General features: G+C 65.1%; 55 protein-coding genes and 1 pseudogene. 22 read left to right on the top strand and 34 right to left on the bottom strand.

All coding sequences use genetic code 11. The features are described from left to right. Positions 1 to 96 precede the first annotated feature (96 nt). From AC1DMG_RS04355 to AC1DMG_RS04345, 3 genes and pseudogenes are all read right to left on the bottom strand, one after another. Positions 97 to 267: pseudogene (locus AC1DMG_RS04355) on the bottom strand (GlcG/HbpS family heme-binding protein); the annotation flags it as partial. A gap of 22 nt (positions 268 to 289) precedes the next feature. Next, positions 290 to 1,126 (bottom strand): enoyl-CoA hydratase/isomerase family protein, encoded by an 837-nt coding sequence (locus AC1DMG_RS04350; protein WP_441604585.1) that lies wholly within the window; start codon positions 1,124 to 1,126, stop codon positions 290 to 292. A 340-nt stretch (positions 1,127 to 1,466) separates the two neighbouring features. After that, complete coding sequence (locus AC1DMG_RS04345) at positions 1,467 to 1,946, bottom strand: Lrp/AsnC family transcriptional regulator (protein WP_441604584.1); 480 nt, start codon at positions 1,944 to 1,946, stop codon at positions 1,467 to 1,469. A 122-nt stretch (positions 1,947 to 2,068) separates the two neighbouring features. On the opposite strand from AC1DMG_RS04345, the gene AC1DMG_RS04340 reads away from it, so the two are divergent. Then, entirely contained in the window at positions 2,069 to 2,740 is a 672-nt protein-coding gene (locus AC1DMG_RS04340; protein ID WP_441604583.1) for a glutathione S-transferase family protein, read from the top strand. Then, positions 2,721 to 2,921, top strand: coding sequence for a hypothetical protein (locus AC1DMG_RS04335; protein WP_441604582.1), 201 nt, complete (start codon positions 2,721 to 2,723; stop codon positions 2,919 to 2,921). The genes AC1DMG_RS04340 and AC1DMG_RS04335 overlap by 20 nt, the downstream gene beginning before the upstream one ends. A gap of 96 nt (positions 2,922 to 3,017) precedes the next feature. Here AC1DMG_RS04335 and AC1DMG_RS04330 read toward each other — a convergent pair whose 3' ends face one another. Then, positions 3,018 to 3,965, bottom strand: coding sequence for a hypothetical protein (locus tag AC1DMG_RS04330; RefSeq protein ID WP_441604581.1), 948 nt, complete (start codon positions 3,963 to 3,965; stop codon positions 3,018 to 3,020). 147 nt (positions 3,966 to 4,112) lie between these two features. Here AC1DMG_RS04330 and AC1DMG_RS04325 point away from each other — a divergent pair, with 147 nt between their 5' ends. Then, entirely contained in the window at positions 4,113 to 4,661 is a 549-nt protein-coding gene (locus AC1DMG_RS04325) for an ECF-type sigma factor (protein WP_441604580.1), read from the top strand. Between the two features lie 63 nt (positions 4,662 to 4,724). Beyond that, positions 4,725 to 7,523 carry a serine/threonine-protein kinase gene (locus tag AC1DMG_RS04320; RefSeq protein WP_441604579.1) on the top strand — a complete coding sequence of 933 codons (2,799 nt, stop codon included), beginning with the start codon at positions 4,725 to 4,727 and terminating at the stop codon, positions 7,521 to 7,523. A 12-nt stretch (positions 7,524 to 7,535) separates the two neighbouring features. On the opposite strand, the gene AC1DMG_RS04315 is transcribed toward AC1DMG_RS04320, so the two are convergent. The 6 genes from AC1DMG_RS04315 to AC1DMG_RS04290 form a co-directional block, all read right to left on the bottom strand. After that, complete coding sequence (locus AC1DMG_RS04315) at positions 7,536 to 8,825, bottom strand: MFS transporter (RefSeq protein WP_441604578.1); 1,290 nt, start codon at positions 8,823 to 8,825, stop codon at positions 7,536 to 7,538. A gap of 78 nt (positions 8,826 to 8,903) precedes the next feature. Continuing rightward, positions 8,904 to 9,140: a tautomerase family protein gene (locus tag AC1DMG_RS04310; RefSeq protein WP_046972535.1), complete on the bottom strand. Its 237-nt coding sequence runs from the start codon at positions 9,138 to 9,140 to the stop codon at positions 8,904 to 8,906. An 89-nt stretch (positions 9,141 to 9,229) separates the two neighbouring features. Beyond that, a complete protein-coding gene (locus AC1DMG_RS04305) occupies positions 9,230 to 9,940 on the bottom strand; it encodes an SDR family NAD(P)-dependent oxidoreductase (RefSeq protein ID WP_441604577.1) in 711 nt (236 codons plus the stop codon). 104 nt (positions 9,941 to 10,044) lie between these two features. Continuing rightward, positions 10,045 to 11,016: a LysR family transcriptional regulator gene (locus AC1DMG_RS04300; RefSeq protein WP_441604576.1), complete on the bottom strand. Its 972-nt coding sequence runs from the start codon at positions 11,014 to 11,016 to the stop codon at positions 10,045 to 10,047. An 84-nt stretch (positions 11,017 to 11,100) separates the two neighbouring features. Next, a complete protein-coding gene (locus AC1DMG_RS04295; protein WP_441604575.1) occupies positions 11,101 to 12,177 on the bottom strand; it encodes an NAD(P)H-dependent flavin oxidoreductase in 1,077 nt (358 codons plus the stop codon). Between the two features lie 120 nt (positions 12,178 to 12,297). Beyond that, complete coding sequence (locus AC1DMG_RS04290) at positions 12,298 to 13,101, bottom strand: SDR family NAD(P)-dependent oxidoreductase (RefSeq protein ID WP_441611084.1); 804 nt, start codon at positions 13,099 to 13,101, stop codon at positions 12,298 to 12,300. 136 nt (positions 13,102 to 13,237) lie between these two features. On the opposite strand from AC1DMG_RS04290, the gene AC1DMG_RS04285 reads away from it, so the two are divergent. Then, entirely contained in the window at positions 13,238 to 14,176 is a 939-nt protein-coding gene (locus AC1DMG_RS04285; protein WP_441604573.1) for a GlxA family transcriptional regulator, read from the top strand. Here AC1DMG_RS04285 and AC1DMG_RS04280 read toward each other — a convergent pair. Beyond that, on the bottom strand, positions 14,173 to 15,105 hold the full coding sequence (locus tag AC1DMG_RS04280; protein ID WP_441604572.1) for an AraC family transcriptional regulator: 933 nt from the start codon (positions 15,103 to 15,105) through the stop codon (positions 14,173 to 14,175). The two genes, AC1DMG_RS04285 and AC1DMG_RS04280, sit on opposite strands and share 4 nt — an antisense overlap. 130 nt (positions 15,106 to 15,235) lie before the next feature. Here AC1DMG_RS04280 and AC1DMG_RS04275 point away from each other — a divergent pair, with 130 nt between their 5' ends. Together AC1DMG_RS04275 and AC1DMG_RS04270 are read left to right on the top strand one after the other, a co-directional pair. Beyond that, positions 15,236 to 15,775: a carboxymuconolactone decarboxylase family protein gene (locus AC1DMG_RS04275; protein WP_441604571.1), complete on the top strand. Its 540-nt coding sequence runs from the start codon at positions 15,236 to 15,238 to the stop codon at positions 15,773 to 15,775. Between the two features lie 471 nt (positions 15,776 to 16,246). After that, the gene (locus tag AC1DMG_RS04270; protein WP_441604570.1) at positions 16,247 to 16,792 is read left to right on the top strand and encodes a DUF4142 domain-containing protein; all 546 of its coding nucleotides are present in this window, start codon (positions 16,247 to 16,249) and stop codon (positions 16,790 to 16,792) included. A 70-nt stretch (positions 16,793 to 16,862) separates the two neighbouring features. On the opposite strand, the gene AC1DMG_RS04265 is transcribed toward AC1DMG_RS04270, so the two are convergent. Next, on the bottom strand, positions 16,863 to 17,093 hold the full coding sequence (locus AC1DMG_RS04265) for a hypothetical protein (RefSeq protein ID WP_441604569.1): 231 nt from the start codon (positions 17,091 to 17,093) through the stop codon (positions 16,863 to 16,865). A 53-nt stretch (positions 17,094 to 17,146) separates the two neighbouring features. After that, positions 17,147 to 17,635, bottom strand: a complete 489-nt coding sequence (locus tag AC1DMG_RS04260) for a DUF6496 domain-containing protein (RefSeq protein WP_441604568.1) — start codon at positions 17,633 to 17,635, stop codon at positions 17,147 to 17,149. Positions 17,636 to 17,830: 195 nt separating this feature from the next. On the opposite strand from AC1DMG_RS04260, the gene AC1DMG_RS04255 reads away from it, so the two are divergent. Further along, positions 17,831 to 18,295 (top strand): hypothetical protein, encoded by a 465-nt coding sequence (locus AC1DMG_RS04255; RefSeq protein WP_441604567.1) that lies wholly within the window; start codon positions 17,831 to 17,833, stop codon positions 18,293 to 18,295. Positions 18,296 to 18,299: 4 nt separating this feature from the next. Here the strand turns inward: AC1DMG_RS04255 and AC1DMG_RS04250 are convergent, their stop codons facing one another. Continuing rightward, positions 18,300 to 22,433: a response regulator gene (locus tag AC1DMG_RS04250; RefSeq protein ID WP_477180198.1), complete on the bottom strand. Its 4,134-nt coding sequence runs from the start codon at positions 22,431 to 22,433 to the stop codon at positions 18,300 to 18,302. A 9-nt stretch (positions 22,434 to 22,442) separates the two neighbouring features. Further along, on the bottom strand, positions 22,443 to 23,579 hold the full coding sequence (locus tag AC1DMG_RS04245) for a response regulator (protein ID WP_441604565.1): 1,137 nt from the start codon (positions 23,577 to 23,579) through the stop codon (positions 22,443 to 22,445). A 366-nt stretch (positions 23,580 to 23,945) separates the two neighbouring features. Here AC1DMG_RS04245 and AC1DMG_RS04240 point away from each other — a divergent pair, with 366 nt between their 5' ends. Beyond that, positions 23,946 to 24,461: a hypothetical protein gene (locus AC1DMG_RS04240; protein ID WP_441604564.1), complete on the top strand. Its 516-nt coding sequence runs from the start codon at positions 23,946 to 23,948 to the stop codon at positions 24,459 to 24,461. Here the strand turns inward: AC1DMG_RS04240 and AC1DMG_RS04235 are convergent. Further along, positions 24,458 to 26,170, bottom strand: coding sequence for an ATP-binding cassette domain-containing protein (locus AC1DMG_RS04235; RefSeq protein ID WP_441604563.1), 1,713 nt, complete (start codon positions 26,168 to 26,170; stop codon positions 24,458 to 24,460). The two genes, AC1DMG_RS04240 and AC1DMG_RS04235, sit on opposite strands and share 4 nt — an antisense overlap. A gap of 149 nt (positions 26,171 to 26,319) precedes the next feature. Further along, a complete protein-coding gene (locus AC1DMG_RS04230) occupies positions 26,320 to 27,351 on the bottom strand; it encodes a phosphoenolpyruvate carboxykinase (ATP) (protein ID WP_441604562.1) in 1,032 nt (343 codons plus the stop codon). Between the two features lie 178 nt (positions 27,352 to 27,529). Between AC1DMG_RS04230 and AC1DMG_RS04225 the strand changes: the two genes are divergently transcribed. Next, positions 27,530 to 29,008 carry a B12-binding domain-containing radical SAM protein gene (locus AC1DMG_RS04225; RefSeq protein ID WP_441604561.1) on the top strand — a complete coding sequence of 493 codons (1,479 nt, stop codon included), beginning with the start codon at positions 27,530 to 27,532 and terminating at the stop codon, positions 29,006 to 29,008. A 22-nt stretch (positions 29,009 to 29,030) separates the two neighbouring features. Continuing rightward, positions 29,031 to 30,281 carry a nucleotidyltransferase family protein gene (locus tag AC1DMG_RS04220; RefSeq protein ID WP_441604649.1) on the top strand — a complete coding sequence of 417 codons (1,251 nt, stop codon included), beginning with the start codon at positions 29,031 to 29,033 and terminating at the stop codon, positions 30,279 to 30,281. Here AC1DMG_RS04220 and AC1DMG_RS04215 read toward each other — a convergent pair. From AC1DMG_RS04215 to AC1DMG_RS04145, 15 genes are read right to left on the bottom strand one after another with little or no spacing between them, the layout of a single operon-like run. Further along, positions 30,245 to 31,357 (bottom strand): glycosyltransferase family 4 protein, encoded by a 1,113-nt coding sequence (locus AC1DMG_RS04215; protein WP_441604560.1) that lies wholly within the window; start codon positions 31,355 to 31,357, stop codon positions 30,245 to 30,247. The two genes, AC1DMG_RS04220 and AC1DMG_RS04215, sit on opposite strands and share 37 nt — an antisense overlap. Then, on the bottom strand, positions 31,354 to 32,427 hold the full coding sequence (locus AC1DMG_RS04210; protein ID WP_477178479.1) for a glycosyltransferase family 4 protein: 1,074 nt from the start codon (positions 32,425 to 32,427) through the stop codon (positions 31,354 to 31,356). The genes AC1DMG_RS04215 and AC1DMG_RS04210 overlap by 4 nt, the downstream gene beginning before the upstream one ends. Before the next feature lie 54 nt (positions 32,428 to 32,481). Next, positions 32,482 to 33,996, bottom strand: a complete 1,515-nt coding sequence (locus AC1DMG_RS04205) for a B12-binding domain-containing radical SAM protein (protein ID WP_441604647.1) — start codon at positions 33,994 to 33,996, stop codon at positions 32,482 to 32,484. Between the two features lie 23 nt (positions 33,997 to 34,019). Next, positions 34,020 to 34,721: a class I SAM-dependent methyltransferase gene (locus AC1DMG_RS04200; protein ID WP_441604559.1), complete on the bottom strand. Its 702-nt coding sequence runs from the start codon at positions 34,719 to 34,721 to the stop codon at positions 34,020 to 34,022. Beyond that, complete coding sequence (locus AC1DMG_RS04195; protein ID WP_441604558.1) at positions 34,721 to 35,950, bottom strand: amidohydrolase family protein; 1,230 nt, start codon at positions 35,948 to 35,950, stop codon at positions 34,721 to 34,723. The genes AC1DMG_RS04200 and AC1DMG_RS04195 overlap by 1 nt, the downstream gene beginning before the upstream one ends. A 4-nt stretch (positions 35,951 to 35,954) precedes the next feature. Beyond that, positions 35,955 to 36,806, bottom strand: coding sequence for a class I SAM-dependent methyltransferase (locus AC1DMG_RS04190; RefSeq protein ID WP_441604557.1), 852 nt, complete (start codon positions 36,804 to 36,806; stop codon positions 35,955 to 35,957). Between the two features lie 54 nt (positions 36,807 to 36,860). After that, the gene (locus AC1DMG_RS04185) at positions 36,861 to 37,718 is read right to left on the bottom strand and encodes a Wzz/FepE/Etk N-terminal domain-containing protein (RefSeq protein WP_441604556.1); all 858 of its coding nucleotides are present in this window, start codon (positions 37,716 to 37,718) and stop codon (positions 36,861 to 36,863) included. A gap of 11 nt (positions 37,719 to 37,729) precedes the next feature. Then, complete coding sequence (locus tag AC1DMG_RS04180; RefSeq protein WP_441604555.1) at positions 37,730 to 38,908, bottom strand: hypothetical protein; 1,179 nt, start codon at positions 38,906 to 38,908, stop codon at positions 37,730 to 37,732. After that, positions 38,905 to 39,849 carry a glycosyltransferase gene (locus AC1DMG_RS04175; protein WP_441604554.1) on the bottom strand — a complete coding sequence of 315 codons (945 nt, stop codon included), beginning with the start codon at positions 39,847 to 39,849 and terminating at the stop codon, positions 38,905 to 38,907. The genes AC1DMG_RS04180 and AC1DMG_RS04175 overlap by 4 nt, the downstream gene beginning before the upstream one ends. A 2-nt stretch (positions 39,850 to 39,851) precedes the next feature. Beyond that, on the bottom strand, positions 39,852 to 41,102 hold the full coding sequence (locus AC1DMG_RS04170; protein ID WP_441604553.1) for an O-antigen translocase: 1,251 nt from the start codon (positions 41,100 to 41,102) through the stop codon (positions 39,852 to 39,854). After that, entirely contained in the window at positions 41,099 to 42,211 is a 1,113-nt protein-coding gene (locus AC1DMG_RS04165; protein ID WP_441604552.1) for a DegT/DnrJ/EryC1/StrS family aminotransferase, read from the bottom strand. The genes AC1DMG_RS04170 and AC1DMG_RS04165 overlap by 4 nt, the downstream gene beginning before the upstream one ends. Next, positions 42,211 to 43,143 carry a GNAT family N-acetyltransferase gene (locus tag AC1DMG_RS04160; protein WP_477180197.1) on the bottom strand — a complete coding sequence of 311 codons (933 nt, stop codon included), beginning with the start codon at positions 43,141 to 43,143 and terminating at the stop codon, positions 42,211 to 42,213. Before AC1DMG_RS04160 ends, AC1DMG_RS04165 begins: the two co-directional genes overlap by 1 nt. Next, positions 43,136 to 44,080: a hypothetical protein gene (locus tag AC1DMG_RS04155; RefSeq protein ID WP_441604550.1), complete on the bottom strand. Its 945-nt coding sequence runs from the start codon at positions 44,078 to 44,080 to the stop codon at positions 43,136 to 43,138. Before AC1DMG_RS04155 ends, AC1DMG_RS04160 begins: the two co-directional genes overlap by 8 nt. 5 nt (positions 44,081 to 44,085) lie before the next feature. Beyond that, positions 44,086 to 44,751, bottom strand: a complete 666-nt coding sequence (locus AC1DMG_RS04150; protein ID WP_441604549.1) for an acetyltransferase — start codon at positions 44,749 to 44,751, stop codon at positions 44,086 to 44,088. Beyond that, positions 44,736 to 45,173, bottom strand: a complete 438-nt coding sequence (locus AC1DMG_RS04145) for a sugar 3,4-ketoisomerase (protein ID WP_441604548.1) — start codon at positions 45,171 to 45,173, stop codon at positions 44,736 to 44,738. Before AC1DMG_RS04145 ends, AC1DMG_RS04150 begins: the two co-directional genes overlap by 16 nt. Positions 45,174 to 45,406: 233 nt before the next feature. Here AC1DMG_RS04145 and AC1DMG_RS04140 point away from each other — a divergent pair, with 233 nt between their 5' ends. The 9 genes from AC1DMG_RS04140 to AC1DMG_RS04100 all read left to right on the top strand — a co-directional run bounded on the left by AC1DMG_RS04140 (position 45,407) and on the right by AC1DMG_RS04100 (position 52,604). Further along, positions 45,407 to 46,015 (top strand): cytochrome b, encoded by a 609-nt coding sequence (locus AC1DMG_RS04140; protein WP_441604547.1) that lies wholly within the window; start codon positions 45,407 to 45,409, stop codon positions 46,013 to 46,015. A gap of 52 nt (positions 46,016 to 46,067) precedes the next feature. Next, the gene (locus AC1DMG_RS04135; protein WP_441604546.1) at positions 46,068 to 47,402 is read left to right on the top strand and encodes a cytochrome C; all 1,335 of its coding nucleotides are present in this window, start codon (positions 46,068 to 46,070) and stop codon (positions 47,400 to 47,402) included. A gap of 64 nt (positions 47,403 to 47,466) precedes the next feature. Further along, the gene (locus AC1DMG_RS04130) at positions 47,467 to 47,823 is read left to right on the top strand and encodes a c-type cytochrome (protein ID WP_169748748.1); all 357 of its coding nucleotides are present in this window, start codon (positions 47,467 to 47,469) and stop codon (positions 47,821 to 47,823) included. 281 nt (positions 47,824 to 48,104) lie between these two features. Continuing rightward, entirely contained in the window at positions 48,105 to 48,752 is a 648-nt protein-coding gene (locus tag AC1DMG_RS04125) for a TorF family putative porin (protein WP_441604545.1), read from the top strand. A 62-nt stretch (positions 48,753 to 48,814) separates the two neighbouring features. Then, positions 48,815 to 49,399 carry a sigma-70 family RNA polymerase sigma factor gene (locus AC1DMG_RS04120; protein WP_441604544.1) on the top strand — a complete coding sequence of 195 codons (585 nt, stop codon included), beginning with the start codon at positions 48,815 to 48,817 and terminating at the stop codon, positions 49,397 to 49,399. Further along, positions 49,396 to 50,025, top strand: coding sequence for an anti-sigma factor (locus tag AC1DMG_RS04115; RefSeq protein ID WP_441604543.1), 630 nt, complete (start codon positions 49,396 to 49,398; stop codon positions 50,023 to 50,025). Before AC1DMG_RS04120 ends, AC1DMG_RS04115 begins: the two co-directional genes overlap by 4 nt. A 10-nt stretch (positions 50,026 to 50,035) precedes the next feature. Continuing rightward, the gene (locus AC1DMG_RS04110; RefSeq protein WP_441604542.1) at positions 50,036 to 51,346 is read left to right on the top strand and encodes a S8 family serine peptidase; all 1,311 of its coding nucleotides are present in this window, start codon (positions 50,036 to 50,038) and stop codon (positions 51,344 to 51,346) included. A gap of 67 nt (positions 51,347 to 51,413) precedes the next feature. Beyond that, positions 51,414 to 52,301 carry a GTP cyclohydrolase FolE2 gene (folE2, locus tag AC1DMG_RS04105; RefSeq protein ID WP_441604646.1) on the top strand — a complete coding sequence of 296 codons (888 nt, stop codon included), beginning with the start codon at positions 51,414 to 51,416 and terminating at the stop codon, positions 52,299 to 52,301. 96 nt (positions 52,302 to 52,397) lie between these two features. Continuing rightward, positions 52,398 to 52,604 (top strand): dodecin, encoded by a 207-nt coding sequence (locus AC1DMG_RS04100; RefSeq protein ID WP_441604541.1) that lies wholly within the window; start codon positions 52,398 to 52,400, stop codon positions 52,602 to 52,604. Positions 52,605 to 52,656: 52 nt separating this feature from the next. Here the strand turns inward: AC1DMG_RS04100 and AC1DMG_RS04095 are convergent, their stop codons facing one another. Continuing rightward, on the bottom strand, positions 52,657 to 52,989 hold the full coding sequence (locus AC1DMG_RS04095) for a putative quinol monooxygenase (protein WP_441604540.1): 333 nt from the start codon (positions 52,987 to 52,989) through the stop codon (positions 52,657 to 52,659). Between the two features lie 202 nt (positions 52,990 to 53,191). Between AC1DMG_RS04095 and AC1DMG_RS04090 the strand changes: the two genes are divergently transcribed. Further along, a complete protein-coding gene (locus tag AC1DMG_RS04090; protein WP_441604539.1) occupies positions 53,192 to 53,986 on the top strand; it encodes an SDR family NAD(P)-dependent oxidoreductase in 795 nt (264 codons plus the stop codon). Positions 53,987 to 54,039: 53 nt separating this feature from the next. On the opposite strand, the gene AC1DMG_RS04085 is transcribed toward AC1DMG_RS04090, so the two are convergent. After that, positions 54,040 to 55,005 carry an AraC family transcriptional regulator gene (locus AC1DMG_RS04085; protein WP_477179595.1) on the bottom strand — a complete coding sequence of 322 codons (966 nt, stop codon included), beginning with the start codon at positions 55,003 to 55,005 and terminating at the stop codon, positions 54,040 to 54,042. A 57-nt stretch (positions 55,006 to 55,062) separates the two neighbouring features. On the opposite strand from AC1DMG_RS04085, the gene AC1DMG_RS04080 reads away from it, so the two are divergent. Beyond that, on the top strand, positions 55,063 to 55,935 hold the full coding sequence (locus AC1DMG_RS04080) for an oxidoreductase (RefSeq protein ID WP_441604537.1): 873 nt from the start codon (positions 55,063 to 55,065) through the stop codon (positions 55,933 to 55,935). The last annotated feature ends 7 nt before the right edge of the window (positions 55,936 to 55,942 follow it).

Raw genomic sequence — 55,942 nt, 5'->3', positions numbered from 1 at the left:
CGGTCCACGCATCTGTGTCGACCGGCTTCGCTTGGGTGACCAACGGCCTGCGCTGGAGGCCGAGCGGTCTGCAGCGATGATGGGCGCCGAGGTATACGCCTTGCGCTCGGAGATCTCGACCGAGAACAGCGGCGCATCATTCATGCGATGTTGCAGGACAAGGTTGCCATGCACATCCATCACGGACACCGCGACCGGCACCTTGACTCGCGCTGCCTCGGCTTCCACGCGTTCCGCCAGGGCCTTCGCTGTCGCAAGCAGGTCCATACGTCACTCCTTTCGAAGACAGTCACTGGCCCAGTTGGCCGATGTAGTAGGCAAGACGTTCTTCCACATCGCCCGGCTTGTGGAAGCCCTTGGCCATCAGCGCCTTGATGCTCTGCTGCGCGTGCTCGCGGCCAATCGAGGCCATGCAGGTATCCCACCCGGCGCCGATCTCCACGTCCGGCGGCAGCTGGGTATTGACCAGGCGCTTGGTATTGGCCAGCGCCCATTTGTCGAAGCGCGAGATGCGCAGCGCAAGCGCCTCCACGAAGTCGTCGAGTTCGGCATCGGGCAAGGCGCGATTGACGTAGCCATAGGCGGCCGCCTGATCGCCGCCAAGATCTTCCGAGCTCAGCAGCACTTCCAGTGCACGATTGCGGCCGATCAGTTGCGGCAAGCGCGCCATCGGCCCACCACCCGCCACCAGGCCGACGCCCGCCTCCCACTGCGAGATGATGGTCTTTTCGCGACTGGCAAAACTCATATCGCAGGCGAGCGTGAGTTCGCTGCCATTGCCCGTCGCGCGACCGCGTATGAGCGCAATCGACGCCACGGGTGCATGCGTGAGGCGCACCAGCACGTCCGGCCATGGCGGCAAGCCGGTAGGCCCGTTCGGCATGCTGGTCAAGTCCTCGAACCGTGCGTTGAAATCGGAGTGGTTGAGGAAATAGCCGTCTACGGCACTGTCAAATACCACGACCCGAACCTGCTCATCCGCTTCGATCGCGTTGATGACGTCCTGGAAGTCTCGCACCATGGGCGGGCCCATGACGTTGATGGGCGGGTTGTCGATGGTGACGCGCCAATACGCGGGAGTGCGACGCGTGATGCGAAGTTGCGCGGAAGGCTGGCTGTCATTCATGGCGGCTCCTGTCGCTGGCATGGGTGAAGGCAGCTGCCAGTGTCCCGCCAGCCATGGCGCCAGGCCACCACACTTTGGTATCGCTACGAACCCGTCACGCTGGCTGCGATCGCGCAACACTCATTGGGCGACACCTTGGTGCCATGGCGTGCACCAAGGCGTCTGCCTGGCATCGCGTCTCGACACGGCGGCGGCGATTTTGTGGGAGCGCACCCTGTGCGCGACAGCCTTTGGCGAGGACGCCCGGGACCGTGGTACACCGAAGCGCCGCTGTCGCGCACAGGATGCGCTCCCACAAGAAGCGCGGCACCTCGCGCCAGCCTTCCTGCTCGCCACCGGCTTATTCGTCCATGGCGGCCATCGGCACCAGCAGGCCGCGCTTGAGCGTGCTCAGCGCGACGCGCGTGTGGAACCGGCGCACATTCGCGTTCTCGGCAATCATGCGTTGCATCGACGCTTCGAAGTCATCCACGTCGCGCGCGATCACGATCAGCACGTAATCACCTGCGCCCGTGACGTACCAGGCCTCCTGGATGAAGGACTGGGCGGCAATCCACTGCTTGAGGCTCGCCAGCAGCTCCGGTCGTTCGCGCTCCACTTCCACATCGACAATCATCGTCAACGGGTGACCGACGCTCATCGGGTCGACTACCGCCACTTCCGCCGTGATGACGCCCTCGTCGCGCATCCGCGCCATGCGGCGCTGCACGGCCGAAGCCGATAGTCCGACATCCGCGCCGATCAGCTCGGCCGGACGGCGTGCGTCCTTTTGCACGATGGCCAGGATGCGTCGATCGATCTTGTCCAGCGGCGGGGCCATGGGCGCGAAACCTCCGTAAGGCGGGGAAAAATCCTGTCTTGCCTTGCACAATCGCGGCCTGGCCGCGCGAGCGCACCCTAGCATAGCTCGCACCGTCCACCACCGAAGCGTGCATTCGTCTCATGAGGCTCCTGTATCAGTCCCATTCGCCATATGCGCGAAAAGTGCTAGTCGCCGCGCACGAAATCGGTCTCGCCAACCGGCTCGACGTGATCCATCACGAAACCAGCCCGACCGTGCGCAACAGCGAGGTGTTTGCACTCAATCCGCTGGGCAAGGTCCCCGTGCTGATCTGCGATGACGGCACGGTCTTGTTCGATTCCAGCGTGATCTGCGAATACCTGGATGGCCTGCATCAGGGCCGCCCGCTCATTCCTGCCGAGCCAAAACAACGCTTCGTCGCGTTGCGAAATCAGGCCATCGCCGTGGGTATCGCCGATGCCGGCATCGCCGTGCGTTGGGAAACCACGCGCCGGCCCGAGGCGTTCCGTTGGACACCGCTGCGGGATGGGCATCTGCAAAAGATCGAGGCTGCCTGCGATTTCCTCGAAGCGCATATCGGCCATGAGCCAGACATCGACATCGGCGATATCGCACTGGCGACGGCGCTCAGCTGGATCGAATTTCGCCAGATCCTCGCCTTCCGGAACGGCCGCCCGCGGCTGGCCTCATGGTACGAGCGCATCGGCGAACGTCCATCGATGAGGGCCACCGGCTTCGCAGGCGACACCGTCGATGCTGCGCCAGTCGCCGATGCCAACACGGGAGGCTCGCATGCGCTGGCCGTGGCTTGACCTGCTGTTCCTGCATGGCCATATCGTTCAACCGTTGCCCACGCCCGCTGCCGAGGCGGATGAAAGCTCGGCCAAGTCTGGCGAGACGGAGCAACCAGCGTCCCCAGGCTTCGGTCGATGCAGCCTGGCCGCCTTGCGGCTCTGCCTGGGTATCGGCGATGGCGCCATTCGCACGCAATAAGTCCATCCGGCGGTCGTCACGGCGCGAGTGAAGCATGCACAGGGCAGCCACCGCATCAAGCGGATGGCTCCGCATCGCTGCGGAGCCAGGTCATGCTCAGTGCCGGTGATCGGACAACTTGGGCGTCGCGATGAAGCCGTGACGCTTGCCGGTCGTATCGAAGTACTCGCCCGCGACCACGCCGAAATTATTGATCGCCGTGACGATCGTTGCTGCGGCGCCCGGCAGGTCGAGTGTCTGGAACTTGCCCTTGGTTTCGACGAAGCCGTGGATCGCCCCGCTCGGCTCGGTGTAGTAGCCCGCGATCACACCGTTGTCGGTGATGCCGAAGGCGACGCTGCTCGCGGCGCCGGGCACATCGACGTTGGTGATCTTGCCGTTGGCGCTGCGATAGTAGCCGTGCGTCACTGCCGGATCGTTGTCCCAGTAGCCGACGATCTCGCCGCTGCCATTGATGCCCAGCGGATAGGTATCGCGCGCGCCGGGCACGTCGATCGGCGTGTCCCAGCCAAAGCCGCGGCGCAGGACGCCGTGATAGATGCCGTCGGCGTCCCAATACACGCCGGCGATGGCGCCAAATTCATTGAGACCGTCCACGTTCGAGTTGAGATGGCCGGGGAAGTCCACCGTGACGGTGCGCTTGCCGATGATCACAAAGCCGTGCTGCCGCCCTGCTGCGTCCGTGTAACCGCCGAAGGTCTGACCCAGGTCGGTGGGGCCGCCGGCTGCACTGAAGTAGGTGCCCATCAGCGCGGGATCCAGTGGCTCGAAATGGCCGTGTCGATAGGCCATGGCGTGCGAGGTGCCTCCATTGACGGCGTATTGCCCCGCCACTTCGCCGAAATCGTTGATGCCCCAGAAGATCGTCAACGACGAGCCCGGTACATCCAGCGTTTGATAGCTATAGGTCACGGCCTGGTTGTTGGACGACGCTGCGGCAACGCTGGTGTCCGCCATCGCGGCGGTGGAAAAGCCGGCCAGCGCAATCGCCAGCAGTCCAGCGGCCCTTGTGAGAACGCCGTGCGTAGAGCGATGATTCCACATGATTTCATTCCTCTGTAGGGTGCGACGGGCGATGGCCTTCCCAGGGTGTGCAGCCGTTCCGAATCACGCCATCTCTCCCTACAGCGCAAAGCGGGAGCATTTACCGACACGCTCTGCGCAAAGTCAGCCAGCGGATATCCAGGGCGCATGACCGCCGACTCGCCCATCACCGAAGTGCTCGCGCGCGCCGCCCACGGTGACGCCGCCGCGCTCGACACGCTGATCCCCAAGATCTATGCCACGCTGCATCGCCTCGCCCGCCACCAGCGCGCGCGCGAAGCGGCGCACACGCTGGAAACCACGGCCCTGGTCCACGAGGCCTATCTGAAGCTGGTCAGCCAGGACGCCGTCTCGTTCACCGACCGCGGGCATCTGTATGCGTATATGAGCCAGGTGATGCGCCACATCCTGATCGACCACGCAAGGCGCAGGAAGGCGCAGAAGCGCCAGGCGCCCGAGATGACCGCGGGCCAGGATTCGTCGGACATCATCGACGTGCTGGCCATCGACGAAGCACTGACCCGGCTGGCAGCGACCGACGAGCGACTGGCTCGCGTGGCGGAACTGCGCCTGTTCGCCGACTTGTCCAGCCCGGATATCGCCGAGGTGCTGGGCGTCAATGCACGCACTGTCGAACGGGACTGGTTGAAGGCGCGTACCTTTCTCAGCGCCTGCCTGATGCCCGAGCCGAGTTGATGTCGGTAGTCGCGCGGTAAATACGCTATAGAGGTAGGTCACCGAACCGGAAATGCGCCGCCGATGATTTCCGCCTTCTCCCAACGCTGGCACGAGATCGAACCGCTGATCGACCGGCTGTTCGACGTGCCCGTCGCCAAACGCACCGAGTGGCTGCGCCAACACTGCGCAGACGCCACCTTGCGGACCCTGGTCGTGCAGGCGCTGGACAACGCATCGGGCATCGAAGCGCTGGAACGCGGCATGGCGCAGTGGCTGCCTGCGCTCGCCGACGAGGCCGCGCAGGCGCTGCCGACCATCGCCGGCTATCGCGTGCTTCGCTTTGTGGGCGCCGGCGGCATGGCCAGTGTGTTCGAGGCCGAGCGCGAGCTGCCAGGCGGTCCGCAGCGGGTGGCGCTCAAGCTGTTGCGCATCGATGTGCACGATGCGGACGAGCGTCGTCGATTCCTGCAAGAACAGCGCATTCTGGCGCGGCTGCAGCATCCGCATATTGCCCAACTGCTCGATGCAGGCTTTTCGCCCACGGGCACGCCGTTTCTCGCCCTCGAATATGTGGCGGGCGACAACCTGGTCGCCCATGCCCAACGCATGCACCTGTCGCGGCGCGAACGGCTGGCACTGTTTATCGATGTCTGCGCCGCGGTGGAGCACGCGCATCGCGCCCTGATCGTGCACCGCGACCTGAAACCCAGCAACGTGCTGGTGGGGGCGGATGGTGGCGTGAAGCTGGTGGATTTCGGCATCGCCAAACTGCTCACCGGCGATGGGGAGCGCACGCGCACCGAGGCACGACGTCTCACGCGTTCCTATGCGGCACCGGAGCAGTTTGCGGGCGACGTGGCGACGACGGCGATCGACGTCTATGCCCTGGGCATCCTGCTTGCCGAGTTGTTGGAGGAAAAGGCGCCGCGCAGGGACGGCGAGCACGGCATCGACGAAGAGGCATGGCGGCGAACGCTGGGCGTCGATCTGCACGCCATCGTGCAGCAGGCCACACGTGCAGAACCCGCTCGCCGCTACGCAGGCGTCGCGGCCTTGAGCGACGATGTCCAACGCTATATGGATGGCAAGCCGCTGCAGGCGCGCGCCGATACGCTGAGCTATCGCGTTCTCATGTTCACCCGCCGGCATGCACTCGCCGTGTCGCTGGGCGCAGTGATTGCCGTGCTGCTCGCTACCGCGACGGCTGTCGGTGTGTACGAAGCGCGCGAGGCCAGTCGCGCTGCGAACACAGCGCACGCACAAGCGATCGCCGCCGAGAGCGAAGCGCAGCGTGCGGGCGCGCTCAAATCATTTCTGGAAGGTCTGTTCGATAGCTCATCGCACGGCACGGAAGCAAATGAGACGGCACAGGAACTGCTTGCGCGAGGACGCGAACGCGCCGACCGTGACTTTGCCATGCAGCCTGCCCTGCGCGCGGAAATCATCGCCCTGGTCGGCGATCTCGAACGCCGCAGCGGTCATCCGGAACGCGCCTGGCTGCCGCTGCAGGAAGCGGCTGCACTTGCCAACATGCAGTTTGGTCCCACCGACCCGCGCACCCTGCACGTCGAATACCTGCTGGCCAAGGAAGCCGACGAGCTGGGCCGCGTTCGCGACGCCACCGCAAGATTGCAGCACGCCATCGAGGCGTTCGAGCGAGGCCCGCATCGGGATTCCACCGAAGAGGTCCTCGCGCTGGCCTGGCTGGCCGGGCTGGACGAGCGTATCGGCGAATCCGCCAAGGCCATCGAGGTGGGCGACAAAGCGCTCGCCCTTGCACGGCGCTCGCTACCGGTGGACAGCGATGCACTGACCGAGGCGGTGATGAATCTGGGCTGGATCCAGATGGATGCCGGCCACGCCGACAGCGCCGCGCCGTTGCTGCGCGAAGCGCTGGCCCGCAAGCGCAGCCATCTGGGCGCCGGCCATGCCGAGGTAGCCGATGCGATGACCATCCTGACCTCGGACCTGGTCAAGCAGGGCCGCTATGCCGAGAGCGAACAGACGATGCGCGACGCGCTCGATATCGATGCCAACGCCTACACGCACCCCAATGCGCACACGGCGTGGCACCTCAACGACCTGGCCAATGTGCTCGCCTACGAAGGCAAGTTCGACGAGGCCAGCGTGTTCTACGCCAAATCCGTGGCCATCGACCAGGCGCTGGCGCCGGCCGGCGCGCTCAATGAAGCCATCAGCATCGGCAATCTGGCGCGGCTGCAATTTACGCAAGGCGCATATGCCGCCGCCGAAACCGGGCTCAGGGAGTCGATCAACCGCAAGCAAAGCTTGCTGGGCGCCGACTATGCCGACAACGGGCGCAGCTATGATCGAGCCTGCCTCGCGCAGGTGCTGATTGCACGCACGCATCTGGACGAGGCGCGGCTCATCATCGACAGCGCGCTGCTGGAAGCGCGGCAGCGACACCGCGACGCCCACCCCGACATCGCGTTTGCGCTTACCGTCGAAGCCCAATTGATGGCCGCGCAAGCGGCGAAAGAGCGCGCTGCCGCAGTCGCGGGAGAAGCGGTTGCCATGTATGCCGGCCTGGACGACCGTCATTCGGAAAAGGCCATACGCGCGGACCTGCTGTTCGCCGACACGCTGCATGCGCTGGGTCGCAACGACGAGGCTGCCGCCCAACTGGGCAAGGCTTTGGATGCGGCCAAGGCGATCACGCCACGAGCAACCGCACTGATGGCCTTGATCGATGCGCATCTGGCCCGTGTCGATGATGCGCTGGACCAACATGCCGAGGGCGATCAACGGCGCGCTGAGGCCACGTCGCTGCTGGCCGAGCTGCAAGCAGGCCCCAACAGCGACCGCGACGCCGCGACACGCTGGCTTGCCGGCATCACGACCAGGCCACGCAGTCCATAAAAGCTCCGGTTGTTACCCTGCCCGATGCGGTGCGACCAGGCTCGTATCCTGGCGATTCGCCCACCGGTTCAACCAGGCACACAACACCAGCAGTACGGCAGTGACGAAGAACACATCGCGCAATCCCACCCACGCGCCGATCTGGCCGCCGATCAGCGGCCCTATCACTTGACCGGCAAATTGCGCGGATTGCAGATAACCCAGCGTCTTGCCGGTCTTGCGGTCCTCGACCAGGGCGCGCACGCCCTTGGCCACCGCGGGCAGCATGCCGGCCATCGACATGCCCATCAGCCCGCGCAGCACGGCCAGTTGCCACCACTGCGTCACGAACGCCTGCGGCACCATCAGCAGCGCCGTGACCAGCAGACATCCGATGATCACCTTGTTGCTCCCGACGCGATCGGCCAGGGAGCCAAGCCGCGCTGAAGTGAGCATGCTGCCGAAGGCGGACGCTGCCATCACGATGCCGGCCATGCGCGCGAGGTGGTCGTGCGGCACGCCAAGCTGGGCGATATAGACCGTGATGATGGGCTCGATCGACATATTGGCAAGCAACACCATCATGGCTGTAACCAGCAGGGTGACGATCAAGCCCTTGTGCGCCATGCCGGTGGTGTCGTCGCTGCTGCCCAGCGGCGCGCGAGTGTCCAACTCGTGGTTGAAATCCTCCCGCACGAAAAAAATCGTGACCAGGGCCGCCACGCCGATCACGCCGCCGCCTACGAAGAACGTGCCGCGAATACCGACGAGATCCGGCAGAAAGCCGCCGACCAGCGGTCCGATCAGACTGCCGGACAGCGCACCGATCGACAGCACGCCGAGCGCCCAACCCGACCGCTCGCGTGGCGCCTGCGTGCCGACCATCACGGTAGCCGCCGACGCATAGCCACCCACCAGGCCAGCCACCAGGCGCAGCGTCACCAGTTGCGTGACGGTATGCGCGGTGCCGATCAGCGACATGACAATCGCCATGCCGATCGCCGCGCGCACCAGCATGGGTTTGCGGCCGTAGCGATCCGCCAGGTGGCCCCACAGGGGCGCGGTCAGCGCGGTGCCAAGAAACGTCGCGCCGAAGGCGATACCCGACCACTGCACAATCGCCGATGGTGTATGAGCGCCCAGCTGCTCCACATAAAGCGGCAGGAACGGCAGCAACATGCTCAGACTCACCAGCGTGGTGAACGAACCAAACACCGCGATGGCAAGATTGCGCTTCCAGTAGGCCTCGTTGCGTTCGGCGTAGCTGGCGGTAGCGCGATTCAATGGGACGGACGGCTGGGATGCAATGATCTGGGCGGACATGCGTTCGGTTCGACTTTCGTGGCAACGTTGACTCGGCGCAAGCGTTCGATGGCGCGATCGCTCGCGCCACCGCAGGCGTTATTTCTTTTCCGCGGCGCGTTGCGCTCGGAATTCGGCGGCTGGCAGTCCACCCCAGCCCCAGTTTTCCATCTCCACTTCATCGATGACGACGAAGGTCGAATCCAGCGGCTTGTGCAGCACGTCGAGCAGCAGCTGGCTCACGCCCTTGATCAGCAGCGCCTTCTCTTCGGCGGTCACTGCGCTGCGGCCCGGCGCGGAACCCTCACGGGTGACCTTGATGTTCACGATAGGCATGGTCTTCTCCTTGAAGTAATGCACGGTGGACGAAATGCCACCTCGTTACGGCGGCAAGGGGTGGACGTTTGCCCACCCCTCGTGAGGACTTAGTGACCGGCGCTCTGGCCACCGTCGACGTGCAGGATCTCGCCGGTGACAAAGCCCGCGTTGTCGAGGTAGATCACCGCGTCGGTGATGTCGGCGATATCGCCCATGCGACCCACCGGGTGCAGGCCCGCCAGCGCACCGTGCGTTTCCACGCCGTGCATCGGCGTCTTGATCACGCCCGGCGCCACGGCGTTCACGCGGATGCCGCGCTTGGCGTACTCGATGGCGAGCGAACGCGTGGCGGCGTTCAGGCCACCCTTGGTGAGCGAAGCGAGCACCGAGGGCACGCCGTCGATCGCGTGATCGACCAGGCTGGTGGTGATGCTGACGATGTGGCCGCTGCGCTGCTTCTCCATCTCCGCAATGGCGAACTGCGTGATGTGGAAGAAGCCGTTGAGATTGACCGAGATATTGTCGGCGTAGTCTTGCTCGGTGAATGCGGTGAACGGCTTGGCGGTGAAGATGCCGGCGTTGTTCACCAGCGTGTCGATGCGACCGAAATGCTTGATCGCCTCTTCCACCACGCGCTTGGCCACGGCACGGTCGCCGATATCACCGGCCACCGTGATCACGTCCGGATCGCTGGACGGCTTGATCGAACGCGAGTTGGCGACCACGCGATAGTTGCGGTCGCGGAATGCCTTGACCAGGCCCGCGCCAATGCCTTGCGACGCACCAGTGATGACGGCGACTTTCTGCTGATTGCTCATGAGTGTTTGCTCCAGATGGGGTTGGGGGATTCAGTTGAAGACTGATCGGCTTCGTTTGCCGACACCCACAATTTAGGAGCGCAACAGGCGTTCGAGAATTCCTGCTACTCGGCAGACACTCTTCCGCGTGGCGGTTGAATCAGCGTTTCCGGCGGGGAGGCCGCGTCCTTGGCCAGGGAGGCGAAGCGTGCGCGCAGGCGCGGCAAGGCGAAGTCGACGAAGGCCCTCACCTTGGGCACGGCAAGTCGTCCGTACGGCGACACGATGTTGACGGGAAACGGCGCCGGCTCCTCATCGGCCAGCAGCACCTGCAACTTGCCCTGTTTGATTTCCGGCGCCACGTGGTAGGACAGCAGGCGTGTCACGCCGTATCCATCCACCGCCGATTCAACCGCTGCGCGAATGTTGTTGACCACCAGTCGCGCCGTGAACGACACCGAACGCGACACGGACGAGCCTTCCAGTGGCGGAAAACTCCAGGAATCCATGCCCATGTTCTCCATCGCGATGATCTGCTGCTTGCCCAGGTCGGCGATGCCGGCAATGCGCGGGTGCGTGGCCAGGTACCGCGGCGACGCCACAATCACGCGGCGCACCTCGCCGATGGGATGCGCCACCAGGGTGGAGTCGGACAGATGGGTGATGCGCAGGGCCAGGTCCATGCCCTCCTCGACCAGGTTGACCGGCCGCTCGAGCAGATGGAGCCGCACATTCACGGTGGGAAATTCATCCATGAAGGCATCGACGATGGGGCGCAGGATTTCCACGCCGGAAAATACCGTGGCGGAAATCGTCAGCGTGCCGCGTGGCACCGAACGTTCGCCAGCCGCATTGCGATCGGCTTCCTCAAGATCCGCCAGCAGCTTGCGGCAGGCGATGGCGTAGCGCTCGCCTGCTTCGCTCAATTTGATCGAGCGTGTGGTCCGGTGCAGCAAGGGCACGCCCACGTGGTCTTCGAGAAACGCGATGGCGCGACTCACGGCCGCCGCCGAACGCCCGGTCTTGCGGCTCGCGCCGGCGAGGCTGCCCTCGTCGAGCGCGGCGACGAAAACCTTCATGGCATCGATGCGATCCATAGGACGAGCCTTGCCTGTCAGCGCGAAAACGTGGGTCGGGGAAGTGTCCTACAACTGGTCCAATCGCGCATCGAACCCTTCAACTCAGCCCGTGGCTTGCCGCCATTCGCCGATCAAGACCTGCATCAATGAGCGCGTGGACATGGCGCGCGCCAGCGGCGCGCCCTGCCCGGCCCAGTGTGCGCCATAACCTGCTTCACCGGCCGCGCGGCCCGCTGCATTCAGTGCCTTGCCTGCGTCGTAGGCGATCGGATAGTCGGGTACGTCGGCGTTGGGCACGCTGGCGCCCAGCCGCGTGAACAGGCTCGCCAGGCTGCGCGCCGGTCGACCGGAGACGGCACGCGTCATCACGGTGGCGTAGGCAGCATCGCTGGCCAGCGCCTTGCGATAGCCGGCATCGGCGAGGGATTCGTCGGTGGAGACAAAGGCCGTGCCCAGTTGCGCCGCGGCTGCGCCCAGCTTGAGCACGGCGGCGATGCCGGCACCGTCCATGATGCCGCCCGCGGCGATCACGGGAATGCGCACGTTTTCCACCAGCAACCGGGTCAAGGCCAAGGTGCCCAGCTGGCTGTCCTCATCATCGGGATCGAACATCCCCCGATGACCGCCCGCCTCATAGCCCTGCGCAATCACCGCATCGATGCCGGCGGCTTCCACCGCCTTGGCTTCGCGCACATTCGTGGCCGATGCCATCAGGTAAATGCCGGCGCCATGGAGCGCCTTGATCTGTTCGGCCGTGGGCAGACCAAAATGAAAGCTCACCACGGCCGGTCGTTCCTCGACCAGCATGGCGAGCATGTCGTTGTCGACCAGGAAAGACGTGTAGATCTCGCCCAGCGACGATGGCGGGGTCGCCCCGAAGCGTTGGAACTCCGGCGCGAGTCGCGCGATCCAAGCCGCCTGCCTGGCGGCATCCGCATGCGCCGGCCGGTGCACGAACAGGTTCACATTGAGAGGGCCCTTGCTCAGCTGGCGAAACGCGTGGATGGCTTCACGCGCCTTGCCTGCCGTCATGGCGCCCACGCCCAGCGAACCCAGGCCGCCGCTATCGCTCGCCGCTGCCGCCATGGCCGGAGACGATATGCCGGCCATGGGGGCCTGGATGATGGGCACGCTGATGCCGATCGCGCGGAGCAATGATGAAGACGCGGCATTCGCCATGACGGGCCACTCCAGGCTCTGGGGGGATGCATGCGACTTTACGCGCCCCGCCCGTCACCTCGAAACCATCAGAGCCGGCAGTCAGTCTTCCATCGTGCGGAACAATCCCCGCACGCCGCTTCAGGCCTTGGCCACGCCGTAGCGCGACGCGGGCTGCGAATGGGACAGGTTGGGCATCAACTTCTGGCGCGCGTCTTCATAGGCGCTCCAGTCACCCGCATCGGGCAAGGCCGGCACGGTGAACACTTCGCCCTGGTCCAGGCCTGCCAGCGCCGCGTCCACCATGTCGGCAGCCGACATCACCCATGCCGGCGGCAGGTTGCTGACCGGATGGCCGAGCACGTCCCAGAACTCCGTCGCGGTCGCACCCGGCAGTACGGCCTGCACACGCACGCCCTTGTCCGCCAGCTCGTGCTGCAGGGAGCGGGTGAAGGCGAGCACATAGGCCTTGCTGCCGCCGTACACGCCGTTGAGCAGTTCCGGCGCCACCGCCACGATCGAGGCGATGTTGATCACCGTGCCATTGCCCCGCTCCACGAGGCCCGGCACCGCTGCATAAGTGAGGCGCGTGAGTGCGTTGACGTTGAGCGAAATCATCTCCGACATGCGCGCCACATCCGACTGCAGCAGCGGCGTGGCGGCGCCGAAACCGGCGTTGTTCACCAGCACGGTGATGCTGCGATCGGTGCGCAGCAAGTCTTCCACCTTGGCCAGATCGGCGGGCTCGCTGAGGTCGGCGGGAAAGACCTGCACGCTGCGGCCGGTCGCGTCGGTCAGGCGGCGCGCCAGCTCGGTCAGGCGTTCGCGGTTGCGCGCCACCAGGATCAGGTCATGGCCGCGGCGAGCCAGGCGCTCGGCGTAAATGGCACCAATGCCCGAGGAAGCGCCAGTGATCAGGGCGGTGCCCTTGGTTTGCGTCGTCATATCGATACTCCACAGCGTCCGGCGGGATGCCGGCGTCTGGAGAACGTTGTAAGCTCTGCGCTTGAAGACTTAAATGTCGCATATGCCACCTTTTAGGCCATAGCGAGGCCGAGCCATGCAAGTCATTGGTTTTGTAATGTTTCCTCAGTTCCAGGCGATGAGCCTGGCGGCGGCTTCGGCCTTCGAATTCGCCAATATCGAGCTGGGCGAGACGGTTTACGACGTGCGTTTCCTGTCCGAAACCGGCGCCACCATCCGCAGTTCGTTCGGCATGGCCACCCAGAGCGAACCGTTTTCAGCGCAGCCGATCGATACCTTGCTGATCTGCGGCGGCGTGGGCGTGCCCGAATCGACGCCTGCGCTGCTCGACTTCATCCGTGAGGCGCCCGCCCGCACAAGACGCATCGCTGCCATCTGTACAGGCGCGTTTCTGCTGGCCGAAACCGGCCTGCTCGATGGACGCCGCGCCACCACGCATTGGCTGCTCGCGCGCGACCTGGCCGAGCGCTTTCCCAAGGTGCAGGTGGAAGAAGACCGCATCTTCATCATCGACGGGCCGATCTGGACCTCGGCCGGCATGAGCGCCGGCATCGACCTGGCGCTGGCCATGGTGGAGAAGGACCTGGGCGCCGAAGTGGCGCGCCAGGTGGCGCGCAAGCTGGTGCTGTATCACCGGCGCGCAGGCGGACAATCGCAGTTTTCCACGCTGCTGGAACTGGAACCCAAATCGGACCGCATCCAGAGCGCGCTGACCTACGCCAAGAGCCATCTGCAATCGGCACTGTCCGTGGAAGAGCTCGCGGCAGCCGCCAACCTCAGCGCTCGCCAGTTCAGCCGCGCGTTTCGCGCGGAAACCGGGCAATCGCCGGCGAAAGCGGTGGAGCATCTGCGCATCGAGGCGGCGCGACTGATGATGGAGCAGACGCGCCATCCGGTCGAAGTGGTGGCGCGTGAAGTGGGTTTCGCCGATCGCGAACGCATGCGCCGCGCATTCCTGCGCGCGTTCGGGCAGCCGCCGCAGGCGATCCGGCGACAGTCATCGCTGCCTGAAGCGGACGAGCTGGCGACGGCCTAGGATGCGGGTCGATCAGCGCGGGCGTGCATGCGGCCGTAAGCGCCGGGCGGCGCGCCGTAGCGCGTCTTGAAGGCGCGCGTGAAAGCCGCTTCCGAGGCATAGCCGGCGAGCTCGGCCGCCCTGCCCGCCGACAAGGTGCCAGCGCGCAGCGATTGCGCGGCCACGGCGAGCCGCACGCCATTGACCCACTCCATCGGCGTCATGCCGCTGATCTCGCTGAAGTGCCGCGCAAAGCTGGCGCGCGAGATATGCGCAAGGTCAGCCAGGCTCTGCAGCGTCCACGCCTGCGCCGGGTCCTTCAGCACGGCATCCACCACGTTGGCCAGCCTTGGATTGGCCAGCAGGCCGAGTATGCCCAGCTGCAGATGTCCGCTCGCCGTCATGCTGCGCAGGATCAGCGTGAACATCGCGCCAGTGACCATCTCGACCACCGCGCCGCCGCCCGGCAGCACGCGCGCCGCTTCATCGCGCAATACCTGGATCAGGCCCAGCAGCGCATCGCGACGATCAGTGCGCACATGCAGCACCTTGGGCAAGCCCGTCCATAACGCGTCCGTCGCACCCGACAGCTCGAACTGGCCGCACAACATGTCCAGTGCCGGGCCCTCGCCGCCATGTTCAATCAGGGTGACGCGTCCCTGCGAGCGGCGGCGGTTTTCCAGCTCAGGCCGACGACCGTCGGCGCCTGCCACGGCGCTGCGCAGGATGTGCGCGTCGCCATAGGGAAACAGCAACACGTCGCCCGGCGCCAGTGCGGTGGTCTTGCCGTCGATCTCCAGCTCGGCGCTGCCCTGCAGGATCACGTGGTAGGGCAAATGGTTCGGCGGCAACGGCGGGTGATCGAGCGTCCACTCCCCGGCAAAGCGGCATTGCAACTCCACCGAACCGGTGGGTGCAATGGCATGGACCAGGCGATCGAGGCCATCCATCGAGGTGAGACTCCGGAGCAAGAGGTTGAGACGCGCGTGTGCGGACCAGCGCGGCCGTCGTTCCTATCATTTTCACACGGTCAAGCTTCTCCCACACCGGTTTCATCAACTCAATCTCGGAGTACATGTCATGAACCGTCTCACCACGATCAACAATATCGCCGACGCCCCTGAAGCCTCTGCCGCACTGTTCGCCGGCATCAAGAAGGCCATGGGCAAAGTCCCCAACGCCTATGCCACGGTCGGCAGCAGCGCACCAAACGTGCTGGCCAACGTGCTGCAGACCAATGCCGTGCTGAAGCAAGGCGAGCTGTCCGCGCTGGAACTGGAAGCGATCAACCTCGCCGTGAGCGAAGCATCGCAGTGTGACTACTGTCTGGCCGCGCACACCACGACCGGCAAGATGGCCGGCTACACCGCCGAGCAAATCATGCAGCTGCGCAAGGGTGGGCTGGAAGGCAACGCCAGGATCGATGCGCTGGTGAAGTTTGCGCTGACCCTGGTCACCACCAGCAACACGCTGTCCGCCGACGCCGTGGATCGCGTCAAGAACGCCGGTTACAGCGATCGCCAGATCGTGGAAGCCATCCTCGCCATCAGCGCGATCCTGTTCACCAACATGGTCAATCGCGTCAACGACACGGTGCTCGACTTCCCGAAAGCGGCGTAACGCACGGGCACGGCCGCGACCCTGATCGCGGCCGTGCCGGTTCAGATGGCCGAGCCGTCCTGGTCCTCTTCGGATCGGCCCATGCAGGCGGGATGACCGCAATGGCACTGGCCCTCGATGTGACCCGAAGCCTGCGCCTTGCGGCAATGGGAGCTGCAGAACTCACCCGGCTTCTCCACATAGCATTGGCAGGGTGGATACGCGCATTGGAAACCGGTCGGCATAGCCAAGCTCCCGTGTTGGAAAACGCTAGCGTAGGCTTCCCCGCCCCTGCATAGGTCACGGCCGCGTCAGCAAGGCGTTGCCGTTTCGATAGGTTCACTGCGACGTCTGGTGTGTCCATCGCATGTGAATCCAGCGTTTGGACAACGGTATATGCGCGACAAGAAGATGCACACACCGATGTCACACGTCCGGGAGTGCGCTGGCACTACGGTCGACGCCACTCCCCTGCGGATCAAGGTGGCAGCCATGAAACAAACCTCTCTCATCATCGCCGCGGCATTGTTGATCTCCGTGCCGGTATGCAACGACCTGTGGGCACAGGCCGCCACATCGGGCGCGTCGCCGTCGGCCAAGAGCCCGGTGTCGGACCAGGAGTTCTTCACCAAGGCATCGAGCGATGGCGCGGGCGAAGTGCAGATGGCGCAACTGGCGCAGCAGAAAGCGTCCTCGCCCCAGACCAAGGCCCTGGCACAGCAGCTGATGAAGGATCACACCGCCGCCAACAAGCAACTGGCGGCACTGGCCAATCGCAAGCACGCCAACGTGGTGCTGCAGCCGCAGCCCTCTGACGTCATGGACAAGTTGCAGAGCTTGAGCGGCAGTGATTTCGACAAAGCCTATGCCTCGGCCATGGTGGGCGGACACCAGAAGGCCATCGAACTGTTCGATGCCGCCTCGCACAGCAGCGATCCGGATGTCGCCGCTTTCGCCGGCAAGACACTGCCCACGCTCAAGCATCACCTGGAAATGGCCCAGGCCTTGTCGCCCGGCCAGCCCTTGAGCACGCCCTGAGCTGTCGCACGGCAGCAGCAAACCACGCGATCCCGCGCCACGGGATCGCGTGGTCATGGCTTGGGCGCCGTCAGTGCGTAGACGCAGCCGGAGCCGGTGAGCTCTGCGGATACGCCGGGCTGGGCGTCATCGCGGTGCTGCTGGGCGACGGCGTCGTGGCGGGCATCGCCGGCGATGGCGCTGCGGAGCTGGCGGGTGCCGGCGGCGGCGAGGCGCTGTCGTCACCCTGGTGACTGCAGCCGGCAACGGCTAGCAAAGCGAGCAACAGCGGCGCACAGACCTTGCGGGTCGGGAAAACCATGTCTTACCTCCATGGGCGTTGGTTCAACTGAGTTTGACGCGATGCGCAGTGATTCACGCACGCGCCTTGCGGGTACGGGCAGCTTTCTTGGCGGCGGCGGAACGGCCTGCTGCACCTTTGGTACGCGCGGCCTTCCTGGCTGCCGCCGATCGCGATGCGCTGGTCCGTTTGCGCGCACTGCTCTTGGCCTGCCTGGACAAGGCAGTGTGGGATGCCGCCGCATGACCTTCCTTCTTCAACGCGCCACTGGTGGCGCGCGAACGGGTGGTAGAGGTCTTGCGGCGATGCTTGGATGCGGTTTCGTCCTGCGCGGCTTTCTTGCGCGTGGCCTTGCTGGCGGTCTTGCTGACCGGCGCTTTCACGCCGGCGCGGCGGGCCTTGGACAAGCCAATGGCGATGGCCTGTTTGGCCGAGCGTGCGCCGTGTTTGCCTTTGCGCACATGCTCCATCTCTTCACGCACGAACTCGCCAGCCTGCGTGCCGGCCGATTTTCCTTGCCGTTTATCGCGCGCAACGGCCTTGCGCGTTTTTGCCTCGGGCATGGGGCGGACTCCTGTTCGAGTGTGTCTAAACGTCTAAGCCACGAGATGTGCAGCTGGCGTCATCCTTTTGCACATCAAGGGAAAACATTCAGTGGACACTCATGCTGATGCCCTGCCGGTCACGCCGCGCCATCGCCCGGTTAACACCTGTCATGCAAGGCTTTGCGAGCCGAGCCATCCCCGCGGGAGAGAGCCATGAGCGCCCTTATCGTTGCCAAGTTCAGCAATCAGTTCGGCGCGGCGTCCGCGTTCGACAAACTGATGTCGCGCGGTCTTCCTCGTCGCAAAGGTGTGGTCCAGTGCGATGAAAGCGTGGGTGGGTGCGCGGCAAGCGCCAGTGCGCCGACCAGCGTGGTGTCGCGCGTCAGCCACCGCGGCGAACGCGAAGGCAAGCAACATCATCTGCGTGAACCCGCCAGCTTGCCGCCGGCGGTCGAGATCGGCTTCGCGGTGCTCAGCGTGGAAATCGATGACGATGCTCAGATCGAGGAAGTCTCGGACATCCTGCGTGGTCTGCACGCTGTCGACGTGCACGTGCTTCCCGGTGAATCGCTGCGGGAAGACGATGCGTCGCTGTGGCCGGAACAGGCCATGGGCAGCCAGACAGACGTGGATCGCGCGATTTTTGCCTCGCAGCAAGGCAAGCCGCGCCTGCATTGAGTCATCAGCTCGCCGGTGGCGCGTCGTATCGGGACAGGCCATCGAGCACGGGACCCAGGGCCTTCATCAGCTTGTTCAGCAGGCGCTCGACCTCCTCTGGTGGCGCACCTTCCTTGCAAGCATGCTGCAACTCGCCGGCGGCCGCGGCGACATCGATCGCGCCGATGTTGGCGGCCGATCCACGCAGGGTGTGGGCCATGCGATAGGCCACAGACGCGTCGTCCCCCTGCCTCGCCTGATGGAATGACTGCTCGAAGTGCGCGTTGCTCTCGAGGAACAGGTGCAGCAGCCGCCGATACAGCGAGGCGTTGTCGCCACAGGTGCGCAGACCCGCCGCTTGATCGATGCCGGGAAGCACAGCCGAGGCCACCACGGTTTCCCCGCCAGGCCCAGGCGATGCAGACTCCGCGTGACGCGGTTTGATCCATCGCGCCATGGTGGCGAACATGCGGCGGATGTCGAGCGGCTTGGCGATGTGGTCGTTCATGCCCGCCGCGATCGCCCTCTCGCGATCGGCAGCGAGCGCGTCGGCCGTCATCGCGATAATGGGCAGGGCGGTGAGGTGCAATTGCTCACGGATGGCGCGCGTCGCGGCGTAGCCATCCATCACCGGCATCTGGCAATCCATCAGCACGCCGTCGACATCGGCATCCTGCCTCAGGCGCTCCAGCGCTTCGCGCCCGTTGCCGGCCGTGACGACTTCGATGCCCGCGCGCCGCAGCAATTCGGTGGCCAGCTCGCGGTTGAGATCGTTGTCCTCCACCAGGAGCACGCGGCTACCGGCGAGCGACACGGCCTCAGGTTGCGACGGATGAGCCGTCATCTGGGTTGAGCCTGCCAAGGCCGGCGCAAGCGCGTTCCGCAACGACTCGCGCAAGCCCTTCGGCGTGATTGGCTTGGTCAGCACATCAAGGCGTGCATCCACCTCCATGGCATGGGCGATGGCAGCGTCGTCGCCCTGGACAAAGGCGATCACCACCAGTTGCTCCGCGCCCGTCGCGTGCGCGGGTTGCTTCAGTTTGTCGATGACGGTTTGGAAGCCGGGCAAGCGCGCATCGATCAGCACGACGCTGTACGGGCGTGCCGCGTCCCTGGCGTCCGCCAGCTGCTGCTGCGTCTGCTCGTCGCTCGCCACCGCATCCACCTCAAAGCCCAGCCTGCGTGCCATGCCGGCGACGACGGCACGCGTCACCGCGCCACCTTCGACGACGAGCAGCCGTGTACCTGCCGGCGCCAGCCACGGCCTCTCACCTGCCCCCTCTGGCGCCGCGCCCACGCGCACTTCGACGTGAAAGGTGGATCCTTGTCCCGGCGCGCTGTCGACCCAGATCGTGCCGCCCATCATTTCCGCCAGTGTTTTGGAGATCGCCAGGCCCAGTCCGGAGCCGCCGTATTTTCGCGTGGTGGACGAATCGGCCTGCACGAAGGGATGGAAAATGCGTTGGCACTGTTCCTCCGTCATGCCGATGCCGGTGTCGCGAATGCGGGCGTGCAGGATCACCTCATCGCCCTCCGCGCCGGACTGCTCGATGCCCACCACGATGGCGCCGTGCTCTGTGAATTTCACCGCGTTGTTGCCCAGGTTGATCAGGATCTGTCCCAGCCGCAGCGGATCGCCGATCCAGTAACGGCGCAGACCCGCGCCGTATTCGAACAGCAAGTCCAGGCCCTTCTCCTGCGCCTTGAGGCCGATGATGCCGGCGACCTGGCCAATCACGTCGTCCAGATTGAACGCCACCCGCTCCAGGCTCATGCCACCGGCTTCGATACGGGAAAAATCGAGAATGTCGTTGATGATGCGCAGCAGGTTTTCCGCGGATCGATGGATGTTCTCCAGGTAGCCGCGCTGCCTGGCATCCTGCGACGACTCCAGCGCGAGATGACTCATGCCGATGATGGCGTTCATCGGCGTGCGGATCTCGTGGCTCATATTGGCGAGGAAGGCGCTCTTTGCCCGTGTGGCCTCCTCGGCCACTTCTTTGGCGTGGCGGATGGCCGCTTCGGCCGCCCTTGCTTCGGTGACATCGAGCAACCAGGCAAGCACGCCCGCTTCGCCGTCGAAATCGATCGGCAGGAACGTCGCCACCATGTCGCGTTCGCGACGCTGCGCATCGTGCATGCGGATCTCTTCATTGGTCACCGAGCCTTCCCGCGCCAGCGTCGCCCAGATATGCGCGCGCGCCGCGGTTTCCACGTAGATCGGCGCGGTACTGTCGCCCAGGCCGGTGCCGAAGGTCTCCACGAATTTCGGATTGGCAAAGCAGATGCGTCCCTGCGTGGAGACCGCAATGCTGATGGGCGAGTTGTCGAGGATGGTCTGCAGGCGCTCCTGGCTCTGCACCAGCGCCATCTCCATCATCCGACGCTCGCTCACGTCACGCACGGCGGCGCAGACGCAACGGCCCTGCCCGTCCAGTTCGGGCAGGAACGACACGCCGATCTCCACCGACAGCTCGCTGCCGTCCCTGCGCCTGCCGCGCAGATCGACATTGCCTCGACCCATCTTGCGGCTGACGCCCTCGGCGAAGAACGCTCCGCGCAGCCCCCGGTGTTTCCCATGGATGCCGGCAGGCACGAGCTGTTCCACCGGCACGCCGTCCAGTTCGCCCTTGGCATAGCCGAAAATGGTCTCCAGACGCGGATTGGCCAGCAGGATGCGCCCCTCCTGGTCGACGATCATCATGCCGTCGGGTGCCGATTCAATGATTCCGCGATACCACGCACGGGCGGCTTCGATGGCGCGCTGGGTGGCCTCCAGCTCCCTGGTTTTCTCCGAAAGCGTGGTGGCCTGCCGCGCGGCCAGTTCGGCGTGCTCCTGGCTCTTGGCGAGCAGACTGCGCAGATCCGCGGCGCGCTCGAGCAGATCCACGTTCATCGCCAGCAGCGGCATCAATTCGTCCAGCAGTTCCAGCTGCGCCTCATCGAATGGCGACAGGCTGGCCAGTTCCACCACGCCCAGCGGTCGATCGTTGCGCAGGATAGCCATCACCACGAGCTGGGCGGGCCTGGTGCCGCCCAGGCCGGAGGCAATCTTGAGGTAGTCCGCCGGCACCTCGCGCAGGCTGAGCGTCTTGCCATCCAGCGCGCATTGTCCCACCAGCCCCTCGCCCAGCATGACGAACTCGCGCGCATCGGCGGCGGCATAGCTGCCTGTCAAACGCAGTCGCTGCATGCCCGGTTCGAAGATATAGAGCGCGCCATGGTTGATCGCCAGCAGGGGCGCGAGTGCGCAGAGGAAGCGATCGGCCAGCGCATCCATCCCGGTCAGCGATTGCAGCTCGCCGGCGATCGCTGCCACGTGTGTCTTCACCCAGCGCCGCGCCGCCATCTGCCGCGCCTCGTCCCGCAAGGTGACGATGGCGCGCGCCAGTTCGCCGGCTTCGTTTGGATACTCCGTATAAGGCACCGCGATATCCAGTTGCCCGGCGCTCAACGAATCCAGTGCGCGCCGAAAGGCGGCGGCGGGTCGCCGGATGGTGCGGCTGATCAGGCTGCCGAACAGCACGCCGGCCACCAGTCCCAGGATCAGCAACCAGACCGTGAGCTGCACGCCGAACAGGTAGCGGGCATTGGCGTTCTTGACCTCGTCGTCGGCCCCTTCCCGCTTGAGGCGTTCAACGCGCTCAAGCGCATGCTTGGCCGCTTCGTCGGCGCGCTGAAATTCCGGCGACACGATCAGATCGGCGGCGGAGCGCCCACTGTCCGCCTTGGTTTCCAGCAGTTCGGCGATGGTATCCACCCGCCGCTCATAGTCGGAGAATGCGAGCTCGAACTCGGCCAGGCTGCGCACAATGGCGTCGCGGTAGATCCTGGTCCTGGCCAGCTCGATTTCGCGTCGCACTAGCGTATGCGCTCCGGCCAGCTGGTACAGCGCCTCCGCGCGCGCCGGACCCTGGCGCATGAAGACGGCTTCGCGCAGATCCTGCCCCATGTCGGCCAGCGCGGCACGTGCCGCCTCGATATGCAGCAGGCCTTGCATGTCCTGCTCGTAGAGCCGGCGCATCTGTTCTTTCTGCAGATGCTGTACGCCAAGGCTGTACACACTCAGCAAGGTCATCAGCAGAAAGATGCCGCCAAACCCCAGCTGCAGTCGTCGACGTAGCGACAGGCGTTGCAGGCGTTCGAGCAGCGCGTTCATGGCGTAGCGTCAGGTCGCCAGGTGATGCGCCGAGCCACTGTGGGCGGCCTCGTCATCGGCAAAACGATGGGCTATACCGCGAAACGTGTCCTGGATGGAAAGAAAGGCATCCACGATGTCGGGATCGAAATCGATACCGCGCTTGGCGGCAATCGCCGCTGCCGCCGCATCGTGCGTCATGCCCTGCTTGTAGACGCGCTTGCTGATCAAGGCATCATAGACATCGGCGACCGCCATCAGGCGTGCCGAGATGGGAATCGCATTTCCTTTGAGCCCCTGCGGATAGCCGCTGCCGTCCCAGCGCTCCTGGTGGCCATAGGCCATCTCCTTGGCGATGCGCAGAAACGACACGGGCGTGGTGAGCCGCTCTTCGGCGCGCTGCAAGGCGTCGCGCCCCAGCGTCGTGTGCGTCTTCATGATCTCGTATTCTTCAGGCGTCAGGCGTCCCTGTTTGAGCAGGATGCGATCGGGTATGCCGATCTTGCCGATGTCGTGCAGCGGCGCCGACTGGAACAGCATCTGGCGCGTGACTTCATCCAGCGTCGCGGCGAAACGCGGGTGATCCTGCAACTTGTCCGCCAGCGCTTTCACGTAATGCTGCGTGCGCCGGATGTGATTGCCCGTTTCGTTGTCGCGTGTCTCCGCCAACGAGGTGAGCGCGACCACGGTGGCCTCCTGGATGGCCGTCACTTCGCGCGTGCGGCGCGAGATCTCCTGTTCGAGAAAGGCATTCTGGTCGCGCAGGAAATCCGCCGCCGCCCGCAGGCGCAGATGGTTGGCCACGCGCGCCATCACCACCGGCGGATTCACCGGCTTGGTGATGTAGTCGACGCCGCCCAGCACCAGCCCGCGCGTTTCATCCTCGGGCGCGTTCAACGACGTCAGGAAGATCACGGGGATGCCGCGCGTCTCGCCATGGGACTTCAGCTGGCGACAGACATCGAAGCCCGACATGCCCGGCATCACCACATCCAGCAGGATGATGTCCGGTTGTTCGGCGGCGGCCATGTGCATGGCGGTCTCACCGTCCGGCGCCTCGATGACGCGATAAAGCGGCGTCAGCAGTTCGCACAGGATCATCCGGTTGTCGGGGGCATCGTCCACCACCAATACGGTGGGGATGCCGGTCACGCCAGTCGCACCCATGGCAACGCTCCTTCCGCATGCGGTGTGATGAGTCGTCGTGGTTGCAGGCCATAAGGCATGTCCAATCCCCCGCGGGGAACCCTGCCGATGCCGCAAAGACGCGACGTGCGCGCTGGTTTCCCAGCCGGAATAAGCGCGCAACCGACGTGAAGATCGCGCGTAGGTCCGTGTCCTCTGCGTGAGCCTCGCCAGATCTGCATCTACTTAGGGGAAATTACTTAGTCATATGCACGTAGATGTTCGCTAGCACCCTGTGTATCCAAGCGTATGAAATAGCCCGGGTCTACGCTTCGCGGGACGCCTCCGGCGCAGGTGATCCCCGACCCCACCCGGCCTGGCGCATCGGCGGAGAACAGCATGGGAACCATGGCGAAAATCAAACACGAAATGTTGAAGATGCTGCCGCCCACCATCTTCTTCTTCGTCATGCTCAATATCGTCCTGCTGGTGCGCGCGCTGCTGACACGGGGAACCGGCCTGTCGCTGCCCACCTTCGCCACGGTGCTCATTTCCGCGCTGATCCTGGGCAAGGCGGTGCTGCTTGCCAATATGCTGCCCTTCATCAACCGCTTTCCGGAAAAACCGCTGATCTGGAACGCGGCATGGAAAACCGTGATCTACACCGTGGTCGCCACCTTCATCCACTACCTGGAGCGTCTGCACGAGTTCTGGAAGGACACGCACGATCTTTCCGCCGCCAATCACCAGCTCGTCGCCAGCATGAACTGGGCACACTTCTGGGCGATCCAGATCCTGCTGCTGGTGTTGATCTTCAACTACTGCGTGTTTGCCGAACTGGCGCGCGTGATCGGCGTGGAGCGGCTGCGCGCGATGTTTCTCGGCCCGCTGCCGCCCAACCCGAATGCGCTGGGTGGTTCTTAGGAAGCAGCCGCGTCCCGGGCTTCCACCACCGTCACCGTGGCGCTGCCCTCGGCTATCGCCAGGCATTGATCGGCTACCGCGGCGACGCCGGCGCGATGGGATACCACAATCAGCACCGTTTGCGACAAGCGGCGCTTGAGCACGGAAAGCACGGACAGTTCCGACTCCGCATCCAGCGCGCTGGTGGCCTCGTCCAGCAGCGCGATCGCCGGCCCGTGCAGCAGCACCTGGGCCAGCAGCAAGCGCTGCAGCTCGCCGCCAGACAGGCGGCTGGACGAACTGTTCAAGGTCGTATCCAGCGCGGTGGATGCATCGGCGAGGCGCTTGCCCAGGCCAACGTCGACCAGCGCCTGCAGCATCATCGCCTCCGTGGCATCCGGCGCGGCCCACAACAGGCATTCGCGCACGGTGATTTGCCACGGTCGCACGCTCTGGCTCACATAGGCCGACTTGCGCACGAGTGCGGCGTAGCTGGCGAAGTCGATGGATTTGCCGCCGACCCTCGCACGGAACATGGCGGGCGTCACCATGCCTGCGAGCACATCGACCAGGCTGCTCTTGCCGATGCCCGAATCGCCGCAGACCAGGGTCAGTTCACCGGGCACCAGGGTGAGTTCGCGCAAGTCCAGCGCCGTGGGCGCCTCAAGCCGAAGCTGATGGATATGCAGGGCCTCGTTCAAGCGTGCCGAAGAGGCCGCCTGCGGTGCCTTGGCCGCAGCCATGCCCACATGGCGAAGCCACAGTTCGAACGCCGGTATGGAAGAGCGAACCTGCTGGAACCCTTGCCGGGTGGAGACGAGATAAGGCAGCAGACGCCCCAGCAACAGGCATACCGCGATCAGGGCGGCACGGTCCACGCCGTGCCATCGATTGGCGATCAGGAAGATCGACGCAATACCGAGCGCTGCCAGCATCTCCAGCGCGAGCCGACCGGACGCGATCAACTCCTGCTGACGTCGATAGCCGCGGCCAAGCCGCTGCGCGATATCGGCGTAATGGGCCTTCTCGGCGTCTTCGCGCCCAAAGGAGCGGATATGCCGCCAGCGCCGCGGGAAATCCTCGCTCAACCAGAACAGGCGCGTGAGATCGGCCACGTATTGCCGGCTCACCACCACCTGCTCGCGACTGCTGATGCGAGCAGCGATCAAGCCGAAAGCCAGCACGAACGGAACCGCCAGCAACAGCGGTGGCGACAACCACAACGCCATGGCCAGCGTCACGGCCGCGGTCATGCCGGCTACCAGCAACTGCAATAGCGCGTTGAAGCCCTGGGTGACGACTTCGATATTGTAGGTGAGCACATTGGCCACCTCGGCCGAGGTGGCATCCGACAACGACGACAGTCGTGCATCGATCAGACGGGCATGCACCGTCTGCCTGAGCGTCATCGCATAACGCCCGCTCAGGCGCGCACCGACGCGCGCAGCCTGCCAACGCAGCAAGGCGAACAGTGCTGACGCCACCAGGAAGGCCACCGCTTGCGTATCGGCCTGGCCGCGCACCAGCCAGCCAAAACCCGACGGCAAGGGCTGGCCCGGCTCGACCAGCGGCACCAGGCAGATCGCAGCGAGATTGCCGATCAGCGCGCTGGCCAGCGACAACGCGACATACCACGCGATGCCGCCAGCCCCGAGGCTGGCGAGCGTGGCAAAAAAAGGCCGCGACAGGCCACGTAACTGCTGATGCGATCGTGCGGTTGCGTTCTGCATGACTAACCAACCACACGACTTCTTACACGCGCCCGTCGCGGCACAGGTGGCACCTGATGACAGTGCAGAAAAACCTCTCGATCCGCTTCAGCTCCCATGCCCATGGGTGCGCGGCGGGGCATGGAAGGTTGCATGCCGCGGCGGTCGCGTCAGCCCAACAGCTGCATCAAGGCGTCGACCGAGTCAGCGGGATGACGGCCACGCCGCAGCTCGTACGCGCCACGCCGCCGGATCGCGCCGACGAACGCGTCCCACCCTGGCTGCGACGCCGCGTAGGGCTGTTCCGCGCGCAGGCGCTCTTCGATCTGGTGATCGGGAATGGCCTGCACCAAGGCCTGCGGATCATCGGCCGACCGGGCCGAAGCGAACACCACGCAGGCCAGCTCCAGCGGCTCCGGCGCCAGCCGACCGTGGCCATGGCGCAGGTCCACTTCGTACTTCTCCACGCCGCTGCGGCGGCGGATCACGGGCGATTGCCCGATCCAGTCACGCAGGCGCTGCTCGTCGACGAAACGCAGGGCGTCCGCCTGCACGTGCAGATAGTTCGCCACGCCGGTGACCTTTCCGCTTGGCGGATGCACGAACACCGCATCCTCGGAAAGAAAGTCCATGCCCCGCAGCAGGCTGTGCAAGGCCAGCGTGGACTTGCCCGCACCGCTGCTGCCCATCACCAGCGCAGCCCGCCCGTGCCAGCCCACGCAGGCGCCGTGCAGCGGCGCCAGTGAAAGCGCACGCGTGGCCAGCGTGAACACGGCGAATTCGATCAGCTCATAACGCAGGTGATACGGACGCACCAGCTGATCGGCGGAGGCCACCACCAGCGCCCGGCGCTGTTCGGGAAACAGCACCGCATAGTTGTTTGCGTCCATCACGCCGCACAGGAAACCAGCCCCCGACTGCATGCGCGCCGGCGGGAGATCCTCCGTCGATGGCCCGGCACCGGCAGGTGCGAGTCGCAGCTCGACGTGAAAGCCCGGTGACGCCACCGGCAGCGCGTGGGCTGGCAGGCCCGCATAGGCCGTCGCCACCACGTCGATCAGCGCGGCGCTGTCGCTGGTGAAATGGAAATGGCCGCCCAGCACATGGACGTCCATCGAATACCGTTCAGGCATCCGTTCGAGGAAGGGATCGGGGCTGAGATCGCCCGTCAGGAGGTCCAAGGTCGCGGCCATGAGCTTCATTCGCAGGGTTGCGGCGCTGTGATAGCACAAGCCTTCACGCGGCGACATCGAAATATTTTCGAAACAGCCCGCAACCCCTGCGTCCCTGCCCGGCACTCACGTGCGACGAGCTTTGAACGCAGGAGACCGGGCCGTCGGTCTGCCGTGGAACGGGCTCACCCATTGAGGCTCTTCGAAGATGCTAACGATTCAGGTCGGCCACTCCTACTTCCTGCGGTTCGACCGCAAGCAATGGGAGCGCGGCAAGCCGTATCCGCCGCTCGCGACCCTGCATGTTGCTGCCTTGTTGCGGCGCATGGGCCACGAGGTTTCGCTGTTCGACTCCATGCTCGCCGAAGGCGTGGACGAATTCGACACGTCCTTGCGCGCCGCGTCGCCCAAGGTCGTTGTCATCTATGAAGACAACTTCAACTACCTGACCAAGATGTGTCTTGGCCGCATGCGCGACGCCGCATGCGAGATGATCGCCATGGCGCGCGCCAACGGTGCACGCGTGATCGTTGCCGGTTCCGATGCTTCCGATCAGCCGGAGGCTTTTCTCGCAGCCGGCGCCGATGCGGTGTTGATCGGCGAAGGCGTCGCGCCGTTGATCGAACTGATGGGACGGCTCGACAAGAATCCGACGATCAGCACCCAGGATTGGGTGGCCAACCTTCCCGGGGTTGCCTCGCGCAGCGCCGGACAGTTGCAGCTGACGCGAATCGGCGCCGTGCCGCCCGATCCGCGCATCGTCGGCCAGCCTGCGTGGGACCTGGTCGACATCGAGCGCTACCGCACGCTGTGGAAAGAACGCCACGGCTATTTCAGCCTCAACATGGCGGCTTCGCGCGGCTGCCCGTTCCGCTGCAACTGGTGCGCCAAGCCGATCTGGGGCAATCACTACAACCGCCGCACCGCTGAAGACGTGGCGGCGGAGATGAGTTACCTCAAGCACACCTTCCAGGCCGACCACATCTGGTTGGCCGACGACATCTTTGGCTTCCACGTGGATTGGGTGGAGGCATTCGCTGCGCATGTGAATGCATCGAACGGTTCCATTCCCTTCACCATCCAGACCCGCGCGGACCTGATGAGCGAGCGCATGGCTGCAGCACTGAGCCACGCCGGTTGCAAGGAGGCATGGATCGGGGCGGAGAGCGGCAGCCAGCGCGTGCTCGATCACATGAACAAGGGCACCAAGGTCGAAGAACTGATCACGGCGCGCGAGCGGCTCGGCGCGGCAGGCATTCGGGTGGGCTATTTCATCCAGCTGGGCTATCTGGGCGAGCAGCTCGAGGACCTGATGGCCACGCGCGATCTGATTACCCGCGCCGCGCCTGATGACATCGGCGTGAGCGTGTCCTATCCCCTGCCCGGCACGCGCTTCTACGAACAGGTGAAGGCGCAGCTCGGCGAGAAGACGCATTGGCAGGACAGCGATGACCTCGCCATGATGTTCCAGGGCGCTTACGATTCGGAGTTCTATCGCCACGTGCGCGACCTGCTGCACGAACAGGCGATCGTGCAGCAGTGGAAAGTGGTGGGCCAGACCGATCGCCATCGCACGGCGGCGCATGCGCTGGACGCGCGCTGGGACGCCCTGATCGCCACCGAGGCGGTGCACCGCACCGGCGCCGCAGAGATCACGCTGCGACCGCGAACCTCGTGCCATGTGTGATGCCTTCGCCATGTCCACCTCCATGCCACCGCTGGACGCCATCAAATCCGGTCTGAAACACACCACCGAGATGCTGGCTGCCGAACTGGCCCACCCCAGCGGCGAGACGCCGGGCTGGACCGAACTGGAATGGCGGCTGGCCACCGCGGTAGCTGCCGCGCACGGCGTCGCGTCGTTGTTCGCCCTGCAGCCGCGCTGGCAGAACCCGGGATGGTCCCGTTTCATCGACAGCCAGTACGAACACGTGGCACTGCGCCATCAACGCATCGCCTCCCTGCTGAAACGCATCGATGCCGATGCGCGCCATGCGGGTATTGCGCTGGTCGCGCTGAAGGGTTCGGCGTTGCATGCGCTCGGCGTCTACTCGCCGGGCGAACGGCCGATGGCCGACATCGACCTGCTGGTCAGCGAAGCCGACGCCGAACGCGCCGGCGCCTTGCTGGAAGCGCTGGGTTACGCGCAGTCCTACGCGTGCTGGAAACACCGCGTCTACAAACCGCTCCATGGCACGCCGACGGTGGGCCTGGGCGACCATCGCGACACGCCGGTCAATATCGAGCTGCATACGCGTATCCAGGAACGGCTGCCGGTGGCGACCGTCGATATCACTGAGCGCATCTATCCGCGCCATCCATTGCCGGGCATCCAGCCCTACCCCTCGCTCGGTGCGTTGATGTGCCATCTGCTGCTGCATGCCGCGGGCAATATCTGCAGCCGCACGCTGCGCCTGATCCATCTCAACGACATTTCGCTGCTGGCCTCGCGCATGCAGCGCAACGACTGGCATGTCCTGTGGGATCACGACACCGACGAGGCACCGTGGTGGGCACTGCCGCCGCTGCAGCTGGTGTCGCGCTACTACCAGGGCGCCGTGCCGGCTGCCTTGCTGTACGAGCTGGAATTGGACTGTCATGCGCTGCTGCGCAGCGTCTCGCGCCATCACACGCTCACCCAGGTGTCCTGCTCGGAGCTGTGGCTGCATGCGTGGCCGGGCCTGGAATGGGTGCGCTCGGTACGCGAAGCAGGCCACTACCTGCTCAACCGCCTGCGCCCCTCCGAGGAGGCCAAGCAGGAACGCGACGACATGATCCGCACCCAGCTCTGGCTGCAAGGCTCGCCATGGGCGAAGTCGCGCCAGCTGAGCCGCATCGTCACCCTGCTGACCCGTTCGGTGCCACGCATGGACACCATGTACGTGGTGCGCGCCGCGCTGACGCAAACCACCACGAGCCGGGCTCAGCGCCCGGAACCGGCCGTCAGCACCTGCAGATAAAGTGCTTCGAAGGCGCGGGCGGTGTAGTCCGCATCTTCGGTGACCGCGCGACGCTGCGCAGCCACCGCCAGGCGCAGGCGCAGCTCGTCATCGGCCAATACCTGCCTGATCGACTCCGCCAGCGCTGCCCAATCACCCACCGGTACTGCCAACGCCGCACTCGGCGACCATTCCGCCAGATGGCCCACGGCGGTGCCGACCGTGGGCAGCCCCATCACTGCCGCTTCCAGCAATACCAGCGGTCCGGCCTCATGGCGCGATGACATCACCAGCACGTCGGCCGCTTCCATCATCGGCCGCAACTCGCGCTGCGTCTTGAAACCATGAAAGTGCACGTGGCCGTTGAGCCGCAGCTCGCGCGCAAGTCGCTGGATCTCGCCATCGAGCGTGTCCACGCCCACGATATCCATCTGGAAGTCCACACCCGATTCGGCCAGCACGGTCAGCGCCCGCAGCAAGGTCGATTGATCCTTGACGCGATTGAGGCTTGCCACATGGATCAAGCGCGCGCGACCGGTGCGACGACAGCGCGGCGGCAACGGCGGCCACGCGCGCAGATCCACGCCCAGCGGCACGCGACGGGCGCGCAGTCCCAGCGCCTGCAGCGAGTCGATGATGGGCACGCTCGCCGCGGTCACGGCGTCCGCACTGCGCAGCACCAGCGCTTCGCGAATCCGCCCTTTCAGGCGCTGGCGGCCGCCATAGCCGATATCGTGCAATGCGACCAGCTCGCCGCCGGCGATATGCACGAAGCTGGGCAGGCGCAGCAGCATCGCTGCCGCCACCGCTACGAAACTGCATGAGCCGGAAAAAATCGCCTGCACCAGGTCAAACGGCGCACGGCGATGCTCGTTGCGTATCGCCTGGATGGCGCGCAGGCGCGACCAGCCATCGCCGATGTTGTGGATGTGCGCGCCGGCCAGATGCCAGCAGTCGGCCGACGCTTCCTGGCGCAGGGCAAACACGTGCACTTCGTGCTCGCAGGCAAGACGGCGAATCAAGGCCAGCAACACGGGGATCACGCGGAATTCGCCGCTGCGATCGACGCCGCCGGGGACTACCAGCGCCAGTTTCATGCGGCGCCTCCCCGCCGACCGGCGTGCAGCTGTGCATACGCGTCGGCCCAGCGGTGACCCACCGCCTGCAGCGACAGACAGCGGTCGAAATGACGGCGCACGTCGGCAGCCGACGGGCGGCGCGTCGCACTGCGCAACAAGGCGCTGGTCAGCGCCTTGGCGTCGCCGCGCGGCCATAGCTCGCCCATGTCGCCTACCAAGGCGCGAAACGAAGGAATATTGGTCACCACCGGCGTCACGCCGCAGGCCATCGCCTCCAGCAGGGCGTAGCCGCAGCTTTCCGCATGGCTGCCTGACACGAAGATATCGGCGGCGCGCATCAGCGACTGCACCTGCTCGTGAGGCACCTTGCCCAGCAGATGCACGCGCCCGTGCAGGCGCGCATCGCCATCGATGCGCTGCTGCACCTGCGCCAGCAACGGCGCGCTGCCAAAGGCGCACCACAGTTGCAGGCCAGGCAGATGCGTTGATGCCTCGGCGACACCATCCAGCACCGTCAAGGGATCCTTGCCGGACTGCAGATGCCCCACCCAGACCACGCAGGGGTCACCGTGCAGACCGGTCTCGGCCCGCGCCTGCTCGCGACTGCCCGGGGTGAAGCGGCTGGTGGATTCGGGTATCACGAACAGTCGCGTCGACAAGCCCAGCAGGCCAGCCGTCACGTATGGGCGCGCAAGTTCCGGCGCGGTGAAGGCAACGCCTGCCGCCGCCGCGTACCAGCGCCGCCAGCGCAGCCGGCGCCAACGCGGCGGCATGCGGTCGGCGTGATCCTGCAACAGGATCGGCAGTTGCGGCAGCTCGCGCGACAGCGCATAGGCATCGCCGGCTGCGCCAAGACTGTGGACATGTGCCACCTCGACGTTCAACTCGCCGAGCAACCGGGCGATCCGTCGAACGCGATCGGTGGCGTTGCCGTCATGGCCCGCGACAAAGTGATAGTCGACGCCGTTGCGCTGCAGGCTCTGCGCATGCGCCGCCAGTTGCACCACGCTGACCCGCGTGCCTGCGCTCGCGGCGATCTCGGCAATGTCCACCAGCGAAGGCCATGTTTGGAGGATGTCAGCCGGCATGAGGTCCACCGGTGCAGGAATAAAATTGATCTGCGCAACATGCAATGGCACGGGTCAGAGTCCCGAAACCTGAGGCATGCGCAGGCGCACCAGGCGGTTGGCGAGATTCAACTCCCACGGCCGGTCGTAGCGACGCATCCGGTAGCGCCACGAGGCCGCCGCGGACAGCGTGCGCTTGGCCCAGGTCGGCGAACGCAGGTCCTGCACAGTCGGATAACGGCAGCGAAGCACGGTGACAAAATCGTGGATGCGTTGACGCAGCTTGTCGGTCACCCATGGCGCATCCGCATGGCAGGCGTAGTCCACCCACCGCTTCTGCGTCCATTCCTCCGGTGTCGAGGGAAACACCAGGGGCTCGCCGTTGAGGTCGAGCAGCGGCGTGGAAGCACGCTTGCCGCGATCCTTCTCATGCTTGCTGCTTTCCGGCAGCGGCGTATAGACGTAGACGATGATTTCCGATTGCGGATTGACGCGCTTGAGTTCGCGGATGAACTCGAACGTATGCTCGGTCTCCTCTTCGGAGTTCTCCGGCGGCGCGACCATGAAGGACAGCTCGGGGATCACCCCATGCCGCCGGCACAGCTCGGCCACCGCCAGCGTCTGGTCCGGACGCGTGCCTTTGCGGATTTCCTTCAGCATGGTCGGGCTCGCCGATTCCGCGCCGATGTAGGCCATGCGCAGGCGACTCTTGCGCACCAGCTTCCAGGTACTCTCGGAGAGATTGAGCAAGGCATCCGCGCGCGCATAGCACCACCAGGGCAGCTCATAGCGCGCCATGATTTCCAGCAGCGGAATCATGTCCTGCTCGCGGTCGAAGAAATTGTGGTCGAAGTACTGGATGGAATCGGCGCCCAGCTCGTACTTCAGGTATTTGAGATCGCGTTCCAGACGCTCTAGCGGCGGCAGCGCGGTGGCGCCGCCAAACATCGCGGCCACGCCACAGAACGTGCAACGGAATCGGCAACCCACCGACGCCTGATGCGCAGCCGTGCGACGACCGAGGAACGTACGCGCCAGATAGCGGCTGGGATCGCCGAGCTTCTCGTACGGCAATACCGTCGGCGGCCCATTGCGGGAGAACGGCCGGCTCGTGTTGTTGACCAGCTCGCCATCCTTGAGCCAAGACAGGCCGTTGATGGTGGAAAGCTTGTCCGGATCGCCCGCATGCAGGGCGGCGACCAGTTCCGGCAGGCTGTCTTCGCCCTGCCCGCGTATCGCGTAATCCACGTACGGCGCACGGAGCGCCGTCTCGGTATAGAGCGTGGGAAAATAGCCGCCCCACACAATGGGCACGTCGGGCCGATGCGCGCGAATCGCGCGTGACACCGCGATGGCCGGCTCGATCTGCGGGCCGCCCATCACGCTGATGCCGACCGCCGTGCAGTGGCCTTCATCCAGCGCGTGCAGCGTGCGCTGGACGAAGTCGCGCTCCATATTGCCGTCGATGATGCGACTACTGCCCGCACGATCGAGCGAGGTCGACAGGTGCAGCAACGACAGCGGAAAGCGCGCGCTGGAACGCGACGTGATGGTCGGGTTGATCAGAATCGTGTGCGGCGCGTGGTTCATGGGCGGACGTGTCGTGGCGGTGATCATGGCTTGCGCCACAGCTGGAAAATAAGGGCGACCGGCACCTCCAGCGCGGCGCGGTCGAAATGCGCGCCGGGCGGAATATCGGTGGGGTCGAGCATGGGTTCGAGCACGCAGCCGATATCCAGGCCCAGCCTGCCGCAGGCAGCGTGCCAGTGGCTGTAGAGATGGGCCGTGTGGCGCACGGCGTAGCGACGGCCCTCGGCCTTGAAGTCGCGCAACCAGCCCAGCGCATGGCCGATCGGATGGACGTCGCTGCACAACACCATGCCGCCCGGCTGGGTGACGCGGCACAGCTCGGCGAGCACGGGCTCCAATTGTTCGACATGGCCCACGGCCAGTCCGCAGATGGTCAGGTCTGCCCAGGCGTCGGTGACCGGCAGCTGGTCCAGGCTGCCCTGCATCAATTCGATCGAGGCGCGTCGACGAACGTTGCCCAGTTCATCGTGAGCGCGCATCAACATGTCGGGCGACAGGTCCACGCCCACCACGCGCGCGGCGCCGCGCTGCACTGCATGCCGCATATAGCGGCCGGTGCCGCAGCCGGCGTCGAGCACGTTGCGTCCGCTGAAATCCTGCGGCAGCAGGCTGAGCATGGCGCGTTCTTCAGCCAGCATCACCGGGTTGTGCGCCCGCGCCGGGTAGCTGGGAGCCCACAGCGCATACGCGTCGGAGGGATCGAGGATGGGAGTGTGGTGCAGCATCAGCAGCGCGCCTCGACGGATACAGCGTTGACCGGCGCGTGGCGCACCGTGGCAAGTTCGAGCCCCGGTTCCAGCGCCAGCAACTCGGGATCGGCCAGCGCCTTGGCCAGCAATTTGGGACGACCATCCAGCAGCACTGACACGGTCTCCACGCCCGCCACGGCAAACCAGTCGGCAAAGTCGGTATCGGCAATGCGCGGCAGACCGTCGCGCACCACCGCGCGGATGTCGCTGCGCTCCAGTCCGAGCAGGCTCGCCTGCGGGTCGCCGCCGCGGTCTTCCACGATCAGCAGATCGGCGTTCGCGCCAGCCTGCAGGCTGCCGTGCCATGGCAGGCGCAGCAGTCGCGATGCATCGGTGGAGACCAGGCCAAGCAACTGTTGTGGGGTGAGGTCTGCGTGCATCGATGCAGCCCGCAATTCCTCCAGCAGGTCGCGCGAACCGCTGAGCCGGGAATCCGTACCCAGCGCGAGACGTCCCGCCTCGGCCAGGCGACGAGGATCCAGCGTGCGGCCCAACAGACGTTGATTGCTGGTGGGACACCACACCACGCCCGCGCCGCGTTCGATCACCCGATCGATATCCTGCTCGCGCATGCCCACGCCATGTACCAGCACGCTGTGGCCCGCCAGACAGCCCAGCTCGTCCAGCTCCGCCAGTTCGCCCTGCGCCGTGGCATCGCTGCCTTCGGCCAGATGGATCATCCAGGGTTGGTCGATCGGCGTCTGCGCAAAGCTCTGTTGCACCGGCGGCCCGTACGAGCTCCAGCCCAGCGCATAGCTCCAGCCGTAGTCGCGCAGCAGCGCCACCGGGAAATCCTCCGCGTCCAGCGCCTCGTGCCAGGGATCGTGGTGCGCCACGCAGGTGGTGCCGGCCAACAGGTTTTTCAGTGCGCCGTGGCGCAGGCGCAGCGCCTTGGGCACGCGCAGGGCCGCCAACACGGCCGCATCGCCGAAGTGCGACTGGAACGCCTCGATCCACGCGTAGCTGTTGGGAAATACCTGCGCGCCCGGCAACGGCGGCACGGCATTCACCTGCAGGTGTTCGTGCGAGTTGATCAGGCCTGGAAAAATCAGGTGATCGCGCAGGTCGATGCGATGCGCCCAGGCCGGCACCGAGGCGTCGATGCGGCTGCCGCGTATCCGCAATGGCCCGCGCGTGATGCCCTCAGGCACGACGCATGCCGCTCCGCAGAGACTGGCATGGGTTCGAGCGAACCAGGCGTCCATGGCGTCAGCGCTTGCGCATCACGATCAGAAAGTGATCGCCCATGTCGCGCAGCAAGGGCAGCGCGCCGAGGCGGTCGTCGAGTCGGCCCAACTTCTCGTACCAGGGCTTGCGGCGACGGTAGTAGTCCACCAGGTAGGGCGGCGGCATGAACAGGCTGAGCGCGCGATAGTCGTCCAGTGTGAACAGATCGGCGAACGCCCGGTAGAACTCGCGCGGCAGGTAGTAATAAGTCCAGATCGTGTGCTTGTTCATGCCCACCGCAGCGGGACCGCGGGTGCCGCGCACGCTGGCGCGGCGGAAGCGTCCACGCATCGCGTAGTGCCCCATTTCCCACGGACAGATGCGTCCGATCACCGAGAAGATCAGTTTGCCGCCGGGCTTGAGCAGCCGTGCGCACTGCTCGGCCACCGCGTGCAGGTCGGGTGCGCAATTGAGCGGACCGAAATTGGAATAGATGCCGTCGAACTGTTCCTGCAGCTGATCCAGTTGCTGCACGCCAAGATGCCTGGCCTCCACATGCGATTCCAGACCCGCCACGGCGGCGCGCGAGCGCGTGCGTCCCACCATCGCCGGCGACCAGTCGGTGGCCACCACCTGGTAACCGCGGCCGGCGAATTCCAGCGCATCGATCCCCGTGCCGCAGCCGATGTCCAGCAGCTGGCCGTTGGCCGGCACCTCGCGGCAGACGGTATTCCACAGGGTGACGCGCATGCGCTGGATCAGCTCATTGTTGCCGCGCGGACCGTCGTAGTCGGCGGCCACGCTGTCGAAGGCGCGCTGCGTGTCGAGCAGTTGCGCCTCGTTCAAGGTGGCTTCCAGGGGGCGCCGGCTCGCTTGTTCCATGGCTGATTCCAACAGTGTTTGCAGGTTGATCGATGCGACCGCGCATGCGGTCCGTTGTAGGTGCCGTCAGGCGTGTGTTTGGTTGAATGAGACCGTGGCGACATGCGCGCGGCGCAGCGCATTGCGCACGATCGCAGCCAACACGCCCAACGACAGGCCAAACAGCACGCCCATGCCCCAGATCAGCGCAAGATTCGGGGATGCCGGCCCTTGAGGCACGTAAACCGGCCACATCAGCGAGGTCTGGTAGGTGAAGTTATGGGCCAGGCGCACGCTGAGCTCGCCCTGCGTCTGGCGCAGCTCGCGGATCTGCGCATCCGTGGCCGTCAACAGCATCGAGGCGACGCCCGCGCCCTGCGCATCCTTGTCATGGGCACCTGCCGGCGTGGCCGCCTGCAACAACTGGCTGCGTTCGGCCTCGGCCGCCTTCAGGTCCGCACTCACTTCATCCAGGCGCGCCTGGGTCAATGCCAGCGGCTTGGCCATCAAGGCCTGATGCACGACCTGCAACTCCGCCACGGTGGCCTCGGCGAACTTGCGCGCCTGCTCGGGCGACCAGCCGCGCACGCTGAATTTGATCAGGGGGCCGGCATAGGGCAAGGGATCCAGTTTCACGCTCTTGCGATACAGCTTCGCTTCCGGCGCGTCTTCCTTGATGCCCAGATTGGCCAGTACGTGGTTCTGGAACGGCACCAGTTGAAGACGTTCAAGGACGCGCGCCAGGGGCTCCACCTTGGGATCGGTACCCTGAAGCGCCGGCACCTGCCCGATCTGGATGAACGCCGTGGCTTCCCACTGTCGTCGCGCCGTGTGCGCATACGCAAACACCGCCAGCAGCACCACCAGCAGGCCGGCCAGGAACCACGCCCATTCGCGCGCCAGGATGTGCCATAGATCCATTACGTAGACTTCGTCGTTTTGCATGATGGCGTGACTCATGGAAGAGAAGGTGGGACCACGCCGCTCGGCAGCGCGTGGGCATGGGAGTGTTGGGGACGGGCGTGCCGGCGGTTCGGCAGCAGCGCCGCAATCAGCTGCATCAGCAGGCACAGCAGGATGAAACCGGCATTGGTCCAGGTGAAGGCTTGCGGCGCGAACGGCGCCATCAGGCAGGTATAGGACACGCGCAGAAAGATCAGCCAGCCAAACAGYGGCACGGTGGGCTGCAACCGCCGCACGCTCCACAGTAGCAACGCGTAAAGCGCCACCATCGATCCCACGGCGCCGACGGGGCCGAACGCCATCAGGAACGGAAAGAACTCCGTGCCCACGTTGATGTTCGCTGCATCCAGCGGGATGCCCGTGCCGGCCGTGGCAATCGAACCGGACATCGGCACCAGCTGATTGATCAGGAAATGACTGTCCGTGTAGTGCTTGGCGAGAATGGAGCCGAAGTTGTACGGCCCCGCGCTGGCGTAGAGCAGCAACCACTTCACGCCTTGCGGCGAGGCCTTGTACATGTCGCTGAAGGGAAGCGTCACGTAGTCGAGCGTGCCCGAACGCAGGATGCCCAACACCGAGAACATCACCGCCCCGCCCACCGCCAGCACGGTGACGGTCTTCCACGGCAAGGGGCGCGCGTCGTCGCGACGGAACAGGAAGATCAGCGCCATCGAGAACAAGGCGGCGAAGATGCGGTTGCGATCGATCACCAGCACCGGGAAGAGCAAACCCGCCACCACCAGCGCCGCACGCAGCCACTTGTTGCGCGCGCAGAGCAGGCCGATGGGTGGCAGCACCCAGCACATGTCCGATACGTGCCGGATATGATCGCGACCGCCCTCCATGTTCGCGTAGGCCGACGGCGTCGCGAACAACGGGATGGGAAACAGGGTGAGATCGAGCGCGCAGAACACCACGATCAAGCCGGCAAACAGCAGCGCGACCAGGCCGTCGCGCGTGCCCACGTAATCGCGATGACGGAACACCGTGCTGCGCGGCAGCCGTATGCCAGCCACCGCATCGAACACAAAGATGGCGACCGCCATCACCGCCAGCAACAGGATGCCCTGCAGGTAATCCGGCGGCAGGTCGTAGCTGAGCAGGGTCAGCCCGCAGGTCAGCAGCAGCGGAAAGCTGATATAGAACGACGGCAGGCGCAGCAATTGTTTCATGCCCGCTCCAGTTGGTGGTGCGGCCAGCGGCTGCGCGTGCGCGACATCAACCTCAGCAAGGCGTAGCCCGCCATGTGCACGCCCACCGCCCACACCCGTCGCTCGAGGAAGGCGATCTTGGCGCCCATGTGATGCGACTGCGCCAGCAGCAGGGTGCGATACGGCTCTTCGAACATGGCCGAGCGCCGGATGGCCACGTCGCGCGCCTCCATCAGGTTATGGATGCGCGTACGCGTGTCGCGCGTGCGGCTCAAGTTGTTGCCATGGATGCGGTAGGCGCACACATTGCGATCGATGAAGCCGATCGCATCATGCGCGGCCAGGCGCAGGAAGAAATCCCAGTCGTCGATACGCAGGGTCTCGCTCCAGCCGGCCACGGTTTCCAGCGCGCGGCGGCGCACCAGCGTCACCGGCCCACCGATGGCCCACTGGGTGATCACCGCGCGGCGGATGCCCTCGGCACTGCCATACAGCCCCTTGTCCGCGTGGTGCAGGTCGCGCATGCCGCTGTCGTACAGGCGATGTCCGTCCTGATCCACCACTTCCGAATCGCCGATCACCGCCCATTTGTCGGGATGCGCCAGCAGATAGTCGACCTGCGCGTCGAGGCCGCCCGGCAGCAGGTAATCGTCGCTCGCGCCCAGCCGCAGAAATTCGCCACGCGCCCGCGCCGCCAGCTCGTTGAGCGTGGCCGCCACGCCCTTGTTGGCGCGACGCACGTACTCCACCGGCACGTCGTTGCCGTGCCTGGCGATCCACGCGGCAATGCGCAGACCCGTATCGTCCGTGGAACCGTCATCGATGATCACGATTTCCTTGCACGGGTACGGATCCTCCAGCACGCTGTCCAGGCAGCGTTCCACGAACCGCTCGTGATTGAACGCGGGCACCAGGATGGAGACCAGCGGCATGCGCGCCCCCGTCGAGTTGGCGTCGTTCATCGTCATAGCTCCCTCAGGTAGCGGCGAACCACGATCACGTTGAAGACCAGGTACAGCGCGTAGTTCACCGTAAATGCGTACATCGCCCCGACCAGCCCGAAGCGCGCGGTGAACAGGTACACCAGCACCACATAGCTGATCGCGAAGGCGAATTCCGAAGCCACAAACAGCCGCGTCATGGCCTTGGCGAGCATCACGTAGGAGAGTACGAACGAGGCGATCTTCACCACGTCKCCGACCAGCTGCGGCGCGTACAGGCTGTTGGCGGCGGAGAAATCCGCGCTGAACAGCAGCGCCGTCACCCAGCCGCGGCAGACATAGATGCCCACCGCCAGCAGCAGCACGGCCGGCATGATGTAGCGATAGGCGAGGCGCAGTTCCGCCAGCAGCGGCGCGCGCTCGTGGGTCGAGGCCAGTTTCGGCAGGTAGTAGACATTGATGGCGGTAGTGAGGAACAACAGATAGGCGTCCGACACCTTGCTCACCGCCTGCCAGTAACCCACCTGCCCCCAGCCGAACTGCGCGGCCAGATGATCGCGCACGGCGATATTGACCAGCGGCGGCACCAGCGCGGAGGTCAGCGTCATCACCGAGAAGGTCGCCAGCCGCAGCGTCATGTCGCGGTCAAAACGAATGCGCAACATGCCGCGGTGGAAATACGGGCTGCGCCACCACGCCGGCAGGCCCACGGCGAGCACCAGCAGTTGCCCGATCACGAGCGCCAGCAGCGCGCCGTAGAGCTGCAGCCAGCGCGCCAGCAGCAAGGCCACCACGATGCTTAGCAACGAACCCAGCGCCTGCACGAAGGCCAGGCGCTTCACATCCATGAAGCCATTGATCACGGCAAGGATGTAGTTGATCAGCGCAATGCCCAATTGCGCAGCCGCCAGCACGGCAATCAAGCCCTGATAGCGGATATCGCCCAGCAGCCAGCCGGCCAGTTGCCGGCTGAGCAGCAGGCCGAGACAGCCGATCAGGCAGGACGCACACAGCGCATACCACAGCGCGGCTGACAGCAGACGCGACAGGCGCTCGGGATGATCCCGATATTCGGCGACGTACTTGACCACGCCCGCACTGATGCCGCCGCCGGCCAGCACCGCCAGCATGGACATCAGGCTCATGAACTGGCCCAGCCGGCCCACGCCCTCCGGCCCCGCCATCCACGCCACCAGCTTGAGTATCACCAGGCCCGCGAGCAGTTTTGCCGCGGTGGCGAAGGAGGCATAGAAACCGGCGCGCAGGATGTTCATGGCGCACGCTCGAATGCATTGCAGGCGGCGACCACGCGGTCGATCGCCTGGTCATTCATGGTCGGCCCCATCGGCAAGCTCAGCACTTCATCGTGCAACTGCTCGGTGATGGGCAGGCTCAACGTGTGCAAGGACGGATACGCCGCCTGGCGATGCGGCGGCACCGGGTAATGCACCTGGCTATGCACGCCCTGGGCTTCCAGATGTCGGCGCAGCGCGTCGCGCTGGCCACAGCGAATCACGAACAGATGCCATGCGTGGCGCTCATTGCTCTCGACGCGCGGCAACACGATGCGGGGGTGATCGATGCCTGCGCGATAGCGGCTGGCCACTTCGCGGCGGATCGCCACCTCCTCATCCAGATGCGCCAGCTTCACCCGCAACATGGCGGCCTGGATTTCATCCAGTCGCGAATTGGCGCCTTGGTACAGATGCTGGTACTTCACTTCCGAGCCGTAGTTGCGCAAGGCTTTCACGCGCGCCGCCAGTTCGTCGTCGTTGGTGACGATGGCGCCGCCATCGCCCAGCGCGCCCAGGTTCTTGGCCGGGAAAAAACTGAATCCGGCCGCGTCGCCGAAAGCGCCCGCGCGCTGCCCTTTGCTGCTGGCGCCGTGCGCCTGGGCGGCATCTTCGATCAGCAGCAGCTTGTGCTGGCCGGCGATGCCCGATAGCGCGGCCATATCCGCCAGCTGGCCGTACAGGTGCACCGGCATGATGGCGCGCGTGCGTGGGCCAATGGCCGCCTCCACGCGCTGCGGATCAAGGTTGAAGGTCGCCGGATCCGGCTCCACCAGCACCGGCACCAGTTGATTGGCGGTGATCGCCAGCAAGGTGGCGATGAAGGTGTTGGCGGGAACGATGACTTCGTCGCCGTCGCGCAGCGCACCGAGTTCCTTGTAGCCACGCAGGATCAGCGACAAGGCATCCAGACCGTTGCCCACGCCCACGGCATGGGCAACGCCGCAGTACCCCGCGAACTCGCGCTCGAACGCGGCCAGTTCATCACCCATCACGTACCAGCCCGAGTCGATCACGCGCGACGCAGCCGCCTTCAGCTCGTCGGCGTAACGGGCATTGACGTCGCGCAGGGAGAGAAAGGGCACGTCCATCACAGCACCCACTCGTAGATATCGTGCACGATGCCGCGGGCGCCGAACGATTCCTTCTGCGCGATCAGGCCGCTGTTGAGCACCGTGCCCTCCTGCTCGGTCGAGATGCCGAAACTCAGATAACTGCGGTCCGCATAGGCCTCGGTGACCAGGCTGCCCAGCAGCAGGCTCAGCGCATCGACGCGCCTGCCCTCCTCCGACGCGGCGAGGTATTGCGTATGCACCGTGCGGCCAAAGTCGTAGACCAGCGCACCGGCAAGCAGCAGATCGCCCTGCCGCGCTTCGTGCAAGGTGATCTGTCCCGGAAAGCGCGAGCGCAGGAGTTGCAGCTCGGCCAGGGTGTGCGTCGGCACGGCGTCGTGCCGGCGCAGCACGTCGCCAAGCAGCGCGTGATAGCCGGCCAGATCGTCGCTGCGACGAACTTCCACGCCCATCGCACGCGCACGCCGGATCGMCCGCCGGCGCGCCTCGGAAAACCCGACGGCGTGCTGCAGCGGCACCACCGAGGAGATGTCGCGCCGCTTCAGGTTGGCGCCCACCCGCTGCAGGGCGTAGAGATCCTCTTCCGACGGATAGGCATGGAAGATATGCGGCACCGCCTTGTAGATCAGGCGATCCACGGCCGCCTGCTGGTAGTGCTCGCCCATCATCTCGAACACCGACAAGGTGGAGTCGGCGCGCAGGTCGTGGGTAGTAATCAGGCCGGCATAGGTCAGGCCGCCATGGCTGGTGACCACGTTGTCGCGACGGCTGGCGGGAAATACGGCGACGATCTCGGTGCCGCGTTCCACCACCAGCGAACTGTCGAGGAAACGATCGGCGTGATAGTCCATGTAGCCGCGTCGATGCAGAAAGTTGCCGTTGCGCGAACGGCCCACCACGGCGTCCCACGCGGCGGCGTCTTCGGCGCGATACGGGCGCAGCCTAAACATGCGCCATCCCCGCCAGCGGCTCGCGGGCCACGGCCACGCCGAAGCCATCCAGGCCCATGTCGTTGCCGTTGTAGAACATCAGTACGTCGTCGCCGCGCTCGATCAAGGCCGGGTAGCAGATGGTCCGCGAGTCCCAGCCGCTCTCGGACAAGGCCATGCCCAGGGCCTCGTCGCGGCGTTCCCAGTGGATGCCGTCGTCGCTGAAGGCCACGCCAGGGAAATAATCGCCGCCGACGTTGCCGCGGGTGAAATACATCGCGTACCGGCCATTCATGCGATACACGCGCGGTCTCCCTATGCGGTACTCGCTGCCTCGCGGCTGCAGGCAGACGTGGTCCTCGCGTGGGATACGCGAGAGGTCGTCGGTGCTCACGCAACGAATGTGGTAGCGGGGAAATGGACGCCCGTCGATGACTTCCCAGTCATCACCCACGGCATACCACAGGCGCCATTGCCCGCCCTCAAACATGGCCGAGTGCACGGCCGCTATGGTGCTGCGTCCCGGCGCGCGGTCGAGGATGGGGGTTTCCTGCACGCGCTCGAAATGCTCGCCGCCGTCGGTGGACACGGCCAGGCCGGTGAAGGCCAGGAACTTCGCGCGTGCCACGCGCTGGAAACCCACGTAGAACATATGCAGGCCACCGGGCGCCTGCACGATGTCACCCAGGATCATGCCGTTGTCGTCGAAACAGCCGCCGCGCCCGATGTCGAGCACGGGCTCCGCACTGACCCGCAATACTTTTGAAGGATCGCTCGCTCGCACGTCGACATAGCCGATGCGGCTGACCCCGTCCTCGTCGCGAAACCCCGCGTAGACGCGGATGGTTTCGTCATCCAGTCGCCACGGCGTAGGCGTCAGGGCGGAATGACGCATCCACCCGCCCACGCCCTGCCGCGCGGTATCAAATACCAGCCCCTGCTTGCGCCACGCCGCCATGGGCGTCAGAGCCTCACGTCAAAGCTGGATCGGTCCGGCACCGCCTTGGCAGGCGAGCCGACGTAGATGCGCCCTTGCTCGGTGTCCCGATGCACCAGCGCACCGGAACCGATCACGTTGTCCGCGGCCACCTTGATGTGGTCGTTGAAAGTGGTGTTGACCCCGATGAAGCTGCTCTCGCCGATTTCGCAAAAGCCGGAAATCACGGCATGCGAAGCGACGAATACGTGATCGCGCACCACCGTGCGGTGACCCACGTGGTTGCCGCTCCACAAGATGCAGTTGTTGCCGATGCGAACGAATGGCTGGATCACATTGTTCTCGAAGATGAAACTGTTCTCGCCGATCTCTGCATTGCGCCACACGAAGGCGCGCGAACTCACATAGGTGGCGAAGTTGTAGCCGCGTCGCTTGGCGTCTAGGTAGAAGCGCGTACGCAGGCGGTTGAGCTGGCTGGCGGGAATGGCCACGAACGCATCGAACTCCCCCGGCGGGTAATGCGTCTCCAGTTCTTCATAGGGAACCACCGGCCGGTCAGCCAGCGTGGATTGGGTCAGGTATTGCCTTTCGACACTGAAGCCGGCGACTTCGTAGTCACTGTCGTGCTCGAAGTATTCGCAGGCGATCTGCGCCATCTCGCCCGCCCCGATCAGGACTAGGCGCTTTGGCATGCGACCAGTTCCGTGGCAAAGACGACACCGCGCACTTCGCGCAGGAACTCGTCGTAGTCGGTGATGTAGTCGGCGGGGTCATAAAGATGGTCGGCCAGCACCATCAGCACGCAGTCGTCGCTGAAGTCGTATAGCTCGCGCCACACCATGCGGCCAAGCAGCAGGCCCTGCGACGGGTCGTTGAGCACTACCTCGACCGGCCCGGTGCCGTCATCGAGCATGAAGGTGACCGAGCCGCGCACGGCCACGGCAAGCTGGTGCAGATGGCGGTGCGCATGCTTGCCGCGGTGCACATCGTGCTGGGTCGCGAAGATGTAATACACGCGACGAATTTCGAAGGGCACGTTGCGGTCTTGCTCAAGGGCAATGAGCATGCCGCCGTGATCGCCATGTTTCTGCAACTGGACGCGTTCGATTTCCATGTTCTCGGCCGGGGCTCAGGGGCCGTCGACGACGACCCACGCAACTGAGTGCCAGCCCCATCGCGAAAGGTTGCCTCACGCGCGGGCCGTCAGATCCCCGACAACCTTTCCGCGCCTTCCTGGCACATACCCGCACAAAGTGAGTTTCATTCCACGCGCCCCCTGTCCCCAGGTCGTTCCCGGAGGGACGCGTGCGAGGTGGATGCCCCCGATTGAGATGCAGAGGTCTGGACATGGAATGGCAGAAAGACGCGCCGCCAGCAACGCATGCCGACGAGACGCCCAGCGTTGATCCTCGCCTGCAGGAGGACGCGCCGACGCGGCCACGCGCCCTGGTCGTCATGCACTGGCTGACGGTGCTGTTTCTCATMGTTGCCGCCACCCTCATCCTGTGGCGCGACCAGGTGGACGGTCGCAGCCTGCGGCTGTGGCTGCTGGAAGGCCACCGTCATTTCGGCCTGTTCATTCTGTTGCTCTTTGTGGCCCGCGTCGCGTACCGCTTCCGCGTGGGCAAGCTGCCCAGCGAGGGCAATACCTCCGCCCTGCTCCGCCTCGCCGCGGGGTCGACGCATGTGGCGTTGTACGTCTTGCTGCTGGTCCAGCCGCTGTTGGGCTGGGCGCTCAGCAATGCCGAGGACAAGCCGGTGCATTTTCTCGGCCTCACCCTGCCGACGCTGGTGGCCAGCGACGAAGACCTCGCCGACACGCTGACCACCTGGCACCAGGATGTGGCCTGGGTGCTGCTTGCCTTCATCACGCTGCACGCGGGCGCCGCGTTGTGGCACCACTTTGTACTGCGTGACCGAACGCTACGCATGATGTTGCCGAAGCGTCGTCCCTGATGAGCGTCGGAGCCCGCCCCTACCGCCGCACCACCCGAGACAAGGAGCTTTCATGTCGCCCTCTCTGACCCGAATCCTGCACCGGGCCGCGTATGCGCCGTGGATCCTGCTGATTGCATGCCTGATGCTGGCCAGCAACCGCGCCCATGCCGTGCCTGCCTATGCCCGCCAGACCGGCAACGCCTGCGCCGACTGCCACGCCGGCGCCTACGGCCCGGCACTCACGCCCTACGGCATGCGCTTCAAACTCAACGGTTACACCGACACCGACGGCCAGGGCACCAAGATTCCGGTGGCGGCGCAGCTCACCGGCGCGCACAACGTGCCCGCGCGCGGCGACAACACCACCGAGCTCACCGAGGTGGACGTCTATCTCGCCGGCCGCATCAGCGATCACTTGGGCGGCTTCGTCAAGGTGGTGACGGAAAACACCGGCGACGATCACTACAACACCAAGCTGAGCAACCTGGACCTGCGCTTCGTGGCGAAGGATCTGAAGGTCGCCGGCAAGGACACCATCGTCGGCGTGAGCGTCAACAACAGCCCCGGATTCGACGATCCGATTTCCGCACTGCCGTATGCGTCGGGCCTGGGCCCGCCGGCCGTGTCCGGCACCCTGCTCAACCTGTCCAGCGCGAACACGCTTTACAACCGCGTGATCGGCGGCAGCGTGTATGCCCTTTACAACAATGACTGGTACGGCGAAGTCGGCACCTACAACACCATGCCGACCTCGGTGCAGGATCACCTGGGTTTCAACCCGGCCAGCGATCCGGGCCATATCAGCGATACCGGTTATTTCCGCTTCGCTTATATGAAGGACATGAAGCGGCAGTTCTTCTCCGCCGGCGTGGTGGCGCTCACCACCAAGCGCCAGTTGCCTCGCAATGGACCCAGCGACGACATCACCGATCTGGGCTACGACCTCACCTACCAGTTCCTGGGCAATCGCGAGAACATCATCCAGGCGAGCTACGTGAACATCCTGGAACAACGCGACTATGGCAGCACGCCGACCATCAACGGCATCATGGCCAAGCCCAACGGCAACGCACGCGATCAGACACTGAGCGTGACCTACACCTTCAAGCAGAGCTACGCGCTGCAGGTGGCGCATCTGATCAGCACGGGCAGCCAGGACCCGGCGCGTTACCCGCCTTATGGCAAGCCCGACAGCACCGCCAACATGATCACCTTGTACTGGACGCCGTTTGGCAAGGACGACTCGTTCACCTCGCTTGCCAATCTGAAACTCGCCGCCACGTGGTACCGCTTCACGCGCTTCAACGGCGCCAGCGCAAACATTTTCGGTGCACCGCCCGGCGCGCTGATCACCGATGCGAAAGATCTCAACGCCTTCACCTTGAGCGCAAGTGTTGCGTTCTGACACCCCCCCTAGGAGCCTGGACGTGACCAAAGCAAGGCTTGCAAGAGCGGCGCGCTGCGCCTTGATGACCGGTATGTTGTGCTACGGCGCGGGCGCCCTGCCCGCGCTGGCCGGCGACGCCGATGCCGGCAAAGATGTGTTCAAGCAGGAATGCTCCGAATGCCACAGCCCCAGGGAAGGCAAGAACAAGAAAGGACCCAGCCTGTTCGGCATCGTGGGCCGCAACGCCGGCAGCATTTCCGACTACAACTACTCCGATGCGCTGAAGAATGCGAAATGGGTGTGGACCGAGGACAAGCTGCACTGGTACCTGTCACAGCCTGCAAAACAGGCCAATCCCGGCACCAAGATGAAGTATTCGGGCCTCAACGATGCCAAGCAGCTCGACGACCTGATCTCGTATCTGCAATCGAACCATTGAGAACACCGCGCCTGGTGTGTGCACAAACGCCTTCCTCCTACTAACCTTGGACGGCGCCGACGCGGCTCGCTCAAAGGACCGATGTTGCAGGTCGATTTTTTAGCCAGTGATTGCCAGGTACCTCTTCCCGCGGCGGGCCAGCTTCCGCGGCGTGCGGGTGTGGGTGCCTGAAGGTGATACCGCGACGGCTTCATCGTCGCCTTGCGCTCGCGGCTCTGGCCACGGGCGCCGGGCTGCCGTGGCCAGTGGCGCAGGCGCAGACCGCGACCTGGAGCGGCACCGTGGCGCTCAGTTCCCAACTGGTGGATCGCGGCCTCGCGATTACGCCCGACACCGCCATCCTGCAGGCGGCCGGCTCGGTGAGCCTGCCCTCGGGCTGGGTCTTCGGCGCCTCGGCCAGCGGGGAAGTACGCGATCTTTCGCCGCTGGCCGAAGCCTTCGTGCAGGCATCCCATTACTGGCGACTGACACCGGACTGGCAATTCCAGGCCGGGCTCATCTACTACGACTATCCCAGCCGCGGCGGCGGCACCTTCAACCGTGTGGAAGCCAGCACCAACTGGATCTACCGCGACGTGCTCACCTTGGGCGTCTCCGCCATCCAGCCCGTCGGCAGCAGCAGCCACAAGCTGCGCGGCGCCGCCGACGTGGGCTTCCACTGGCCCTTGCCCTGGCAATTCTCGTTTTCCGCGGGGGCCGGCTATGCCCAGGCCCAGGTGCCCTATTACGTGACCTACCCCAACGGCCACAGCAGTTACGGCTATCACGGCGGYGACCGCGTAAACTCTTATGGCTACGGGCATCTTGGCCTGATCTGGAGCCAGGGCCCGTGGCGCGTGGAGGTCGATCGCATGGTGGTCGACCATGCCATGCGGGCGGAAAACTTGGCCGCCTCGCCTTGGGTTGCCACGATTTCGTTCACTTTTTGATCACGCAACCATTTCGGCCTGGGCGGGCACTTACGTGGTAACCCCCATGGGTAGTTCTAGCCATGAAAGACGCCGATATCGACGCTGACGAGACAGACCGCCTGCTGCTTCAACGCATGGTCGCGGGCGACCGCGCCGCGCTGGCGACGCTTTACCGCAGCTATCACGGACGCTTGTGCCGGTTCCTGTCGCGGCTGACGCGGCGGGCCGACCTGATCGAAGAGGTCATCAACGACTGCTTCTGGATCGTCTGGCAGAAGGCCGGCAGCTTCAAGGGCGAGTCGCGGGTGTCCACCTGGATCATCGGCATCGCCTACCGCTGCGGCCTGAAGGCGCTGCGCCAGCGCGGCGACGAACCGGTGGACGACGAAGGCATGCCCGAAGACCGCATGCCCTCCCACGACCCCGGCGAGGACCGCGAACTGCGCGACTGGCTGGGCAAGGGCATGGAGCGGCTGTCGGCCGACCAGCGCGTGGTGGTGGAACTGGTTTATGGCGTGGGCCACACGCTGGATGACGTGGCCACCATCATGCAATGCCCGGTGGGCACGGTGAAGGCGCGCCTGTTCCACGCCCGAGTGAAATTACGAAACGTACTGCCAGCCTTGGCTGGTGACCAGCTCACGCAGAAAGAGAGCGTGCCATGAAGTTGACGAAGGATACTGACAGGGACTGTTCCCGAGCCTGGGAAGCGATGCCGTGGGTGCTGCAGGACAGCGCCCCGCAGGAGCAGAGCGCCTGGCTCACCGAGCACCTTGCGCAATGTGAGGCCTGCCGCGAGGAATTCGCGCAGCAGAGCCAGTTGCGGCTTGCACTTGCGCTACCCACGGACGTACAGCTCGATCCGGAGGTCGGCCTCAAGCGCCTGATGACCCGCATCGACGACCAGGTCCAGGAAACCACGGCGCACGCGCGCAGCGGCACCTGGTTCCAGCGTGCGCTGGTGGCCGCCGTGCTGGTACAGGCGCTGGGCATCGGCGTGCTGGGCGTGAAGCTGTGGTCCGAAGATGCTGCGCAACCGTATCGCACCCTCAGCCAGCCATCGCCGGTGGCCATGCCGGGCGCCATCCACGTGGTGCCGGACGCCAACATGAAGCTGGCCGACTGGGACCACCTGCTGCATTCGCTGCAGCTGCAGGTGGTGGGCGGCCCCAACGATGTGGGGGCGTACACAGTGGTGCCGGAGCATGCGACGGCCACGCAGGACACGCTGCAGCAGTTGCGCGCGATGCGTGGCATCCGGCTTGCCGAACCGGCCACCACGAGTCCGTGAACACGTGCCCATGAAGATCCGCGCCCTGCTGCTACTGCTGGCCATGACGGTGTTGGGCGCGTGCACGGCGGCGCGCCCCTCCTCGTTGCCTGGCGCGACGGTCGGCCCCGGCGCATCCGGCGGCGACCACGTGGCCAGCATGAACAGCTCGCGCGACATCGTGCTGGCGGTGGCCAACCCGCAGGAGCCGCCGCCGACCCACGCGGGCTCCAGCATGCTCGGCTATGCGCCGCCGTCCAATTACGGCAAGGGCCAGCGCGCCATTTCAATGCTCGACAGCATGCGCGAGCACTACGGCTGGCATGAAGTCGCAGGCTGGCCGATCAAGGCGCTGAGCCTCTACTGCATCGTGCTCGAACCGCCCGCAGGCATGAGCCGGGATGACCTGCTCGCCGCCCTGGCCAAGGACGAACGCGTGGCGCTGGCCCAGCCGCTGCAGGATTACACCGTGTATTCCGCGCAGAACACCGACGACGCACACAAGTACAACGATCCGTATGCGGACCTGCAACGCGGCTTCGTCGAGACCGACGCTGCGCTCGCGCACAACAGCAGCCAGGGCGATCACGTGGAGATCGCCATCGTCGACACCGGCATCGACACCTCGCACCCCGACCTGCAAGGACGCATCCACGACGCCAGCAACGAAGTGGATGGCGACGATGCCGCGTTCAAGCGCGACGCGCACGGCACCGAAGTCGCCGGCATCATCGGCGCCATCGGCGACAACCATGTGGGCATCGTGGGCATGGCGCCCAAAGCCATCATCAGCAGCTACAAGGCTTGCTGGTACCCCACCACGGTGGAAGCCGGCGCACGCTGCAACTCGTTCACCCTGGCCAAGGCGCTCGCCGCGATCCTCGATACCGATGCGCGCGTGATCAATCTCAGCCTGGGCGGTCCGTCCGATCCCCTGCTCAACAAGCTGTTGATGCAACTGCTCGAGGAGCGGCGCATCGTGGTGGCCGCGATGCCGCCCAATGGCAGCACCCGGGGGTTTCCCGATAGCGCTCCCGGTGTGCTGGTGGTGCGCGTGAGCGGGCCCACGCCCGCGCCTCCCGAGGTGTTGAGCGCGCCAGGCAGCGACATCCTGACCACTCAACCCGGCGGGGGCTACGATTTCACCTCCGGCTCGTCGATGGCTGCCGCTCATGTGAGCGGCATTGTTGCGTTATTGCTGTCGATATCGCCGAACCTGGATCCAGGCAGCATCCGCGAGCTGCTGCTGAGCAGCAGCAAGCTGGTGGGCGGCATGCGTCAGGTGGATGCTGCCGCCGCCGTCACCGCGCTCAACAAGAACCTCAGTTCCTCGCGGCGTTGACGCCCCCGTTTCCTTCCCTTATCGCGGATCCCCAACCGTGAAGCAGATTGCCGAATCCCCCTCCTGCATGCCCGATGTCGCCGCCCAGCCCTATCTTGGCGGCCCACTCGACTGGGTTGGCATGGCAGGTATCGACGCCCCCGTGCGCATCGGCGCGGGCGACGGAGACATCCAAAGCGTGCATGCGCGACTGGATGCCTTCGTCAACCTGGTGCGCACCGACCGCCGCGGCATCCACATGTCGCGCCTGTACCTGTTGATCGACGAACACCTGGGCGCTGCCGCGCTCAGTCCGTTTGCGCTGGAACGGCTGCTGCGGGCCTTCCTGCAATCGCATCATGAGCTGGCCGATCGCGCGCGCATCCGTTTGCGCTTCGACCAGTTGGCGCCGCGCAAGGCGCTGCGCAGCGATTACTACGGCTGGCGCAGCTACCCGGTCACGCTCGAAGCCACCCTTGGTCACGAGGGCTTCGAGCTGACGCTGGCCACCGACATCACCTACTCATCGACGTGCCCTGCTTCGGCAGCGCTGTCGCGCCAGCTGATCCAGCAGCGTTTTGCGCAGGACTTCCCTGCCCATGAGCCCGTGCAGCACGCCGATGTGTTCGCCTGGCTGGGCAGCGAGCAAGGCATCGTGGCCACGCCCCATGCCCAGCGCAGCGTGGCGCACGTGTCGGCACGGCTCGCCCACGGCGCTCCGCTGGATGTGATCGGCCTGATCGACCAGGTGGAAGCGGCGCTCGGCACGCCCGTGCAGACCGCGGTCAAGCGCGAAGACGAGCAGGCCTTCGCACTCGCCAACGGCGGCAATTTGATGTTTTGCGAGGATGCCGCGCGCCGCATCCAGCGCGTACTGGACGCCGACGATCGTCTCGCCGATTTCCATGTGCGACTGGAGCACCAGGAGAGCCTGCACGCGCACGACGCCGTCGCGTACGCGAGCAAGCGTCGATAAGCAGGGCCATGCATGTCGGGGCGGCAGTGCCGCCCTTCACATCTCGTTGGCGAGCGTGGGTATGCACTGGATGGGACCCCAACGGAGACCATGCGCATGTCCGACCACGTCTACAAGTCCATCGAACTGACCGGCTCCTCCAAGACCAGCTGTGATGACGCCATCCGCACCGCCATCGCGCATGCCTCCAAGACGATCCGCAATATCCGCTGGTTCCACGTGATCGAAACACGCGGGCACGTGGACGAGGGTCAGGTGGCCTATTGGCAGGTGACGCTGAAGGTCGGCTTCACGATCGAATAGCGGGCGCTTCCTGTCTGCATTGGCGACAGGCGCCCTGCCACCGCAGCGTTGATCACGCGGCCATCGCTGGCGCCGCGTGATAGCTGCGCTTGAGATCCAGGAAGTCGATGGTCCGTTCTGCCCGCAGCCACTGCGCCAACTGCGCCTCATACGCCTGCCGATACGGCTTGCCCAGGTGATGCTGCATGAAATGCTCCCGGCTGCACGCCCACACTTCATACAACACGAACGTGTCCGGATCGTCGGGCTGTTGATGCATATAAGTGGTGACGAAATCCGGTTCGCTTGCCATCGCATCAAGCACGCCGAGCAGACCCTGCTCGAGTTCGCGCACATGGGCATGCTTGGCCGGCAGTCGCACGATGAAGGCAATCGTCTCGTTCATGGGGATCACACTCGGACGCGTTGAAGGGGTGATGCATGATCGGACGCGCCCGATGCCAACACGTCCGGGGCCTTCGATGAACATATGCGATTTCATCGAACGGGACGCGGCGTGGACTTGCGCTTGACGTGGCCAGCCTCAACCTGACCCGGACAGGTCAGTTCGACCACACCTTTCCGCCCCTACTTCCGGAGTCAAAAGCATGCATATCGACCTCACCGGCCGCACGGCCATTGTCACGGGTTCCACCGCCGGCATTGGCCTGGCCATCGCCAGCGGCCTTGCCGGCACCGGCGCTCACGTCGTCGTCACGGGCCGCACGCAGGCCCGCGTGGACGAGGCCATCGCCACCATCAAGAGCGCCGTGCCGAACGCCAGGCTCACCGGCGTGGCGGGCGACCTGGGCAGCGCGGAGGGCGCGCGCCAGCTGATCGCACAGGTGCCTGAGGCGGACATCCTGGTCAACAACCTCGGTATCTTCGAGCCCAAGGCGTTCTTCGATATTCCCGATGAAGACTGGACGCGCTTCTTCGAAGTGAATGTGCTCAGCGGCGTGCGCCTCTCGCGCCACTATGCGCAGGGCATGGCCAAGCGTGGCTGGGGCCGCATCCAGTTCATCTCCAGCGAATCGGGCCTGCAGATTCCCGCCGAGATGGTCCACTACGGCACCACCAAGACGGCGCAGCTCGCGGTGTCGCGCGGTCTGGCCGAGTCGCTCGCCGGCACCGGCGTAACCGTCAATGCGATCCTCCCTGGTCCGACGCGCTCCGAAGGCGTGGGCGACTTCTTCGCCAAGATCGCCAGCGACCAAGGCATCACGCAGGATCAGGTGGAGCGCGATTTCATCCAGACCCATCGCCCCTCGTCGCTGATCAAGCGCCTGGCCACGGTGGAGGAAGTCGCCAATCTCTCGGTCTATCTCGCCTCGGAACAGGCCTCGGCCACCAACGGCGCATCGGTGCGCGTGGACGGCGGCGTGGTGCGCTCGATCGCCTGACCGGCAAGCTCGACGGACGCCCGATCATGCGGGCGTCCGTCGGCGCAGCAGCCTCAATGCGATGAAACGAAGTCCGATGCCGCTGGCATCGGGGGCACCGCAAAGTCGTTGCGCATGCGCCGCACTTCGGCCACCGGCGTGCGCCCGAACAGGCGCTTGAACTCCCGGTTGAACTGCGACGCGCTGGCATATCCCACGGCATAAGCGGCTGCTTCCGCCGTCATGTCCCGCCGAGCCATGAGCAGTCGCGCCTGATGCAGTCTCGTGGACTTCAGGTATTGCATCGGCGATGTCCGGGTGACCGACCTGAAATGGCTGTGGAACGTGGGCACGCTCATGCCGGCTTCGCGGGCCAATTGCGCCAGACGAATCGGCTGGGCGTAGGCAAGATGGATGTGGCGCAGCGCCTTTCCTATCCGGCCGAAAGCACCCTGCATTTCCAGGGTCGAGCGCAGCGCCGCACCCTGTGCCCCGCTGAGCACGCGGTAATAGATTTCCCGCACGAGACCGGGCCCAAGAACCGCTGCGTCCAGGGGTTCATTCAATGCCTCAAGAAAGCGCACTACCGATGTCTGCAACGCCCGATCCATCGGGCTGGACATCATGCTGCTGGGCGCATCCTGGACGGCGTGCGAGGGATGCTGGGCGATCTGCAGCATCAGATCGGCGGCGACCTGGAAATCCAGATGCATATAGATGGCTAAAAGCGGACGCTCCGGCGTCCCGTCCGACTCCATCGTAAACGGGACAGGCACGCCAACCGCCAGATAATGCTGCTCGTCGTAGACATAGACCTGGTCGCCAAAATAGCCACGCTTGCATCCCTGGCACACGATCACGATGCCGGGGTCGTACAAGACCGGAGTTCGGTGCAGGGCGCGGTCGGAACGCAGGATTCGCACCCCCGGCAAAGCAGTGAGGTTGTAGCCCTCCTGCGGCGCAAGCTGTCGAGCAAGGCTGCCCATCGATGGGCTTTCGACCGGCACCTCCTGGGGCTTGGATGAGACGCGTCGGCTCATAGGAATGGGCAATACTTCAAGAACATCAGACGTAAAATATCCTCCCGTCATTCACTATTGTGCAAGCACCAAATTCAAACCCGAGGTGCAGTCGCCATGTCGGCAAGCAAAACGTTGTTGATTACCGGAGTCAGCAGTGGCTTCGGCAGGGCCCTGGCCCAGGAGGCCCTGGCCATGGGGCATCGCGTGGTGGGGACCGTACGAAACGAGCAAGCGCGCGAGGAGTTCAAAGCGCTTGCCGGCGGCGATGCCACAGGGCGCCTGCTCGATGTCACTGACTTCGACGCCATCGATGGCGTCGTTGCCGACATCGAGAAGACCGTGGGACCGGTGGACGTGCTGGTCAACAACGCCGGCTATGGCCATGAAGGCATTCTGGAAGAGTCGCCGCTGGCCGATATGCGACGGCAGTTCGATGTGAACGTCTTTGGCGCCGTGGCCATGATGAAGGCCGTGCTGCCCTACATGCGCAGTCGCCGCCGGGGACACATCCTCAACATCACCTCGATGGGCGGCCATATCACGCTGCCCGGCATCTCCTATTACTGCGGCAGCAAGTTTGCCCTCGAAGGCATTTCCGAAGCCGTCGGCAAAGAAGTGAAGCCCCTGGGCATTGCCGTAACAGCCGTGGCCCCCGGCTCGTTTCGCACAGACTGGGCAGGACGCTCGATGGTCCGCACGCCCCGCTCCATTGCCGACTACGACGGGCTGTTCGACCCCATCCGCGAAGCCCGCCAGCAAAAAAGCGGGCGGCAGCTTGGTGATCCCGTCAAAGCAGCACGAGCCATGCTCGAGCTGATTGCCCATGACTCGCCTCCAGCACACCTGTTGCTGGGAAGCGATGCACTCGAGCTGGTGCGACAGAAGTTGTCGTTGCTCGGCGAGGACATCGATCGATGGGAGTCCATCACCCGTTCAACGGACGGCTGACAACGCC

The organism is Dyella sp. 01N36 (assembly GCF_056399745.1).
This window is presented reverse-complemented; position numbering and strand designations above follow the sequence as displayed.

Coding starts and splice junctions, on each gene's coding strand:
- AC1DMG_RS04300 (WP_441604576.1), bottom strand. CDS start 11,016: ATGGATCGCATCGATGCCATGAAGGTTTTCGTCGCCGCGCTCGACGAG.
- AC1DMG_RS04320 (WP_441604579.1), top strand. CDS start 4,725: ATGATTTCCGCCTTCTCCCAACGCTGGCACGAGATCGAACCGCTGATC.
- AC1DMG_RS04255 (WP_441604567.1), top strand. CDS start 17,831: ATGAGCGCCCTTATCGTTGCCAAGTTCAGCAATCAGTTCGGCGCGGCG.
- AC1DMG_RS04285 (WP_441604573.1), top strand. CDS start 13,238: ATGTTTCCTCAGTTCCAGGCGATGAGCCTGGCGGCGGCTTCGGCCTTC.
- AC1DMG_RS04200 (WP_441604559.1), bottom strand. CDS start 34,721: ATGCTGCACCACACTCCCATCCTCGATCCCTCCGACGCGTATGCGCTG.
- folE2 (WP_441604646.1), top strand. CDS start 51,414: ATGCCCGATGTCGCCGCCCAGCCCTATCTTGGCGGCCCACTCGACTGG.
- AC1DMG_RS04110 (WP_441604542.1), top strand. CDS start 50,036: ATGAAGATCCGCGCCCTGCTGCTACTGCTGGCCATGACGGTGTTGGGC.
- AC1DMG_RS04290 (WP_441611084.1), bottom strand. CDS start 13,101: ATGACGACGCAAACCAAGGGCACCGCCCTGATCACTGGCGCTTCCTCG.
- AC1DMG_RS04335 (WP_441604582.1), top strand. CDS start 2,721: ATGCGCTGGCCGTGGCTTGACCTGCTGTTCCTGCATGGCCATATCGTT.
- AC1DMG_RS04100 (WP_441604541.1), top strand. CDS start 52,398: ATGTCCGACCACGTCTACAAGTCCATCGAACTGACCGGCTCCTCCAAG.
- AC1DMG_RS04215 (WP_441604560.1), bottom strand. CDS start 31,357: ATGAAACTGGCGCTGGTAGTCCCCGGCGGCGTCGATCGCAGCGGCGAA.
- AC1DMG_RS04325 (WP_441604580.1), top strand. CDS start 4,113: ATGACCGCCGACTCGCCCATCACCGAAGTGCTCGCGCGCGCCGCCCAC.
- AC1DMG_RS04195 (WP_441604558.1), bottom strand. CDS start 35,950: ATGGACGCCTGGTTCGCTCGAACCCATGCCAGTCTCTGCGGAGCGGCA.
- AC1DMG_RS04185 (WP_441604556.1), bottom strand. CDS start 37,718: ATGCAAAACGACGAAGTCTACGTAATGGATCTATGGCACATCCTGGCG.
- AC1DMG_RS04155 (WP_441604550.1), bottom strand. CDS start 44,080: ATGGCGGCGTGGCGCAAGCAGGGGCTGGTATTTGATACCGCGCGGCAG.
- AC1DMG_RS04120 (WP_441604544.1), top strand. CDS start 48,815: ATGAAAGACGCCGATATCGACGCTGACGAGACAGACCGCCTGCTGCTT.
- AC1DMG_RS04270 (WP_441604570.1), top strand. CDS start 16,247: ATGAAACAAACCTCTCTCATCATCGCCGCGGCATTGTTGATCTCCGTG.
- AC1DMG_RS04220 (WP_441604649.1), top strand. CDS start 29,031: ATGCCACCGCTGGACGCCATCAAATCCGGTCTGAAACACACCACCGAG.
- AC1DMG_RS04175 (WP_441604554.1), bottom strand. CDS start 39,849: ATGAACGACGCCAACTCGACGGGGGCGCGCATGCCGCTGGTCTCCATC.
- AC1DMG_RS04315 (WP_441604578.1), bottom strand. CDS start 8,825: ATGTCCGCCCAGATCATTGCATCCCAGCCGTCCGTCCCATTGAATCGC.
- AC1DMG_RS04275 (WP_441604571.1), top strand. CDS start 15,236: ATGAACCGTCTCACCACGATCAACAATATCGCCGACGCCCCTGAAGCC.
- AC1DMG_RS04250 (WP_477180198.1), bottom strand. CDS start 22,433: ATGAACGCGCTGCTCGAACGCCTGCAACGCCTGTCGCTACGTCGACGA.
- AC1DMG_RS04340 (WP_441604583.1), top strand. CDS start 2,069: ATGAGGCTCCTGTATCAGTCCCATTCGCCATATGCGCGAAAAGTGCTA.
- AC1DMG_RS04280 (WP_441604572.1), bottom strand. CDS start 15,105: ATGGATGGCCTCGATCGCCTGGTCCATGCCATTGCACCCACCGGTTCG.
- AC1DMG_RS04230 (WP_441604562.1), bottom strand. CDS start 27,351: ATGAAGCTCATGGCCGCGACCTTGGACCTCCTGACGGGCGATCTCAGC.
- AC1DMG_RS04305 (WP_441604577.1), bottom strand. CDS start 9,940: ATGAGCAATCAGCAGAAAGTCGCCGTCATCACTGGTGCGTCGCAAGGC.
- AC1DMG_RS04225 (WP_441604561.1), top strand. CDS start 27,530: ATGCTAACGATTCAGGTCGGCCACTCCTACTTCCTGCGGTTCGACCGC.
- AC1DMG_RS04145 (WP_441604548.1), bottom strand. CDS start 45,173: ATGGAAATCGAACGCGTCCAGTTGCAGAAACATGGCGATCACGGCGGC.
- AC1DMG_RS04330 (WP_441604581.1), bottom strand. CDS start 3,965: ATGTGGAATCATCGCTCTACGCACGGCGTTCTCACAAGGGCCGCTGGA.
- AC1DMG_RS04265 (WP_441604569.1), bottom strand. CDS start 17,093: ATGGTTTTCCCGACCCGCAAGGTCTGTGCGCCGCTGTTGCTCGCTTTG.
- AC1DMG_RS04295 (WP_441604575.1), bottom strand. CDS start 12,177: ATGGCGAATGCCGCGTCTTCATCATTGCTCCGCGCGATCGGCATCAGC.
- AC1DMG_RS04135 (WP_441604546.1), top strand. CDS start 46,068: ATGTCGCCCTCTCTGACCCGAATCCTGCACCGGGCCGCGTATGCGCCG.
- AC1DMG_RS04095 (WP_441604540.1), bottom strand. CDS start 52,989: ATGAACGAGACGATTGCCTTCATCGTGCGACTGCCGGCCAAGCATGCC.
- AC1DMG_RS04085 (WP_477179595.1), bottom strand. CDS start 55,005: ATGAGCCGACGCGTCTCATCCAAGCCCCAGGAGGTGCCGGTCGAAAGC.
- AC1DMG_RS04240 (WP_441604564.1), top strand. CDS start 23,946: ATGGCGAAAATCAAACACGAAATGTTGAAGATGCTGCCGCCCACCATC.
- AC1DMG_RS04260 (WP_441604568.1), bottom strand. CDS start 17,635: ATGCCCGAGGCAAAAACGCGCAAGGCCGTTGCGCGCGATAAACGGCAA.
- AC1DMG_RS04090 (WP_441604539.1), top strand. CDS start 53,192: ATGCATATCGACCTCACCGGCCGCACGGCCATTGTCACGGGTTCCACC.
- AC1DMG_RS04210 (WP_477178479.1), bottom strand. CDS start 32,427: ATGCCGGCTGACATCCTCCAAACATGGCCTTCGCTGGTGGACATTGCC.
- AC1DMG_RS04235 (WP_441604563.1), bottom strand. CDS start 26,170: ATGCAGAACGCAACCGCACGATCGCATCAGCAGTTACGTGGCCTGTCG.
- AC1DMG_RS04310 (WP_046972535.1), bottom strand. CDS start 9,140: ATGCCTATCGTGAACATCAAGGTCACCCGTGAGGGTTCCGCGCCGGGC.
- AC1DMG_RS04205 (WP_441604647.1), bottom strand. CDS start 33,996: ATGAACCACGCGCCGCACACGATTCTGATCAACCCGACCATCACGTCG.
- AC1DMG_RS04245 (WP_441604565.1), bottom strand. CDS start 23,579: ATGGGTGCGACTGGCGTGACCGGCATCCCCACCGTATTGGTGGTGGAC.
- AC1DMG_RS04350 (WP_441604585.1), bottom strand. CDS start 1,126: ATGAATGACAGCCAGCCTTCCGCGCAACTTCGCATCACGCGTCGCACT.
- AC1DMG_RS04130 (WP_169748748.1), top strand. CDS start 47,467: ATGACCGGTATGTTGTGCTACGGCGCGGGCGCCCTGCCCGCGCTGGCC.
- AC1DMG_RS04150 (WP_441604549.1), bottom strand. CDS start 44,751: ATGCCAAAGCGCCTAGTCCTGATCGGGGCGGGCGAGATGGCGCAGATC.
- AC1DMG_RS04115 (WP_441604543.1), top strand. CDS start 49,396: ATGAAGTTGACGAAGGATACTGACAGGGACTGTTCCCGAGCCTGGGAA.
- AC1DMG_RS04345 (WP_441604584.1), bottom strand. CDS start 1,946: ATGGCCCCGCCGCTGGACAAGATCGATCGACGCATCCTGGCCATCGTG.
- AC1DMG_RS04165 (WP_441604552.1), bottom strand. CDS start 42,211: ATGGACGTGCCCTTTCTCTCCCTGCGCGACGTCAATGCCCGTTACGCC.